Here is a 55,709-nt window from a genome sequence, read left to right as displayed (position 1 = left end):
ACGACATGCACCGCATCGCGCACTACGTGAGCGGCGGCCTGATCGTCACCCTCCCCGGCCCCGACGAAGACCACAACCCCGAGACCGCCGCCCGCCTGTCAGACGTGCTGCGGGCCAACCCGGCCATTCCCTACGAACAGCGCATCGAAACGGCCCGCTTCATCGAAGACCTGACGGCTGGCTACCAGGGCGGCTGGTACAGCGTGATCAGCCTGCACGGCGGCGGTTCGCCCGCAGCGATGAAGCAGGAAATCTGGCGCAACTACCCCGTCGGCTCCAAGGTCGAACTGGTCGAGCGCATCCTCGAACGCGGCATCGCGGCCGACGGCTCACCAGCCGCCGCGCCGCACGACCCGGGCCGTGCCATCACCCGCAACCGCCAGCCCGGCAAATGCTGCGACACCGGCTGCACCACGCCCGGGCAACCCGTGATGGTCGATCTGCCGGCATCGCGGCGCGCCTAGACTCAGGCGGATGAAGATCTTCTCGAAGCGGCTGTGCCTCGCAGCGCTGGGCGTGGGTGCTGCGCTGCTCGTCGTGGCCTGCGGCGGCGTGCGCAAGGCCACGGTGCCGATGGCGACCTCGCTCGAAAAAAGCAGCTGTGCGCGCAGCGATGTCGACACGCTGCTGGTGATGCTTCCCGGCGCGTACTCGACGCCTGACGAGTTCGAGCGCGAAGGCTTCGTCCGCGCCGTCCGCGACAACCGCATCGCGGCGGACGTGATGCTGGTCGACGCGCATCTCGGCTACTACAACAACAAGACCATCCTCGATCGCTTGAGCGCCGACGTGATGGCGCCGGCGCGCAACCAGGGCTACAAGCACATCTGGTTCGTCGGAATTTCCCTCGGCGGCTTCGGCGGAATGCTCTATGCGCAGACGCACCCGGGCGAGCTTGCGGGGCTGGTGACGCTCGCGCCCTACCTCGGCGAGCGCACGCTTGGCACCGATATCGCCAATGCCGGCGGCCTTGCCAAGTGGAACGGACCGCTTGTCGATCCGGCCGAGCGCCCTCCACGAACGCCCAACGAAACACAGCTCTGGCAATGGCTGCGCGGCTATACGGGATTCACGAACACGGCGGGCGCCCGGCCGCCGCTCTATCTCGGCTATGGCGTCGACGACCGCTTTGCCTTCAGCAACCGCTTGCTTGCGGAAGTGCTGCCGGCCGAACGCGCATTCACGACCGCGGGCGGCCACGACTGGCCCGAATGGACTCGCCTCTGGCTCCGCATGCTGCCGACCTTGCCGCTGCCGGGCTGCCCCGGCTGAACGCGCCGCGCTTCAATTCGGCCGCAGGCGCAGCAGCTTGCCATCCGCCTCGTCGGTCAGCACGTAGAGCAATCCGTCGGGCCCCTGCTTCACGTCGCGAATGCGGGCACGGCCCTCGGCCAGCAGCTTGTGCTCGGCCACTACCTTGCCGCCCTTCAATTCGATGCGGTCGAGGTAGCCGAACTTGAGCGAACCCACGAACAGATTGCCCTTCCAGCCCGCGCCATAGCGGTCACTGGTCAGAAACGCCATGCCGGACGGTGCGATCGACGGCACCCAGTAGTGCAGCGGCTGCTCCATGCCGTCTTTGGCGGTGATGCCGTCGCCGATCTTGCCGCCGCCGTAGTTCTCGCCGTAGGTGATCACGGGCCAGCCGTAGTTGCGGCCGGCCTGCGGGATATTGATTTCGTCGCCGCCTTGCGGGCCGTGCTCGGTCATCCAGAGGCGGCCGTCGGGCGCGAGCGTGGCGCCCTGCCCATTGCGGTGGCCGTAGCTCCAGATCTCTGGCAATGCACCCGCCTTGCCGACGAAGGGGTTGTCCTTGGGCGCCGAACCGTCCTTGCCGATGCGCACGATCTTGCCAAGGTGGTTGTCGAGCTTCTGCGCATCTTCCTTGCGGCTGAAACGGTCGCCGAGCGTGAGGAACAGAGTGCCGTCGCGCGCCTCGACGATGCGGCAGCCGAAGTGATTGCGGCTCGCCACCTTGGGCTGCTGGCTGAAGATGATCTTCAGGTCTTCGAGCTTCGTGCCGTCGGCCGACAGATTGGCGCGGGCCAGCGCCGTGCTGTTAGTTGAGCCGCCCGCGTCGGGTTCGGAGAAGCAGAAGTACAGCGTGCGGTTTTTCTCGAAGCCCGAGTCGGCCAGCACGTCGAGCAAGCCACCTTGGCCGCCCGCCGCGATGGGAGGCAAACCTGCGATGGATGCACCGATTTTTCCGTCGGCACCGATCAGTCGGAGGCGGCCGGGCCGCTCCGTCACCACGAATCGACCGCCCGGCAGAAAGGCGACGCCCCAAGGGTTTTCCAGGCCCGCAGCTACCGTTTCGGGGCGCATCTGCGCCGTCGCATTGACACAAAAACCCAGCGCGGCAACCGCTGCAAAGCGGCAAACAAGAGAAAAGGACGGCTGAATCTGCAAGTTCATGACTTTTCCGGGTAGTTGCGGCGATCTTGGCGAGAAATAGCGACCGAATCCAGCCTGACCGCCTGTTCACCCGAAGTCCGAGGGCCCATTCACGGTCAACCACTTATGGGCAATAAACGTTCACCGTTACATTTTTTCTTCGGCCGGATCAAAATTTTTCATGTAAATCAATGACTTACAGATGCATTCGCTAATTCTGATTAAATTGACATAACCGCGCGTCATCAATATCCTACGCGCCATGCGTTTTTTCGTCCTACCCGCGTCCCTCCTATTTGCCGTCGCTGTTCATGCGGCCCCCCAACAGGAAAAAACCGATGACGAGTTGGCACGAATGCTCGCCGACAAAGGCATCATCGGACAGCTCAAGCAGGTTCGCCAAACCGTCACGGAGCGCACCTCCGACCTGGTGGTGACCGCCATCGGTTTCTTGGGCGTCCCCTATCGCCGCGGCGGCAACACCGCCGAATCGGGTTTCGATTGCAGCGGCTTCGTCCGTGCCATGTACAACCAGACGGTCGGCCACATGCTCCCGCGCCGCGCCGAAGAGCAAGCCGCCGCCACCGAGAAGATCGACGCCAGCCAGCTCAAGCCCGGCGACCTCGTGTTCTTCAACACCATGCGCCGCGCTTTCAGCCATGTCGGCATCTATGTCGGCGAAGGCAAGTTCATCCACTCGCCCCGCTCCGGCGCCCAGGTTCGCGTGGAGGACATGAACGGCAGCTACTGGCAACGCCGCTTCGACGGCGCCCGCCGCGTGCTCGGCGGCCCGACGGATGAAGTGAAGGCTGCGGCCGTCGCCAATACCGGCAACTGAGCCTCCCCCCGAATTCAGAACGAAAAAAATCCCGCCTCGGCGGGATTTTTCATGGGCGCTCGATCAGCAGCGCCCTTCTGTCTTGTCAGCTCTTCTTCGCAGGCGGCAGATCGGTACAGGTACCGTGCGCCACTTCCGCCGCCATGCCAATGCTTTCGCCAAGCGTCGGATGCGGGTGGATGGTCTTGCCGATGTCGATCTCGTCCGCGCCCATCTCGATGGCCAGCGCGATCTCTCCGATCATGTCGCCGGCATGCGTGCCGACGATGCCGCCGCCAAGGATGCGATGCGTCTCGGCATCGAACAGCAGCTTGGTGAAGCCTTCGTCACGGCCGTTGGCGATGGCGCGGCCCGAAGCAGTCCACGGGAAGTGGCCCTTCTTGACCTTGATGCCTTCGGCCTTCGCCTGGTCTTCGGTGAGGCCGACCCACGCCACCTCGGGGTCGGTGTAGGCCACGCTCGGGATCACGCGGGCGTTGAAGGCGGCGCTGGAAAGCTCCTTGTCGCCCTTCTGCTCGCCAGCGATGACTTCGGCCGCCACATGCGCCTCATGCACCGCCTTGTGCGCCAGCATGGGCTGGCCCACGATGTCACCGATGGCGAAGATGTGGGGCACGTTGGTACGCATCTGGATGTCGACCGGAATGAAGCCGCGGTCGCTCACGGCTACGCCGGCCTTCTCGGCACCGATCTTCTTGCCGTTGGGGCTGCGGCCCACGGCCTGCAGCACCAGGTCGTACACCTGCGGCTCCTTCGGCGCCTGCTCGCCCTCGAAGGTGACCTTGATGCCCTCCTTCGTGGCCTCGGCGCCGACCGTCTTGGTCTTGAGCATGATGTTGTCGAAGCGCGGCGCGTTCATCTTCTGCCAGACCTTCACGAGGTCGCGGTCGGCGCCCTGCATGAGGCCGTCGAGCATTTCGACCACGTCCAGGCGCGCGCCCAGCGTGGAATACACCGTGCCCATTTCGAGGCCGATGATGCCGCCGCCCAACACCAGCATGCGCTTGGGGTCGGTGCCCATCTCGAGCGCGCCGGTCGAGTCGACCACGCGCGGGTCTTTCGGCATGAAGGGCAGGCTCACCGACTGCGAACCGGCCGCGATGATCGCGTTGCGGAACTTGACGGTCTGCTTGCTGCCCGTGGTGTCCCAGCTGGTGCCGGAGGTTTCTTCGACCTCGATGTGGTACGGGTCGATGAAGTTGCCGACGCCGCGCAGCACCGTCACCTTGCGCATCTTGGCCATGGCCGTGAGGCCGCCGGTGAGCTTGCCCACCACCTTGTTCTTGTGGCCGAGCAGCTTGGCGCGGTCGACCGTGGGCGCGGCAAAGCTCACACCGAGATCGGCGAAGTGCTTGACCTCGTCCATGACGGAAGCCACGTGCAGCAGCGCCTTCGACGGGATGCAACCGACGTTCAGGCACACGCCGCCGAGAGTGGCGTAGCGCTCGATCAGCACGACCTTCAAGCCGAGGTCGGCTGCGCGGAAAGCGGCCGAATAGCCGCCGGGGCCGGCGCCGAGCACGATCACGTCGCACTCGACGTCGACCTTGCCGCCGTAGGTGGATGCCACGGGTGCCGATACCGGAGCCGGCGCAGCCGCCTTCGGTGCCGGGGCTGCAGCCGCTGGCGCAGGCGCCGCCGCTGCGGGCGCGGACGCCGCGGCGCCACTCACCTCCAGCGTCAGTACGACCGAGCCTTCCTTGACCTTGTCGCCCACCTTCACGGCCAGCGCCTTCACCACGCCGGCAGCGGACGACGGAATCTCCATCGAAGCCTTGTCCGATTCGACCGTGATCAGCGACTGCTCGGCCTTGACCGTGTCTCCGACATTGACCAGCACCTCGATCACCGCGACTTCGTCGAAGTCGCCGATATCGGGCACCTTGATTTGTTGTTCGCTCATTTGGACACTTTCAGTTTGAGTGTGAGAACGTCGACCGGTGGGGCCGAATTGCGATCGAATTCGCAGGCGGCGGCAATGCCAGCCTCCGCCACGTCGCGCGAGCTGCGCGACTTGATGTCATAGGCCGCGTGCATGGCGCCGAGTGCGAAGCTGCGTCCCGAGCCTATGGCCCAGAACTCCTTGAACTCGAACACCTCGCGGTAGCTGTAGATGCCGTAGATGCCGCTCTGGTTGGCCATCAGCATCGTGAACTGGCTCGACTCGTAGGGCTCGTGCTCGTCTTCCTTGGTCTGCATGAAGAACGTGTCCTTCAGCACCGGATGCAGTATCGTGAAGGTGCGGAAGATCTCGTGCTTGCTGCCGAACAGCAACTGCTCGCGCGGTTGCGCGGCCAGCGCATGCTGCAGCACCAGGAAGTGCGCGGCGGCGCCAGCCACGGCGAACAGGCTCTGCCCCGCCGCGTCCTCGACGGTGAAGATCTTCTGGTTGGCTTCGGCGCGGTGCGAAAGCCGCGTGTCGCCGAAGGTCACCAGAGAATCGGCTGCCATCGTGACCTGGCCGCCTTTGCGGACGGCCACTACGGTGGTCATAGCAGGATTCGACGGTAGTCCGCGAGCACCTGGCCCAGGTAGGCGTTGAAACGCGCAGCCAGGGCGCCGTCGATCACGCGGTGGTCGTACGACAGCGACAGCGGCAGCGTGAGACGCGGCACGAACTGCTTGCCGTCCCACACCGGCTTCATCTGGCCCTTGGAGAGGCCGAGGATGGCCACTTCAGGAGCGTTGATGATGGGCGTGAAGTGCGTGCCGCCGATGCCGCCGAGCGAGCTGATCGAGAAGCAGCCGCCCTGCATGTCGGCCGAGCCGAGCTTGCCGTCGCGCGCCTTCTTGGCGAGTTCGCCCATCTCGGCGCTGATCTGCAGGATGCCCTTCTTGTCGGCATCTTTCAGCACCGGCACCACGAGCCCGTTGGGCGTGTCGGCCGCAAAGCCGATGTGGAAGTACTGCTTGTAGACCAGCTGGTCGCCGTCGAGGCTGGCGTTGAAGTCGGGAAACTTCTTCAGCGCCGAAACCACCGCCTTGATCACGAAGGCCAGCATCGTGACCTTGACGCCCGACTTCTCGTTCTCCTTGTTGGTGGAAACGCGGAAGGCTTCGAGCTCGGTGATGTCGGCTTCGTCGTTGTTGGTGACGTGCGGAATCATCACCCAGTTGCGGTGCAGGTTCGCGCCGCTGAGCTTCTTGATGCGCGACAGGTCCTTGCGCTCGACCGCGCCGAACTTGGTGAAGTCGACCTTCGGCCACGGAATCAGGCCCAGCGCAGCGCCGTCTGCGCCGCCACCTGCTGGCGCCTTGGCCGCCGAGGCCTTGGTGCTGGCCTGGCCGCTCATCACGGCCTTGGTGAAGCTCTGGACGTCTTCCTGCGTGATGCGGCCCTTGGGACCGGAGCCCTTGACCTCTTCGAGCGGCACGCCGAGTTCGCGGGCGAACTTGCGCACCGAGGGCGAGGCGTGCGGCAGGCTGGCGCTGGGCGCGACCGTCGGCTGGTGGGCCGGGGCGGCTGCAGCAGGCGCCGATACGGCGGCCGCCGGTGCAGGCGCGCTGGCAGTTGCGGTTGCCGGTGCGGCGGCCGCAGCCTGTGCAGGCGCCGGGGCTGCAGCACCCGCAGCACCTTCAAGCACGGCGATCAGGTCACCGATGTTGACCGTGTCGCCGACCTTGACCTTGAGTTCCTTGAGCACGCCGGCAGCCGACGACGGAATCTCCATCGAGGCCTTGTCCGACTCCACCGTGATCAGCGACTGTTCGACCTTGATCGCGTCGCCCGGCTTCACGAGCACTTCAATGACGGCGACGTCCTTGAAATCGCCGATGTCCGGCACCTTGATCTCGACCGGACCCGAGGCTGCCGGAGCGGCAACAGGAGCTGCGGCGGCCGGCGCAGGCGCGGCGGCTGCGGGGGCCGCTGCAGGCGCAGGGGCCGGCGCTGCGGCAGCACCCGCTCCCTCGGCCTCGAGCACGAGCACTACCGAGCCCTCTTTCACCTTGCTGCCGACTTCGACCTTCAGTTCCTTGACCACACCGGCCGTGGACGACGGGATTTCCATCGACGCCTTGTCCGATTCGACCGTGATGAGCGACTGTTCGGCCTTGACCGTGTCGCCCACCTTCACGAGCACCTCGATCACCGCGACTTCATCGAAATCGCCGATGTCCGGCACCTTCACTTCCACTGCTGCCATATCGTTGTCTCCCGCCGTAAGGCGCCGTTCGTTCGTTGGTTGTTGATGTTCAAGCGTAAAGCGGGTTGACCTTGTCGACATTGATGCCGTACTTCTTGATCGCTTCCACCACCTTGGCCACCGGCACGGTGCCATCTTCGCTCAGCGCCTTGAGCGCGGCCACCACGATGTAGTGGCGGTTGATCTCGAAGTGCTCGCGCAGCTTGTTGCGGAAGTCGCTTCGGCCGAAGCCGTCGGTGCCGAGCACCTTGTAGGTGCGGCCCTTCGGGATGAAGGGGCGGATCTGCTCGGCATAAGCCTTCATGTAGTCGGTCGATGCGACCACCGGGCCGGTCGAGGCCCCGAGCTGCTCGGCCACGAAGGGCACGCGCGGCGTCTGGTCCGGGTGCAGCAGGTTCCAGCGGTCGGCGTCCTGGCCGTCGCGGGTGAGTTCGTTGAAGCTCGGGCAGCTCCACACGGAAGCCGACACGCCCCAGTCCTTTTCGAGCAGCTCTTGCGCAGCGAAGCTTTCGCGCAGGATGGTGCCGCTGCCCAGCAGTTGCACCGTGGGTGCCTTGGCCTTGAGCGCCGGGCCCTGCTTGGACAGGTACATGCCCTTGATGATCTGCTCTTCGGTACCGGGCTGCAGGCCGGGCATCGCGTAGTTCTCGTTGAGCAGCGTCAGGTAGTAGTAGACGTTGTCCTGCTTCTCGACCATGCGCTTGAGGCCATGGTGCAGGATGACGCCGACTTCGTGCGCGAAGGTCGGGTCGTAGCTCACGCAGTTCGGGATGGTGTTGGCCAGGATGTGGCTGTGACCATCTTCGTGCTGCAGGCCTTCGCCGTTCAGCGTGGTGCGCCCCGAAGTGCCGCCAAGCAGGAAGCCGCGCGCCTGCATGTCGCCGGCCGCCCAGGCCAGGTCGCCGATGCGCTGGAAGCCGAACATCGAGTAGTACACGTAGAACGGCACCATGATGCGGTTGTTCGTGCTGTACGACGTTGCCGCCGCGATCCAGCTCGACATGCCGCCGGCTTCGTTGATGCCTTCCTGCAGGATCTGCCCGCCCTTGTCTTCCTTGTAGTACATGACCTGGTCTTTATCGACCGGGGTGTACTGCTGACCGTGCGGGTTGTAGATGCCGATCTGGCGGAACAGGCCTTCCATGCCGAAGGTGCGCGCCTCGTCCACGAGGATCGGCACCACGCGCGGGCCGAGCGCCTTGTCGCGCAGCAGTTGCGTGAGGAAGCGCACATAGGCCTGAGTGGTAGAGATCTCGCGGCCCTCGGCCGTGGGCTCCATCACTGCCTTGAAGGTGTCGAGCGACGGCACCGTGAAGCTCTCGTCGGCCTTGACACGGCGGTGCGGCAGGTAGCCGCCCAGGGCCTTGCGGCGCTCGTGCAGGTAACGCATTTCCGGCGTGTCGTCGGCCGGCTTGTAGAACGGCAGCTCGGCAATCTGGCTGTCCGGAATCGGGATGTTGAAGCGGTCGCGGAAGGCCTTGATGTCCTCGTCGCTGAGCTTCTTGGTCTGGTGGACCGTGTTCTTGCCCTCGCCGATCTTGCCCATGCCGAAGCCCTTGACGGTCTTGACGAGCAGCACCGTGGGCTGGCCCGTGTGGTTCTGGGCGGCGTGGAAGGCGGCAAACACCTTCTGCGAGTCGTGGCCGCCGCGCTGGAGGTTCCAGACCTCGTCGTCGGTCAGGTGCTCGACCATCTTCAGCGTGCGCGGGTCGCGGCCGAAGAAGTTCTTGCGGACGTAGGCGCCGTCGTTGGCCTTGAACGACTGGTAGTCGCCGTCGTTGCACTCCATCATGATCTTGCGCAGCGCGCCGTCATGGTCCTTCTCGAGCAGGGCGTCCCAGCCCTTGCCCCAGATCAGCTTGACGACGTTCCAGTTGGCACCGCGGAACTCGCCTTCGAGCTCCTGGATGATCTTGCCGTTACCGCGCACCGGGCCGTCCAGGCGCTGCAGGTTGCAGTTGATGACAAAGATCAGGTTGTCGAGGTTCTCGCGTGCCGCGAGGCCGATGGCGCCCAGCGATTCCACTTCGTCCATTTCACCGTCGCCGCAGAACACCCACACCTTGCGGTTCTCGGTGTTCGCAATGCCGCGTGCGTGCAGGTACTTGAGGAAGCGCGCTTGGTAGATCGCCATCAGCGGGCCCAGGCCCATCGACACGGTGGGGAACTGCCAGAACTCCGGCATCAGCTTGGGGTGCGGGTAGCTCGACAAGCCCTTGCCGTCCACTTCCTGGCGGAAGTTGAGCAGTTGCTCTTCGGAGAGGCGGCCTTCGAGGTAGGCGCGGGCATAGATGCCGGGCGAAACGTGGCCCTGGATGTAGAGCAGGTCGCCGCCGTGGTTTTCGCTCTCGGCGTGCCAGAAGTGGTTGAAACCGGCGCCGAACATGCTCGCCAGCGAGGCGAAGGAGCCGATGTGGCCGCCCAGGTCGCCGCCTTCGGCCGGATGGTGGCGGTTGGCCTTGACCACCATGGCCATGGCGTTCCAGCGCATGTAGGCGCGCAGGCGCTGTTCGATCTCGAGATTGCCGGGGCTGCGAGCCTCCTGCGAGGGCTCGATGGTGTTGACATAGCCGGTGTTGGCCGAGAACGGCATGTCGACCGTGTTCTGGCGGGCATGCTCGAGCAGTTGCTCGAGAAGGAAGTGGGCCCGCTCCGGACCCTCGCTCTGGATGACGGAGGACAGTGCATCCATCCATTCACGGGTTTCCTGGGCGTCCGCATCGTTTGCGGCCGAGCCGAACAGGTTCTCGGGATTTGCCGACATGCTTGTCTCTCCTTTTAGGGCTGTGGCGGTAATTTAGTGCGCTATGGGATCAGCGCGGCGGAGTTTCTCATAGAAACATTGGGATTTCAAATAGTGCGTGACGATTTCTTAATGTGATATTTATGACAATGCACCGATCGGGACGGCAACCATCCCGCAACCGCTAGCGAGCTCATCCCACGGCAGCCCACATCGCTTCCGGGAGGGGCTTCACCTAAACTCGGGTGATGCCTCTTTCCTCCCCGCTGGCCGTTGCCCGCAGTGCCTCACCCCTGTCCTGGTGGCGCAGGTGGTGGCGCCGGCAGACGCCGGTGCTGCAGGACGCGGTCGCCATGCTCGCGCCGATGGCGGCTGTGCTGTTGTTTCTTGCCGCCATCGTTTCCGCCTTCTGGTACCTGCGCACTGAAGAAGTCGAGCGCGAGCAGGAGTCGGTGCGCCGCGACGTCGAATACGCCCAGCAGCGCATGCGGCTGCGGCTGCTGGAGCGGCAAGAGCAGTTGATGCGCATCGCGCGCGATGCCTCTAACCGCGAGATCGACCCGGTCGAATTCACCAGCCGCGCCGAGTCCCTGGTGAGCCAGTTCCCCGAACTGCAGACCATCACCTGGATCGACGACCGCCGCCGCTTCAAGGCCGGCTATGCGGCGCCCAGCGTGCACCCGGCGCAGCAGCACCTGATCGGCGATGTGCTGCGCCCCGGCGACATCGAGAGCAACTACGCGCTGGCGCGCGAACTGCGCCAGCCGGTGTATTCGCAGCCTGTGGCCGGAGGCGATCCAGCGGCGATGCTGCAGTTGCACATTCCCCTTTTCGACCAGGGCCTGTTCGCGGGCGTGGTGCTGGGCGAGTTCTCGGTCGACGGGCTGCTGCGCTACGGCATGCCGTCCGAGGTCCAGGCGCGCTACGCGGTGTCGCTGCTCGACGCCAAGGGCCATGTGATCGCCGGCAACACCACCAACCTGAAAGACAGCGGCACGCGCCTGCTGCCCTGGAGCGAGCGAACCAACGAGTACGAAGTGCCGGTATCGCCCGTGGGCAATGCGCTGGTGCTGCGGGCGCAGGCCTACCGCACCTCGCAGGGCGTGGTCGGCAACGGCCTGTTCTGGCTGGTCTGCGCTCTCAGCGTGCTCACGAGCTGGATGCTGATCGGCACCTGGCGCCACACGCGGCGACGGCTCCAGGCACAGCAGCGGCTGGTGGCCGAGACCAATTTCCGCCGGGCAATGGAAAACTCCATGCTCACGGGCATGCGCGTGCTCGATCTGCAAGGGCGCATCACCTACGTGAACGCCGCCTTCTGCGCCATGACGGGCTGGAGCGAGGAAGAACTGGTCGGCCAGACGCCCCCCTTCCCCTACTGGCTCGAGTCCGACCGCGAGGTCATGAACGAGCGGCTGGAAGAAGAGCTGCACGGCCGCGCCCTCCCCGGCGGCTTCCAGGTGCGCGTAAAGCGCAAAAATGGCAGCGTGTTCAACGCGCGGCTGTACGTGTCACCACTGATCGACGCGCGCGGCCACCAGACCGGCTGGATGACGTCGATGACCGACATCACCGAGCCCACGCGCATCCGCGAGCAGTTGTCGGCCTCCTACGAGCGCTTCACCACCGTGCTGGAAGCGCTCGACGCAGCGGTGTCGGTCGCCCCCATCGGCAGCGAGGAACTGCTGTTCGCCAACAAGCTGTATCGCCTGTGGTTCGGCTCGGACACCGTGGGGCACCTGGGCATGGTCGCGCAAGCAGGCGTGCCCGCATCCAATGCACACGACGAAGGCCTCGACGACGTGGACCCGTATGCCGGCCTGCCCATCGACACGCTCACCGCCGCGCAGACTGCCAACAACGAAATCTTCGTGCCCCACCTCGGCAAGTGGCTCGAAGTGCGTTCGCGCTACCTGACCTGGGTCGACGGCCGCCTGGCTCAGCTCGTCATCGCCACCGACATCACGCCGCGCCGCGACGCCGAAGAGCAGGCCGCCGCGCAGGCCGACAAGGCCCAGGCCGCAAGCCGCCTCATCACGATGGGCGAAATGGCGTCGAGCGTGGCGCACGAGCTCAACCAGCCGCTGACCGCCATCACCAACTACTGCAACGGGATGATGTCGCGCATCAAGGGCCAGTCGATCGACACTGAGGCCCTGCTCGCCGCGCTCGAAAAGACCTCGAAGCAGGCGCAGCGCGCGGGCCAGATCATCCAGCGCATCCGCTCCTTCGTGAAGCGCAGCGAACCCAACCGCACGCCGGCCGACGTGGCCACCATGGTGAGCGAGGCGGTCGAACTCGCCGGCATCGAGCTGCGCCGACGCAACGTGCGCCTGAATCACTACGTGGCCGCGCGGCTGCCGGTGGTGCGCGTCGACCCGATCCTCATCGAGCAGGTGATGGTCAACCTGCTGAAGAACGCCGCCGAATCCATCGACATCGCCGACCGCCCGCTGGCGCGCCGCAGCGTCGAGCTGCGCGTGCTGCCCAAGGTGATCGAGGGCCACAACGCCATCGAGTTCTCGGTGCAGGACACGGGCAAGGGCCTGGCTCCCGAAGTGATGGACCGGCTCTACGAAGCCTTCTTCTCGACCAAGCCCGAAGGCATGGGCATCGGGCTGAATCTGTGCCGCACCATCGTCGAGTCGCACCGCGGCCGGATGCAGGCGGAGAACATCTACAATGGCCCGGATGTGATCGGATGCCGCTTTTCCTTCTGGATTCCGGTGTTGGACGCTATCAGTTCCGTAGCTAGCGACGAGGCAAAGGTACCTGCATGAGTTTGATTCCGAAGAAGGGCACGGTCTATGTCGTCGACGACGACGAAGCCGTACGCGATTCGCTGCAATGGCTGCTCGAAGGCAAGGACTACAGAGTCCGCTGTTTCGATTCCGCCGAATCCTTTCTCTCCCGATACGACCCGCGCGAAGTCGCCTGTTTGATCGTCGACATCCGCATGGCCGGCATGACCGGCCTCGAATTGCAGGATCGGCTGATCGAGAGGCGCTCCCCGCTGCCGATCGTGGTCATCACCGGCCACGGCGACGTGCCGATGGCGGTCGACAGCATGAAGAAAGGCGCGATGGATTTCATCCAGAAGCCCTTCAACGACGAAGAGCTGGTCACGCTGGTCGAGCGCATGCTCGAACACGCACGCGGCGCCTTCACGCAGCACCAGCAGTCGGCCAGCCGCGACGCGCTGCTGTCCAAGCTCACGGGCCGCGAGGCGCAGGTGCTCGAACGCATCGTCGCCGGCCGCCTGAACAAGCAGATCGCCGACGACCTTGGCATCAGCATCAAGACGGTCGAGGCGCACCGCGCCAACATCATGGAAAAGCTCAACGCCAACACCGTGGCCGATCTGCTCAAGATCGCCCTGGGACAGGCGGCGCCCGCTGCCAAGGCCTAGAAGCTATCCGGCAGATAGCGACGAATGAATCCCACGCCTGCGCAAGCGGGCGTTTTTACTTGGAAAATCGAAACCGATGACCGCCCAACTGATCGACGGCAACGCCCTCGCCAAAACCATTCGCGCCGAAGTTGCCGGCCGCACTGCCGCACTCAAGGCCCGTGGCGTGAACCCGGCCCTTTCCATCATCCTCGTGGGCGAAGACCCGGCCAGCCAGGTCTATACGAAGCACAAGGTCAACGACAGCGCCCAGACCGGCCTGGAAGCCACGCTCGAAACCTACCCCGCCGACATGAGCGAGGCCGATCTGCTGGCCCGCATCCGCACCCTCAACGACGACCCGAAGGTGCACGGCATCCTGGTCCAGCTGCCACTGCCCAGGCACATGGACAGCCAGAAGGTCATCGAGACGATCTCGCCCGCCAAGGACGTCGACGGCTTTCACGTTGCCAGCGCCGGTGCGCTGATGACCGGCGCCCCGGGCTTCTGGCCCTGCACGCCGCACGGCTGCATGAAGATGCTCGAATCCATCGGCTACGACCTGCGCGGCAAGCACGCCGTGGTCATCGGCCGCAGCAACATCGTCGGCAAGCCGATGGCCATGATGCTGCTCGCCAAGAGCGCCACCGTGACCATCTGCCACAGCGCCACGCAAGACCTGGGCACCATCACGCGCCAGGCCGACGTGATCGTCGCGGCGGTGGGCAAGCTCAATCTCCTGACCGCAGACATGGTGAAGCCGGGCGCGGTCGTCATCGACGTGGGTATGAACCGCAAGGAAGACGGCAAGCTGGCCGGCGACGTCGATTTCGACGGCGTGAAGGAAGTGGCCGGCTGGATCACGCCCGTGCCCGGTGGCGTCGGCCCCATGACGCGCGCCATGCTTCTGGCAAACACCCTTGAAGCGGCCGAACGCGCCGCCAAGTAACTTTCATGGCCATGACGAACAATCCTCTCCTCGATTTCAACGATCTCCCGCTGTTCGATCGCATCAAGCCCGAGCACGTCGCGCCCGCCGTCGACGCGCTGCTGGCCGATGCCGAGACCGCGCTGCAGACCGTGACGGCGCCCGGCTTTCCCGCTGACTGGAATGCGATCTCGAAGGTGCTCGACGTGGCCTCCGAACGTTTCAGCCGCGCTTGGAGCGCCGTCGGCCACCTCAACGCAGTGGCCGACACGCCCGAATTGCGCGCCGCCTACAACGAAGCCATGCCGCGCGTGACCGCCTTCTGGACCCGGCTGGGCTCCGACGAGCAGCTGTACGCCAAGTACAAGGCCATCGACGTCGCCACGCTCAACGCAGAGCAGCGCCAGGCGCATCGCAATGCCGTGCGCAACTTCGTGCTGGGCGGCGCCGAGCTGCAGGGCGACGCCAAGAAGCGCTTCGCCGAGATCCAGGAGCGCCAGGCCGAGCTGAGCCAGAAGTTCAGCGAAAACGCACTCGACGCAACCGATGCCTTCGCCTACTACGCCGCGCTCGGCGAACTCGAAGGCGTGCCCGAAGACGTGGTGAGCGCCGCGCGCGCCGCCGCAGAGGCCGATGGCAAGGAAGGCTACAAGCTCACGCTGAAGATGCCGTGCTACCTGCCGGTAATGCAGTTCGCCAAGAGCAGCGCGCTGCGCGAGAAGCTCTACCGCGCCTACGTCACCCGCGCCAGCGAGTTCGGCGACGCCGCCTTCGACAACACCGCGCTCATCACCGAAATCCTCGCGCTGCGCGAGGAAGAAGCGAAGCTGCTGGGCTACAGGAACTACGGCGAACTCTCGGTCGTGCCGAAGATGGCCGAGTCGCCCGAGCAGGTCGTCAAGTTCCTGCGCGATCTCGCAATCAAGGCCAAGCCCTATGGCGAGCGCGACCTGGCCGACCTGCGGGTCTTCGCCTCGGAGCAGTTGAGCATCACCGACCCCCAGCCCTGGGACTGGAGCTACATCGGCGAGAAGCTCAAGGAGGCGCGCTACGCCTTCAGCGAGCAGGAGGTGAAGCAGTACTTCCCCGCGCCGAAGGTCATGGCCGGGCTGTTCAAGATCGTCGAGACGCTGTTCGAGGTGTCGATCCGCCGCGACTCGGCGCCTACTTGGCACCCGAGCGTCGAGTTCTACCGCATCGAACGCGCCGGCCAGAAGGTCGGCCAGTTCTATCTCGACCCTTCTGCCCGCGCCGCCAAGCGCGGTGGTGCCTGGATGGACGACGTGCGCGCCCGCTGGCTGCGCCCCGACAACGGCGCGCTGCAAACCCCCATCGCGCAACTGGTGTGCAACTTTGCCAGCGGCGTCGACGGCAAGCCGCCGCTGCTCACGCATGACGACGTGACCACCCTCTTCCACGAGTTCGGCCACGGCCTGCACCACATGCTCACCCAGGTGAACGAGCGCGACGTCTCGGGCATCAGCGGCGTCGAGTGGGATGCAGTCGAGCTGCCGAGCCAGTTCATGGAAAACTTCTGCTGGGAGTGGGATGTGCTCAAGCACATGACCGCCCACGTCGACACCGGCGAACCGCTGCCCCGCGCGCTGTTCGACAAGATGACCGCTGCCAAGAACTTCCAGAGCGGCCTGCAGACGCTGCGCCAGATCGAGTTCTCGCTGTTCGACATGCTGCTGCACACCGAGTACCACGCGGCCGCCGCCAAGACCGGCGACGTGATGGCGCTGCTCGGCAAGGTGCGCGCCGAGGTGGCGGTGATGCCCTCGCCGCCGTTCAGCCGCACGCCGAATACTTTCAGCCACATCTTCTCGGGCGGCTACGCAGCCGGCTACTACAGCTACAAGTGGGCCGAGGTGCTGAGCGCCGACGCCTACGCGGCCTTCGAGGAAACCGTGGGCGCCGACGGCGAGCCGAACATCGAAACCGGCCGCAAGTACCGCCAGGCCATCCTGGAGGCCGGCGGCAGCCGCAGCGCCATGGATTCGTTCAAGGCTTTCCGGGGCCGCGAACCCCAGCTTGATGCGCTGCTGCGACACCAGGGCATGGCGGAGCCCCAGCCCGCTTGATGCGGCGCTGAAGCTTGCGATACTCGGGCGATGCATCCGATTTACAAATTCTCACTGCATCGCCTGACCGGCCTGGCCTTGGTGCTCGTTGCCACGGGCGCCATGGCACAACAGGTCTATCGCCAGGTCGACAAGAATGGCAAGGTCACGTTCTCGGACCGCGCCCCCACGGCCAGCACCGAGCCGGCCTCGGCCTCGCAAGGCGGCTCCACCACGCCGGCGAATGCGGGCCTGCCCTACGAGCTGCGGCAAGTGGCTCAGCGCTACCCCGTCACGCTGTACAGCAGCGACGAATGCGGGCCGTGCAGCACGGCTCGCTCGCTGCTCATTACGCGGGGCATTCCGTTCGAGGAACGCACCGTCAAGAGCAACGAGGAAATCGAGGCGCTGCAGCGCCTGAGCAGCCAGAGCTCGCTGCCATTGCTGACCATCGGGTCGCAGCAGCTCAAGGGCTTCTCGGATGTCGAGTGGTCGCAGTACCTCGACGCAGCCGGCTACCCCAAGAGCAACAGCCTGCCTGCCGGTTACCGCAACGGCCCCACGCGACCGCTGGTCGCGCAGCAGGCAGCACCCGCGCCCCGTGCCGCCGCAGCACCGGCCGCACAGCCGGCGCCGCCGCCCCCCGCATCGAGCGAGCCGAGCCCGAGCAACCCCGCCGGCATCAAGTTCTGAACCAGGCCGCTCACGCGGCCTTTCATTCCTAGGCGCCGAACTGCAGCGTCTTCACGCCAGTCGAGGTGCCCAGCAGGCACACGTCGGCCTTCTGGTGCGCGAAGACGCCGACCGTCACCACGCCCGGCCACTGGCTCACTTCGGACTCGAAAGCCAGCGGATCGGTGATTCGAAGGCCCGTCACGTCGACGATGTGCTGGCCGTTGTCCGTGACCAGCGGCAGGCCGTCTTTCTCGCGCACCTGGGCGATGCCACCCATGCTGGCGAACTGGCGCATCACGCGGCGCGCGGCCATCGGAATCACTTCCACCGGCAGCGGAAAGGCGCCCAGCACCTCTACCAGCTTGGATGCGTCGGCAATGCAGACGAACTTGCGCGACTGGGCCGCGACGATCTTCTCGCGTGTGAGTGCAGCACCGCCGCCCTTCACCATGAACCCGCGGTGGTCGATTTCGTCCGCGCCGTCGATGTAGACCGCCAGCTCTTCCACCTCGTTGCTGTCGAACACCGGAATGCCGAGGGCGCGCAGTCGCTCGGTCGAGGCGACCGAGCTGGAGACGGCGCCCTTGATCTCGTCCTTGATGGTGGCCAGCGCATCGATGAACTTGTTCACCGTCGAGCCGGTGCCGACGCCGACGATCTCGCCCTTGACCACATAGGCCAGCGCGGCAAGGCCGACCTGGGCCTTGAGTTCGTCCTGAGAAAGAGGGGTTGGGGAGGCGGGTGCAGTCATCGCGGAGAATCCTTGGCTCATTGAAGCCCCGAATTATCCGATGCCCCTGCTGATGCCCTCCTCGCTCTACGGCCTGGCCCGCCCTTTCCTGTTCGGTTTCGACCCCGAGCATGCCCACGAAATCACGCTGGACGGGCTGGCGCGCACCCAGAACACGCCGCTGGCCTGCGCTTACTCGGCGCCCCGCGTCGACGACCCCGTCCAACTCGCCGGGCTGACCTTTCCGAACCGCGTGGGCCTGGCGGCCGGGCTCGACAAGAACGCCCGCTGCATCGACGCCTTTGCCGCCATGGGGTTCGGCTTCGTCGAGGTCGGCACGGTGACGCCGAAGGCCCAGCCGGGCAATCCCAAGCCGCGCATGTTCCGCCTGCCGCAGCGTGACGCGCTGATCAACCGACTAGGCTTCAACAACGAAGGGTTGGATGCCTTCCTGGCCAACGTGCAGAAGGCGCGCTTTCGCAAGGGCAGCAATATCGGCGGGAACGCGAAGTCGCCGATGCTGCTGGGCCTCAACATCGGCAAGAACGCCGCCACGCCGATCGAGCGTGCGGTGGACGACTATCTGATCTGCCTCGACGGCGTGTACCCGCATGCCGACTATGTGACGATCAACATCTCGAGCCCCAACACAGCCAACCTGCGCACGCTCCAGAGCGACGAAGCTCTCGATGCACTGCTCGGCGCGGTGGCCGAGCGGCGCGAGACGCTGGCAACACGCCACAACAAGCGCTCGCCGCTGTTCGTGAAGATCGCGCCCGATCTCGACGAAGCCCAGGTGGCAGTCATCGCCGCTACGCTGAAGCGCCACGGCATGGACGGCGTGATCGCCACCAACACCACGCTCGCGCGCGATGCCGTCAAGGGCCTGCCGCATGCCGAAGAAGCGGGTGGACTGTCGGGTGCACCGGTGCGCGAGGCAAGCAACCGTGTGATCGCTCAATTGCGCGCGGCGCTGGGCTCGGGCTTTCCGATCATCGGGGTGGGCGGCATCCTCAGTGGCGCGGATGCAAAGGCCAAGATCGCCGCTGGTGCGGACGTGGTGCAGATCTACACCGGCCTGATCTATCGCGGACCGGCGCTGGTCCGCGAAGCAGCTCAGGCGCTGCTGCGCGATCGCAGCAAGGCCTGAGAGCTTTTTCTTTCTTTCCTCTTCAGCGCATGCGCCAGAGCACTGGCGCGATGACCGCAGCCCAGCGCAGCAGGCGCCTCGGCTTGATCACCACCACGGCCGCCGCGGCAACGACGCCGGTGGCCACCGGATGCGCACGGGCGATGCGCAAGGCCGCAGCAGCAGCCGATTCATTGGGCGGAGGCGCTTCGCCTTCGCCCGAGCCGCCCGCAGGCTGTGCCTCGCGTCCACCCTGCAGCGTCGCGATCCGCTCGCGTTGACGCTCCATGCGCGCCAGCAACTCTTCGCGCGTGGCCGGCCGCGGGGGGCGCGGCGCTTCTTCGTCCTGCTCCGGATCCTTGCCCAGGCCGAAGCTGTCCTGGACCCAGGCCCAGTCGCGCTCGAACTCGTGGCGTGCCGGCACGAAGCTGTTGGAGGCATTGCGCAGGGTCAGCAGCAAGCCGACGGCGGCTGCCAGCCAGAGCACGATCCACACGCCTGCCACCGACCACGCAGCGGTGATGCGGTACGGTGTTTCCCAGAAATGAACCACCACCGCCACGGACAGCAAGGCCACCGTGACCGTGGTGAGCCCCAGCACGGCCAGACTGAAGATGAGCATCAGCTTGAGGCGCTGCTTCTCGTCCTCCCAGGCCATGCGCAGCAATTGCACCCGGTCTTCGGCCGCCAAGGCGCCTTCGGCCGCGGCAATGCGCAGCCGGCGAATCCGGGCGTTCAGCCCGAACAGGGACAGCAGCCTCATGGGCTGGCTCCGGCCATGTCCGGATGAACGATCTTGCTGCCGTGCGCGCTCAGGTCAGCGGCGGCCAAGCAGCAGGCCCACCAGCACGCCGACGGCCAGTGCGGCACCGGCGATCTGCCATGGTTCGTCGTGGGCGTAGGCGTTGGCGGAGGTGGCCGCTTCACGGGCCTTCTTGGCGGCGAGCTTGCTCTTCTCGGCCGCGAGTTCGCGTGCGATGGCCAGCTTGGTGTCGATGCGCTGGCGCAGCGCCTTGATGTGGGGAACCGAATCCAGGTCCTTGCTTGCCAGCACGCCGCGCACGTCGCTTGCAATGTCTTCGGCTGCTGCTTCAAGATTTTGGGATGCACTCATTGGAAACTTTCCTCCGTGATGACACCGGCACCGCGCCGGCGGCTTCGCGCCAGCAAATGGCGTGCTGTCATGTTACAGGCTCAAAAGACCCTCAGGCGCTACAGATGTGCAGACTTTGACGCGAGATGCCACTTCGTGACGTGCAAAGCGCTTCACGCGTCCGCCAGCAAGCCGGCCACATGGCGCCCGATGGCCAGGCTGCTCGTGAGGCCTGGCGACTCGATGCCGAAGAGATTGACCAGCGCCGGCACACCGTGCGATGCAGGTCCGTCAATCATGAAGTCGGCCGCCGGCTCGCCCGGGCCCGAGATCTTCGGCCGCATGCCCGCGTAGCCCGGGATCAGGGCGCCGTCGGGCAGCGCGGGCCAGTACTTGCGCACCTCGGCATAGAAGCCCTCGCCGCGGGCCGGGTCCACCACAAGTTCACCGGCCGAAGACACCCACTGCACATCGGGCCCGAACTTGGCCTGGCCGCCCAGGTCGATCGTGAGGTGCACGCCCAGCCCACCCGGCTCGGGCACGGGATAGATCAGACGCCCGAACGGCGCTCGCCCCGACAAGGTGAAGTAGTTGCCCTTGGCGAAGTATTCCCTGGGCACCGCCGAGGCCGGCAGGCCCTCGAAGCGCCGCGCCAGCGCAGGGGCACCGAGACCCGCTGCATTGACCACGCTGCGGCAACGCAGCGCAGTGCCATCCTCAGCCATCAGGACGATGGCGCCATCGCCGCATTCGGCACGCACGATGGGCGATTTCAGTGCCAACATGCCGCCCGCATTCTCGAGGTCGCCGAGCAGGCTCAGCATGAGCGAGTGGCTATCGACGATGCCTGTGCTCGGCGAATGCAGCGCCGCCACGCAATGCAGCTGCGGCTCCATCGCCACAGCCTGCTGCGCGGTGATCAACGTCAGATCACCGACGCCGTTCGCAGCCGCCTTCGTCCGGATGACATCGAGCTGGTCCGCCTGCTCGGGCAAGGTCGCCACGATCAGCTTGCCGCAGCGCTGATGCGGCACACCACGCTCCGCCGCGTAGGCGTACAGCATTTCCTTGCCCTCGACGCACAGCCTCGCCTTGAGCGAGCCCTGCGGGTAGTAGATGCCGGCGTGAATGACTTCGCTGTTGCGCGAACTCGTCCCCGTGCCGATGGCACCTTCGGATTCGAGCACCAGCACTTCCCGGCCCGCGAGCGCCAAGGCGCGCGCCACTGCCAGCCCCACCACACCAGCGCCGATGACAGCGCAATCTATTTCGTCCATCGCGCGAGCTTAGCGCGGCTTGCTCGCGGATTTCCTCATTGCACGGAGGGCGGCGGCTCCGGATCGGTGGGTTCGTCGGGTGGCGTCTCGGCCCCTTCGTCGGGCTCGACGGGCAGGTTCGGCGTGACGGGGGTCGGAAGATCTGGATGAGTGGCCATGGCGGTGCTCCTTGCCCCTCAGTTCTAGGCCGCCACTACGGGAAGTTCAACAGCCCTTGGCTGCACTTGCCGTCGGTGCAGGCCGACAGTTCAGTCGATGAATGAAGTCGGCGCGACAAACGAAAACGGCACCCGAAGGTGCCGTAAGTCGTTGCTTTGAATGGTGGGCGGTGGAGGTTTCGAACCTCCGACCCCAGCAGTGTGAATGCTGTGCTCTACCCCTGAGCTAACCGCCCGAAACGCTGCTGTTTGACTGCAGCGTTCTGAAAACGTATCGCGTTGTGCGAAGCCTCAGATTATGCCATAGCTTTTCAGCCGTTTTCGCGAAACAGCGTGCGACCGCCGCTCGATTTGTCGAGTTGCCCCAACACCGCTTCGTGCGCGGTCAGCTCGTGCTCGGCGGCCAGGATCACCGGCAGCTCGAACTGGCTCAGGTCGATGGCCACCACGGTGGTGCCCAGCTGAGGCTCGTTCGAAGCCACATCGATCAGCAGCGCATCCTGCCCTCGCGTGAGGTTGATGTAGACGTCGGCCAGTAGTTGCGCGTCGAGCTTGGCGCCGTGGAAGGTTCGGTTCGAGCGGTCGACACCGAAGCGGTCGCACAGCGCATCCAACGAATTGCGCTTGCCCGGGTACACCTGCTTGGCCATGGCCAGCGTGTCGGTCACTTCGCTGACGAAGGTGCGCAGCGGCGGCAAACCGGCACGCTCGAATTCCTTGTTGAGAAAGCCGACGTCGAAGGCCGCGTTGTGAATGATCAGTTCGGCATCGCGCAGGTATTCGACGATGTCGTTGGCCAGGGTGGCGAACTTCGGCTTGTCGCGCAGGAAGTCAGTCGTCAGGCCGTGGACCTTGAGCGCGTCCTCGTGGCTCTCACGCTCGGGGTTGAAGTAGATGTGCAGGTCGTTGCCGGTGAGCTTGCGGGCGAACAGCTCCACGCAGCCGAGCTCGATGACCCGGTCGCCGTTCTCCGCAGAGAGGCCGGTGGTTTCGGTATCAAGAACGATCTGGCGCGACATCAGTGGTTTTCCTTGGCGTGGTTGATCGAGTACTTCGGAATCTCGATGGTCACATTCTCCTGCGCCAGGATCGATTGGCAACTCAGGCGCGACTGCGGCTCCAGACCCCAGGCGCGGTCGAGCAAGTCTTCTTCGCCCTCTTCCGCCTCGTTCAGCGAGTTGAAGCCCTCGCGCACGATCACGTGGCAGGTGGTGCAGGCGCAGCTCATCTCGCAGGCATGCTCGATGTTGATGTCGTTGTCGAGCAGCGCCTCGCAGATCGAGGTGCCGGCGGGCGCGGTGATTTCAGCGCCCTGCGGGCAGTACTCGGGATGCGGGTAGATCTTGATCGTGGGCATGTTGTTGTTCTAGAGAGATTCGACCTTGCGGCCGGCAAGTGCGCGCGCAATGCCCGCGTTCATTCGCTGTGCGGCAAAGGCTTCGGTGTCGTCGGCCAGCTTCTTGGTGGCAGCCTCGATGGCGGCGGCCTCGTTGCTGCCCTTGGCGGTTTCACGCAACTGCGCCATCGATGCGTCTATGACGGCGCGCTCTCCGTCGCTCAGCAGGTCGCCGTCGGCATCGAGCGCGCTCTGCGTGGCGAGCAACATGCGATCGGCATCGACGCGCGCCTCGACCAGCGCACGGGCCAGCATGTCCTGCTGCGCCGTGGAAAAGCTCTCCTGCAGCATGGTCGCGATCTGGTCGTCCGACAGACCGTATGACGGCTTGACCGCCACGCTGGCTTCGACGCCGCTGCCCTGCTCCTTGGCACTCACGCTCAGCAGACCGTCTGCGTCGACCGTGAAGGTCACGCGGATGCGTGCCGCGCCGGCCGCCATCGGCGGGATACCGCGCAGCGTGAAGCGCGCGAGGCTGCGGCAGTCGGCCACGAGATCGCGCTCGCCCTGCACCACGTGCAGTGCCAGCGCGGTCTGGCCGTCTTGATAGGTCGTGAAGTCCTGAGCCATCGCGGTGGGGATGGTCTGGTTGCGCGGCACGATGCGCTCGACCAGACCGCCCATGGTCTCGATGCCGAGTGAGAGCGGGATCACGTCGAGCAACAGCAGCTCGCCCGCGCCGTTGTTGCCGGCGAGCTGGTTGGCCTGGATGGCAGCACCGAGGGCCACGACTTCATCAGGGTTCAGGTTGACCAGCGGCTCGCGGCCGAAGAACTCGGCGACGGCGCTGCGGACCTGCGGCATGCGGGTGGAGCCGCCGACAAGCACGATGCCCTGCAGGTCGTCGGGCTTGAGCTTCGCGTCGCGCAGTGCCTTGCGGACGGCAGCAATGGTGCGATCGGTGAGCGGCCGCGTGGCGGTGTAGAACTGTTCGCGGGTCAGGTCGAACGAAGCGGTCTTGCCTGCCACGTCAGCCTTGAACAGGGCCGATTCCGAATCGGTCAGCACCTCTTTCGCGGCCCGTGCGGCGACCAGCAACGCGGCCTTGTCGGCATCGCTGCCGGCTTGCAGGCCCGTCTGCGCGAGCACGAAGCCGGCCAGCGCGTGGTCATAGTCGTCGCCGCCAAGGGCCGAGTCGCCACCCGTGGCAATCACTTCGAACACACCCTGCGTGAGCCGCAGGATCGAGATGTCGAAGGTGCCGCCGCCCAGGTCGTAGACCGCGTAGACACCTTCGCTCGCGTTGTCGAGGCCATATGCGATGGCGGCCGCCGTGGGCTCGCTGATAAGGCGAAGCACGTTGAGGCCGGCGAGTTGCGCGGCATCCTTGGTCGCCTGGCGCTGGCCTTCGTCGAAGTACGCCGGCACGGTGATGACGGCACCGTAGAGCTCGTCGTCGAAGGTGTCCTCGGCACGAAAGCGCAGCGTGGCCAGGATCTCGGCGCTGATCTCGACCGGCGACTTCTCGCCCGCCAGGGTCTGCACCTGCACCATGCCGCCATCGCTGCTGCCGATGCGGTACGACATCGCTTCGCGGTTCGCGATGTCGGCCAGGCCGCGACCCATGAGCCGCTTCACCGAAGTGATCGTGTTGGCCGGATCCTGGGCGCGCGCTGCCAGGGCATCGAAGCCGATCTGGCGACGGTCGTTCTCAAGGTAGCGCACGGCCGAAGGCAGCAGCACGCGCCCCTGGTCGTCGGGCAGGCATTCGGCCACGCCATTGCGCACCGCGGCCACCAGCGAATGGGTGGTGCCGAGGTCGATGCCCACGGCAATGCGACGCTGATGCGGGTCGGGCGCCTGGCCGGGTTCGGAAATCTGAAGAAGAGCCATGCCTCTATTGTCCCAACTGATCGAATTTGGCTTCGACGTCCTGTCCGAAGCGCTCAATGAACATGAGGGCTCTCACCTGCTGCGCGGCGGCGGGGTAGTCGCCTTTTTCGTCGATCAGCCAGTCGAGCGACGACAGTGCGCGGGCGCGGGCGGCCTCGACCTCGGCCTGGAGTTTTTCAAGCGAAGCGGCGTCTTCGACATCGTCGAGCGCTTCGCGCCACTCCATCTGCTGCATGAGGAACTCGGGCGGCATCGCCGTGTTGTTCTCCGCGTTCAGCGGCGCGCCGTGCATCTCGCAGATGTAGCTGGCGCGGCGGATCGGGTCTTTCAGGCGCTGGTAAGCCTCGTTGATGCGCACCGACCACTGCATGGCCACACGTTGCGCGGCGGCGCCCTGCGCGGCAAAGCGGTCCGGGTGGGCTTCGCGCTGCAGCTCTTTCCAGCGCGCGTCGAGCACGGCGCGGTCCTGCGCGAAAGTCGCCGGGACGGCAAACAGTTGAAAGTCGGTGTCGTTCAGATTCATGGCAAGAAAAAACCGCCAGCACATGACATGGTGGCGGCTGTTGTCGCGGTCAGCGACGGCGCATCAGATGCGAAAACTTTCCCCGCAGCCGCAACGGTCGCGTTCGTTGGGGTTGATGAACTTGAAACCCTCGTTCAGGCCCTCGCGCACGAAGTCGAGCTGCGTGCCGTCGATGTAGGCCAGGCTCTTCGGGTCGACCAGCACCTTCACGCCGTGGTCTTCGAACACCACGTCTTCAGGCGTGAACTCGTCCACGTACTCGAGCTTGTAGGCCAGGCCGGAGCAGCCCGTGGTCTTCACGCCCAGCCGCACGCCCACGCCCTTGCCCCGTTTGCCGAGGTAGCGGGTGACGTGTCGCGCAGCGGCTTCGGTCAGCGTGACGGCCATGTCAGTGAACAGCTTCGGCAGCAGCAGCTTCGGTCTTGACGCCGTGCTTGGCCTTGTAGTCGCTCACGGCGGCCTTGATCGCGTCTTCGGCCAGGATGGAGCAGTGGATCTTCACGGGCGGCAGCGCCAGTTCTTCGGCGATCTGCGCGTTCTTGAGCGCAGCCGCTTCGTCGAGCGTCTTGCCCTTGACCCATTCGGTCACGAGCGACGACGACGCGATGGCCGAGCCACAGCCGTAGGTCTTGAAGCGCGCGTCTTCGATCACGCCGGTTTCGGGGTTGACCTTGATCTGCAGCTTCATCACGTCGCCGCAGGCCGGCGCGCCGACCATGCCGGTGCCTACCGAGTCGTCGCCCTTTTCGAAGGAACCGACGTTGCGGGGATTTTCGTAGTGGTCGATGACCTTGGAAGAATATGCCATGGTGTACCTCTCAAACTTTGTTCAATCGTGGAGCCTGGTGCGGGCCTGCGTCAGTGGGCCGACCACTGGATCGTGCTGATGTCGACGCCGTCCTGGAACATCTCCCACAGGGGGCTCAGCTCGCGCAGCTTGGCAACGTTGTGCTTGATGGTCGAAATGGCGTAGTCGATTTCTTCTTCGGTCGTGAAACGGCCGATGGTCATGCGAAGGCTGCTGTGGGCCAGCTCGTCGCTGCGGCCCAGGGCGCGCAGCACATAGCTGGGCTCCAGGCTGGCCGAGGTGCAGGCCGAACCCGACGACACCGCCAGGCCCTTGATGCCCATGATCAGCGACTCGCCTTCGACGTAGTTGAAGCTCATGTTCAGGTTGTGCGGCACACGATGTTCGAGGTCGCCGTTGATGAACACCTGCTCGACATCCTTCAGGCCGTCGAGCAGACGCTTCTGCAGGCGGCGCGCATGGGCGATGTCGTCCTTCATTTCGAGCTTGGCGATGCGGTAGGCCTCGCCCATGCCGACGATCTGGTGTGTGGGCAAGGTGCCCGAACGCATGCCGCGTTCGTGACCGCCGCCATGCATTTGCGCCTCGAGCCGCACTCGCGGCTTGCGGCGCACGTACAGCGCGCCGATGCCCTTGGGGCCGTAGGTCTTGTGCGAGGCGAGGCTCATCAGGTCGATGGGCAGCTTCGTGATGTCGATGTCGACCTTGCCGGTGGCCTGGGCCGAATCGACGTGGAAGATGATGCCCTTTTCGCGGCAGACATTGCCGATCGCGACCACGTCCTGGATCACGCCGATTTCGTTGTTCACGAACAGCACGCTGGCCAGGATGGTGTCAGGGCGGATCGCGGCCTTGAACTTTTCAAGGTCGACGAGGCCATTTTCCTCGACGTCGAGGTAGGTGACTTCGAAGCCCTGGCGCTCGAGTTCGCGCATCGTGTCGAGCACGGCCTTGTGCTCGGTCTTCAGGGTGATCAGGTGCTTGCCCTTGCCCTTGTAGAACTGGGCCGCGCCCTTGAGCGCGAGGTTGATCGATTCGGTCGCACCCGACGTCCAGACGATTTCGCGGGGATCCGCATTGATCAAGTCGGCGACCTGGCCACGCGCCTTCTCGACCGCCTCTTCAGCCTCCCAGCCCCATGCGTGGCTGCGTGACGCCGGATTGCCGAAGTGTTCGCGCAACCAGGGAATCATGGCGTCGACCACACGCGGGTCGACCGGCGTGGTCGCGCCGTAATCGAGATAGATCGGGAAATGAGGAGTTACGTCCATGGCTGGCTCGTGCTGGCGTGGGGGTTGTTTTTTGATCTGGGCTGCTCAAGGTGGCGCCCGAAGGCGCCGCCGGGGACTCAGTACTCAGGACTTGGCGAAGGCGTTGCCGAGGGCGAACACCGAATTCGGTGCGTTCACGCGGATCGGCTTGACCACCGGCTGGGCCGAGATCGCACGCTTGACGACCGGCTTGTTCTCGATCTGCACGCCCTTGGCGATCTGGTCGTCGACCAGCTTCTGCAGCGTGACGGAGTCGAGGAACTCGACCATGCGCTGGTTCAGCGAGGCCCAGAGCTCGTGCGTCATGCAGCGGCCGGCTTCGCCGAGGCAGTTTTCCTTGCCGCCGCACTGGGTGGCATCGATGGGTTCATCGACGGAAACAATGATGTCGGCAACAGTGATGTCCGCGGCCTTGCGACCGAGGCTGTAGCCGCCGCCGGGGCCGCGAGTCGACTCGACCAGCTCGTGACGGCGCAGTTTGCCGAACAGCTGCTCAAGGTACGACAACGAAATCTGCTGCCGCTGGCTGATCGCAGCCAGCGTGACCGGACCGGTGTTCTGACGCAACGCCAGATCGATCATTGCTGTGACCGCAAAACGGCCTTTGGTAGTGAGACGCATCGCAAGCTCCTTCAAGTGCTTACCGTTGAAATGACACCGTGGTCCTGGACCGCGGTGACTTCGTCTCCGCCCTGCCCGACCCTTGACGCTGGTGAACCAGTCGGTAGGAGTCGGTCCTTCATCGCGAAGTTCTTTTCTTGTTGTTGACTGTTTCGCTCAAGTATAACAGAAGCCCCCGAGGTCTGCTGGGGTAAACCCCAGCGTGGTTCGCTTGAAGAATGCGAACGTCTGACCTACTGCGGCGAGATCGCGATGTTGTCGCCGCCCGACGCCCCGAACGCCTGCTCCCGCAGCAGCGCCAACTGGTCCCGCACCCGGGCCGCCTTCTCGAATTCGAGGTTGCGGGCGTGCTCCAGCATCTGCTTTTCCAGCCGCTTGATCTCCCGGGCGATGTCCTTTTCGCTCATGTCCTCGACCTTGGCGCGTTCCAGGTCGAGCTTGGCCATTTCCTTGCCCGTTTTCTCGCTGTAGACGCCGTCGATCAGGTCGCGCACCTGCTTGACGATGCTGCGCGGCGTGATGCCGTTGGCTTCGTTGTAGGCGATCTGCCGGGCACGGCGGCGCTCGGTTTCGCCGATGGCCTTCTTCATCGACTCGGTCATCCGGTCGGCGTAGAGGATGGCCTTGCCGTTCAGGTTCCGCGCTGCGCGGCCAATGGTCTGGATCAGCGAGCGCTCTGCGCGCAAGAAGCCTTCCTTGTCGGCGTCGAGGATCGCCACCAGCGATACCTCGGGAATATCCAGCCCCTCGCGCAGCAGATTGATGCCCACCAGCACGTCGAAGGTGCCCAGGCGCAGATCGCGCAGGATTTCCACTCGCTCGACCGTGTCGACGTCACTGTGCAGGTAGCGCACCTTCACCCCGTTGTCGCCCAGGTAGTCGGTCAGCTGCTCGGCCATGCGCTTGGTCAGCGTGGTGATGAGCACGCGCTCGTTCTTGTCCACGCGCACGCGGATCTCGCCCAGCACATCGTCCACCTGATGCGTGGCGGGCCGCACCTCGACCTCGGGGTCGATCAGTCCGGTGGGCCGCACCAGCTGTTCGACCACGTTGCCGGCATGGTCCTTCTCGTATTGCGCCGGCGTGGCCGAAACGAAGATGCACTGGCGCATGCGCTTTTCGAACTCCTCCATCTTGAGCGGCCGGTTGTCCAGCGCACTCGGCAAGCGGAAGCCGTACTCGACCAGCGTGGTCTTGCGCGCCCGGTCGCCGTTGTACATGGCGCTGAGCTGGCCGATCATCTGGTGACTTTCGTCGAGGAACATCAGCGCGTCCTTCGGCAGGTAATCGGTCAGCGTGGCCGGCGGGTCGCCTGGCGCAGCGCCCGAGAGGTGGCGCGTGTAGTTCTCGATGCCCTTGCAATGGCCGATTTCGGCGAGCATTTCGAGGTCGAAACGGGTGCGCTGCTCCAGCCGCTGCGCCTCGACCAGCTTGCCCGCCCCCACCAGCTCCTTGAGTCGATCGCCCAGTTCGATCTTGATGGTTTCCACCGCCGCCATGACCTTGTCGCGCGGCGTGACGTAATGGCTCGACGGATACACGGTGAAGCGCGGCACCTTCTGGCGGATGCGGCCGGTCAGCGGGTCGAAGAGCTGCAGCGACTCGATCTCGTCGTCGAACAGCTCGAAGCGGATCGCCAGCTCGCTGTGCTCCGCCGGGAACACGTCGATGGTGTCGCCCCGCACGCGAAAGGTGCCGCGGGCAAAGTCCTGCTCGTTGCGCAGGTACTGCATGCGGATGAGCCGCGAAATCAGGTCGCGCTGGCCGACCTTGTCGCCGACGCGGGCAATCAGCCGCATCTCCATGTAGTCCTCGGGCGTGCCGATGCCGTAGATGGCGCTCACCGTGGCCACGATGACCGTGTCGCGCCGCTCCAGCACGCTCTTGGTGGCCGACAGCCGCATCTGCTCGATGTGCTCGTTGATCGATGAATCTTTCTCGATGAACAAGTCGCGCTGCGGCACGTAGGCCTCGGGCTGGTAGTAGTCGTAGTAGCTCACGAAGTACTCGACGGCGTTCTTCGGGAAGAACTCTCGGAATTCGCTGTAGAGCTGCGCCGCCAGCGTCTTGTTGGGCGCAAACACGATGGCCGGGCGGCCCAGCCGGGCGATCACGTTGGCCATGGTGAAGGTCTTGCCCGAACCGGTCACGCCCAGCAGGGTCTGGAACACTTCGCCGTCGATCACGCCCTCGACCAGCCCCTCGATCGCTTTCGGCTGGTCGCCGGCCGGCGGATAGGGCTGGAAAAGCTCGAAAGGCGAGTCCGGATAGCGGATGAATTCCCCCTGTTTCGCCGGCCCGATCGGGTCCAGTTTCTTCAGGTCTGCTATGGCTTCGTTGTTCTCTGGCATGGCTGTTCCCGACAGGTGGCGCTCGCGCCGGTAAAATTCAAGGCAACCGGAAAGGATAAAGCCTCCTCCGGTTGCAGCGAAGCTTTCATCCCAAAGGACCTTTCCATGTCTATGTTCACCGCGGTCGAAATGGCGCCGCGCGACCCGATCCTCGGCCTCAACGAGCAATTTGCAGCCGATACCAACCCCAACAAGGTCAATCTCGGCGTCGGCGTCTATTACGACGACAACGGCAAGCTGCCACTGCTGCAGTGCGTGCAAGCGGCAGAGCAGAACATGATGAAAGCGCCCACGGCGCGCGGCTACCTCCCCATCGACGGCATCGCCGCATACGACAACGCTGTCAAGGCGCTGGTCTTCGGCGCCGACAGCGAACCCGTCACCTCGGGCCGCGTGGCCACCATCCAGGCCATCGGCGGCACTGGCGGCCTGAAGGTCGGCGCCGACTTCCTGAAGAAGCTCAACCCCAACGCCAAGGTGCTGATCAGCGACCCGAGCTGGGAAAACCACCGCGCGCTGTTCACCAACGCCGGCTTCGAAGTCGAAAGCTACCCCTACTACGACGCCGCCAAGCGCGGCATCAACTTCGACGGCATGCTGGCCGCGCTCAACGCAGCCCCTGCCGGCACCATCGTCGTACTGCACGCCTGCTGCCACAACCCGACCGGCTACGACATCACGTCGCAGCAGTGGGACCAGGTCGTCGCCACTGTCAAGGCCAAGGGTCTCGTGCCTTTCCTCGACATGGCCTACCAGGGCTTCGGCTACGGCCTGAAGGAAGACGGCGCCGCCGTCGCCAAGTTCGTCGATGCCGGCCTGACCTTCTTCGTCTCGACCTCGTTCTCCAAGAGCTTCAGCCTGTACGGCGAGCGCGTGGGCGCCCTGTCGGTGCTGTGCGAGAGCAAGGAAGAAGCCGGCCGCGTGCTGTCGCAGCTCAAGATCGCCATTCGCACCAACTACAGCAACCCGCCCACGCACGGCGGCGCTGTGGTGGCCGCGGTGCTCGGCAACCCCGAACTGCGCGCCCTGTGGGAGCAGGAGCTGGGCGAGATGCGCGTGCGCATCAAGGCCATGCGCCAGAAGCTGGTCGACGGCCTCAAGGCCGCCGGCGTGAAGGAAGACATGAGCTTCATCACCACGCAGATCGGCATGTTCAGCTACTCGGGCCTGAGCAAGGACCAGATGGTGCGCCTGCGCAATGAGTTCGGCGTGTACGGCACCGACACCGGCCGCATGTGCGTGGCCGCGCTCAACAGCAAGAATATCGAGTACGTCTGTGCCTCGATCGCCAAAGTCATCTAGGTGACAGCAAGGTGTGAGGGAATCGCCTTCGCGACGATTCCTTCACATTCTGCGGAAGAAGGCTCCTCGCGGCGGGGCCGATGTAGGGGTTAGGCCCCCTGCAATGCAGCGAATGCGCTGATATATTGCACCGCAACATTCCACTCCAAGACCAGCGATGCTCTATCAACTCTACGAAGCCCAGCGTTCCCTGATGGAGCCGTTCTCGGACTTCGCACAGGCTGCCTCCAAGCTCTACGGCCAGGGCGCCGTGTGGGGCCAGCTGCCCATGGCCCAGCGCATGGCCGCCGGCTACGACCTGCTCTATCGCCTCGGCAAGGACTACGAGAAGCCCGAGTTCAACATCAAGTCCGTCAAGGTCGACGGCGAAGAGGTCGTGATCCAGGAGGCTGTCGAACTCGACAAGCCGTTCTGCGAGCTGCGCCGCTTCAAGCGCTTCACCGACGAGCCGCACATTCTCAAGACGCTCAAGAGCCAGCCCGTGGTGCTGATCGTGGCGCCCCTGTCGGGCCACTACGCCACGCTGCTGCGCGACACCGTGCGCACCATGCTGCAGGACCACAAGGTCTACATCACCGACTGGAAGAACGCGCGCCTCGTGCCGCTGTCCGAAGGCGAGTTCCACCTCGACGACTACATCAACTACGTGCAGGAGTTCATCCGCCGCCTGCAGGCCGAATACGGCAACTGCCACGTGGTGAGCGTGTGCCAGCCGACGGTGCCGGTACTCGCGGCCGTGTCGCTCATGGCCAGCCGCGGCGAACAGCTGCCGCTGACCATGACCATGATGGGCGGCCCCATCGACGCACGCAAGTCGCCGACCGCGGTGAACAACCTCGCGATGAACAAGAGCTACGAGTGGTTCGAGAACAACGTGATTTACCGCGTGCCGCAGGGCTTTCCGGGCGCGGGCCGCAAGGTCTACCCTGGCTTCCTGCAGCACACCGGCTTCGTGGCGATGAACCCCGACCGCCACGCCAGCAGCCACTACGACTACTTCAAGGACCTGATCAAGGGCGATGACGCCAGCGCCGAGGCCCATCGCAAGTTCTACGACGAGTACAACGCCGTGCTCGACATGGACGCCGATTACTACCTCGAGACCATCCGCACCGTGTTCCAGGAGTTCGACCTGGTCAACGGCACCTGGGACGTCAAGAACCCCCAGGGTCAGGTGGAGCGCGTGCACCCGCAGGACATCCACTCGACCGCCCTGCTCACGGTCGAAGGCGAACTCGACGACATCTCGGGCTCGGGCCAGACCGAAGCGGCGCACAGCCTGTGCACCGGCATCGCCAATGACAAGCGCGAGCACTACGAAGTCAAGGGTGCCGGCCACTACGGCATCTTCAGCGGCCGCCGCTGGCGCGAACTGGTCTACCCGAAGGTGCTGAAATTCATCGCGGCCAACGACCAGCCCCAGAGCCGCGCCGGCAACCGCGGCGGCCTGGCCGCCGAAGACAGCATCAAGCCCGGCCGCAAGGTGCCCGCCGTCGCGGCCAAGAAACTGCCGGCAAAGAAGGCCACGGCCGTGGCAGTGAAGAAGCCCGTCGCGCGCAAGAAGCCCGGCACCGGTGCGGCGCGCTGAAGAAGCGCGCACGCAACCTCATCACCAAGTGAACGGGCTGGCCGCACGCATCAACGACGCACTGCCTCAAACGCAGTGCACACGGTGCGGCTACCCGGATTGCGCAGGCTACGCACAGGCCGTGGCCAACGGCGAGGCCAGCATCAACCAGTGCCCGCCGGGCGGCGCTGAAGGCATCGAGCGACTCGCACTGCTCACCGGCCGCGCAACGCTCCCCCTCGATCCCCAGTTCGGCACCGAAGGCCCGCGTGCCATGGCCGTCATCGACGAGGCCTGGTGCATAGGCTGCACGCTGTGCCTCGACGCCTGCCCCACCGACGCCATCGTCGGCATCAACAAGCGCATGCACACCGTGATCGAAGCCCACTGCACGGGCTGCGAACTGTGCATTCCGGTCTGCCCCGTCGATTGCATCTCGCTCGAAGTCGAGACGCCGGGCCTCAGCGGCTGGCAAGCCTGGTCGGCCGAGCAGGCCGAAAGTGCCCGGCGCCGCTACGAAGTGCATGGCAGGCACCGCAACACCGACGCCCGGCTGGCCGAAACGGCGCCCGAGCCCGAAGCCCCGCAAGACGCCGGCGCCCGCAAGCGCGCCATCGTCGAAGCCGCACTGGCGCGTGCCCGCGCCGCCTCGCAACAACGCCCACCAGCCACCAAACCATGACGCTCGATACCCTGCTCATCTACATCGTCGCTTCGCTCGCGCTGGCCCTGATTCCGGGGCCAACGATGCTGCTGGCGCTGTCCAACGGCATCGAGGGCGGCATGCGCCGCGCGAGCTGGGGCATTGCGGGTGCGTCGCTCGGCAGCATCACCCTGATCGCCGTCGTCGCGCTCGGACTGGGATCGTTGCTGGCGGCCTCGGAGTGGCTCTTCAATGCGATCCGCGTCGCAGGCGTGGCCTACCTCGTATGGCTGGGCATCAAGCTCTGGCGCAGCGAAACCACCGACCTGCGCACCGCGCTGGCCAAGTCGCCGCTCGAAGTCCGTCCGCAGGGCCGTGTCGCGCTGCTGCGCAGCCTGATGGTGGCGCTGTCGAACCCGAAGACGGTGCTGTTCTTCGCGGCATTCCTGCCGCAGTTCGTCGACATCGCGAAGCCGCAAGGCCCGCAGTACCTGCTGCTGGGTGCAGTGTTCGTCGTGCTCGATACCTGCGTGATGCTGGCCTATGCATCGGCCGGCACGCAGGCCGTGCGCTTCCTCTCGCAGCGGGGCCTCAGGGCAATGAACCGCGGTTGCGCGGCCGGCATGTGGCTGCTCGCGGCTACGCTTGCGGTGTGGCGCCGCCCCGGCGCTTGAAGAGCAACAGCAGCACACCCGCCAGTACCACGGCCACGGCGTACCACTCGAAGCGCGTGACCGCCTCGTTGGCGATCCACACGCCCAGCAGCATCGCGATCACCGGGTTCACGAAGGTGTAGCTCGCCGCCAGCGCGGCCGGCGCCCTGGCCAGCAGCACCATGTAGGCGTTGAAGGCAATCAGCGAGCCGAACACCACCAGATAGATCCACGCAGCGACCGCTTCGGCCTGCGGCGGCCAGTTCATCGTTTCGCCAGACACCGCGGCGAGCCCCATCAGCACCACGCCGCCGCAGAGCATTTCGCTCGCGAAGCCCATCGCACCGGACGCCAGCGGCAGGCTGCGCTGGCTCAGCACGCTGCCGAGCGACCAGCAGACGCAGGCAATGCAGATGGCAACCAGTCCTTCGGGCGAAGAGCGGAAGCCGCTGCCCTGCGTGAGCATCAGCACGCCGACGAGGCCGAGCGCGATGCCCGCAGCTTCGAGCCGCGACGGCTTCACACCCCAAATCAAATTGAGCAGCGCAATCAGAAGCGGGATCACCGCGATGAACGCCACCACCAGCCCTGAACCGATCGACACCTCGGCATTCGCCGTGCCGCCCATGCCACCGCCCAGCATCAGCGCGCCGACGATGAAGGCGTTGCGCCACTGCACCAGCGACGGCCACGGCGCGCCGCGCCAGCGCATCCACGCTGCCAGCAGCACACCCGCGACCAGGAAGCGCGAGCCCATCTGCAAGAACGGCGGAAAGCTGATCAGCGCGTACTTGATCGCGAGATAGGTCGAGCCCCACACCACCCAGGTGGCGGCAAGGCAGAGCCACAGCAGCGGCGGCAATCCGGGGCGGCCCGCGGCTGGCGTGGCATGAGCGGGAGAAGCGAGGGTAGGCATGTCGAAGGTGTCTCTTCCTGGTTCTTGGTATTGGGTGCCGGTCATGGTATGAAAGCCGTCCCTCGACAGCCATGCAGATTTCATGGTTCTGCCCTCGCCAAACCGTTGATTTGAAGGAGTTTCATGGACTTTCCCTTGAACCCCGCGCTGGACGCCCATGACACCCGCATCCTCGCCGAACTGCAGGCCGATGCGCGGCTGACCATGGCCGAACTGGGCCGCCGCGTGCACCTGAGCCAGCCGGCAGTAACCGAGCGCGTGAAGAAACTGGAGGCCGCGGGCGTCATCAGCGGCTACCGCGCCACCGTCAACCTTGGCAAGCTGGGCTACGGCATCCGCGCCATCATCCGCGTCGGGCGCGCGGACTACGACCTCGTCGTGAAACTGGTGCAGGACACGCCCGAATGCGTCAATGCCTACAACGTGACCGGAGAGGACAGCTGGATCCTCGAGATCGCGGTGATCGACGTGAGCCACCTCGACGCGGTGGTCACCAAGTTCTGCATCCTCACGGAGACGGCGACCTCGATCATCCTGAATCCAGCGCGCGAGCACCAGGCGATGCTGCCGCCTCAGCGCTCGGACGTGAAGCCGCCGATCAAGAAAGTGCTCAACGCGTAGCTGCGAGCGCGCTGAACGCCGCTACCACCTCGGGCGGCGCCTGCACCATCTCGATGAGCACGCCCTCGCCCGCGATCGGAAACTCGTCGTTCGCCTTCGGGTGCAGGAAGCAGATGTCGAAGCCGGCGGCACCCTTGCGGATGCCACCCGGCGCAAAGCGCACGCCCTGCGCCGTCAGCCACTCGACGGCCTTTGGCAAGTCGTCGATCCACAGCCCGACGTGGTTCAGCGGCGTCGTGTGAACGGCGGGTTTCTTCTCCGGATCGAGCGGCTGCATCAGGTCGACTTCGACCTTGAACGGCCCCACGCCCATCGCGCAGATGTCTTCATCCACGTTCTCGCGCTCGCTCTTGAACGTGCCCGTGACTTCGAGCCCCAGCATGTCGACCCACAGCTTCTGCAGCCGCAGCTTGTCGGGTCCGCCGATGGCGATCTGCTGGATGCCCAGCACCTTGAAGGGGCGTGCGACAGTGGTCATGCGGCACAGCCTTCCGGCTGCTCCTGAACCTGCCGCGCATTCAGGCCCAGCTTGCGCAGCAGCACCGTGTCGGCTTCGACGTCGGGATTGCCGGTAACGAGCAGCTTGTCGCCGTAGAAGATCGAATTTGCGCCCGCCATGAAGCACAGCGCCTGCACCGCGTCGCCCATCTGCTGTCGGCCGGCCGACAGGCGCACGCGCGCGGTCGGCATGGTGATGCGCGCGACCGCGATCATGCGCACGAAGTCGAAGGGGTCGACCGGGTCCGAGTCGGCCAGCGGCGTGCCGGGCACGCGCACCAGGCTGTTGATCGGCACCGACTCCGGGTACGGATTCAGGTTGGCCAGTTGCGCGATCAGTCCCGCACGGTGCACCGGTGCTTCGCCCATGCCGACGATGCCGCCGCAGCACACGCTGATGCCCGCGCTGCGCACATGGGCCAGCGTGTCGAGCCGGTCCTGGTAGGTGCGTGTGTCGACCACGTCGGTGTAGTACTCGGGCGCGGTGTCGAGGTTGTGGTTGTAGTAATCGAGGCCGGCAGCCTTGAGCTGGTGCGCGTGGTGCGGCTCCAGCATGCCGAGCGTGGCGCAGGTCTGCATGCCGAGCCCCTTCACGGCCTCTACCAGCACGGCCACCTTCTCCACGTCACGGTCCTTCGGGGCGCGCCATGCGGCGCCCATGCAGAAGCGCGTGGCACCGGCATCCTTGGCGGCCTGCGCGGCGCGCAGCACCTCGTCGACCTCCATGAGCTTCTGCGCCTTCACGCCGGTATCGAACTCGGCCGACTGCGGGCAGTAGCCGCAGTTCTCTGGGCAGCCGCCGGTCTTGACCGACAGCAGCGTGGCCAGCTCGATGTCGCCTTCGGGGAAATGCTGGCGGTGCACGGTCTGCGCCTCGAACAGCAGGTCCATCAGCGGCTTGTCGAGCAACGCCTGGATCGCCTCGACGGACCACGGGCCCTGCGGCGTCGCGGCCCTGGTGGGCCGATGCAGCGTGATCGCCTGTTGAAAGTCGTTGGCACCCATCAGTTGAACTCCAGAATGATTTGATCGACGGCGAGCGATTCGCCCTTGCCCGCCGAAATCTTGCCGACCACGCCGTCCTGCGTGGCGAACAGCACGTTTTCCATCTTCATGGCCTCGATCACGGCCAGCTTCTCGCCAGCGCGCACCTGCTGGCCCGGCTGTACCGACACCTCGACCAGCAGCCCTGGCATCGGCGACATCAGGAACTTGCTCAGGTCCGGAGGTGCCTTGTAGGGCATCAGCTCGAGCAGGCGCGCGCCCAGCGGCGACAGCACCATCGCCTCGATCTGCGTACCGTCGTGCGACACGCGCAACGCCAGCGGGCTCTTGCCCGCGCCACGCTCCACCTGCGCGGTGAAGGGCTTGTCGTTGACCGCGCCCTGCACGCGGATCGCTCCCAACGCCAGGCTGCTGTCGATCTTGTAGGTCTTTCCGCCCACGGCCACTGCGCTCGCGCCGGTCTTGCCATGGAAGTCGGTGACCGACACCGGATGGTGCACGTGCTTGCCTTCCGGCCCCAGCTCGACCACCACGAACTGCTCGCCCACCTTCACGCCGTGGCCTTCGAGCTGCCCGCTGATGCCCGAGGCACGCGCGCGGTAGCGGCGATGCACGTAGGCCGCGAGCGCGATCAGGAACGACGGATCGGCGTGCGGCACGTCTTCCGCGTGGAAGCCCTTGCCGTAGTGCTCGGCGATGAAGCCGGTGTTGAAATCGCCCGCCACGAACTTCGGATGCGCCAGCAGCGCCGCCTGGAACGGAATGTTGCTGCTGATGCCGCGGATCACGAAGCCGTTGAGCGCCTCGCGCATGCGTGCGATCGCATGCTGGCGGTCCTTGCCGTGCACGATGAGCTTGGCGATCATCGAGTCGTAATACATCGGGATCTCGCCGCCGTCGTACACACCCGTGTCCACGCGCACGCCTTGCAGGTGCTCGGTGTCGCTCGCGAACATGGTCTCGCCCGGCGGCTGGAACTTCACCAGCCGGCCGGTCGACGGCAAGAAATTGCGGAACGGGTCTTCGGCATTGATGCGGCACTCGATCGCCCAGCCGTTGCGCTTCACCTCGGCTTGCGTCAGCGGCAGCTTCTCGCCGGCCGCCACGCGGATCATCAGCTCGACGAGGTCGAGGCCGGTGATGCACTCGGTCACCGGGTGCTCCACCTGCAGGCGCGTGTTCATCTCCAGGAAGTAGAAGCTCTGGTCCTTGCCGACCACGAACTCCACCGTGCCCGCGCTCTGGTACTTCACGGCCTTGGCCAACTGCACGGCCTGCTCGCCCATGGCCTTGCGCGTTTCATCGCTGATGAAGGGGGAAGGAGCCTCCTCGATCACCTTCTGGTGGCGCCGCTGGATCGAGCACTCGCGCTCGTTCAGGTAGATCACGTTGCCGTGCGAGTCGCCCAGCACCTGGATTTCGATGTGGCGCGGCTCCTCGACGAACTTCTCGATGAACACGCGGTCGTCGCCGAAGCTGTTGCGCGCCTCGTTGCGGCACGAGGTGAAGCCCTCGAAGGCTTCCTTGTCGTTGAAGGCCACGCGAAGGCCCTTGCCACCGCCGCCGGCCGAGGCCTTGATCATCACGGGGTAGCCGATGTCCTTGGCAATCTCGACCGCGCGCTCAGCCGTCTCGATGGCGTCGTTCCAGCCCGGAATGGTGTTGACCTGGGCTTCGTTAGCCAGCTTCTTCGAGGCGATCTTGTCGCCCATCGCCGCAATCGAATAGTGCTTCGGACCAATGAAGGCAATGCCCTCTTCCTCGACCTTGCGCGCGAAGGCTTCGTTCTCCGACAGGAAGCCGTAGCCCGGGTGCACCGCCTCGGCGCCGGTCTTCTTGCAGGCGGCAATGATGCGGTCGGCCTGCAGGTAGCTCTCGCGGCTGGGCGCAGCTCCGATGTGCACGGCCTCATCGGCCAGCTCGACGTGGCGGGCTTCCTTGTCGGCGTCGGAATAGACAGCGACCGTGAGGATGCCCATCTTCTTCGCCGTCTGGATGACGCGGCAGGCGATTTCGCCACGGTTCGCAATCAGGATCTTCTTGAACATGTTCTTCTTCTCCGTGCCGCTCACAGTGGAATGTTCCCGTGCTTGCGCCACGGGTTCTCGAGCTTCTTCTCGCGCAGCATCACCAGCGAACGGCAAATGCGCTTGCGCGTCTCGTGCGGCAGGATCACGTCGTCGATGTAGCCGCGTGCGCTCGCCACGTACGGGTTGGCGAAACGGGCCTTGTATTCAGCCTCGCGGGCGGCGAGTTTTTCGGGGTCGTTCTTGTCCTCGCGGAAGATGATTTCCACCGCGCCCTTGGCGCCCATCACCGCGATCTCGGCACGCGGCCAGGCAAGGTTGACGTCGCCACGCAGATGCTTGGAGGCCATCACGTCGTAGGCGCCGCCGTAGGCCTTGCGCGTGATGACGGTGATCTTGGGCACCGTGCACTCCGCGTATGCGTAGAGCAGCTTGGCGCCGTGCTTGATGATGCCGCCGTACTCTTGCCCTGTGCCGGGCATGAAGCCGGGCACGTCGACGAAGGTGACGACCGGAATGTTGAACGCATCGCAGAAGCGCACGAAGCGCGCGGCCTTGATGCTGCTCTTGATGTCGAGGCAGCCCGCGAGCACCAACGGCTGGTTCGCAACGATGCCAATGGTCTGGCCTTCCATGCGGGCGAAGCCGATCACGATGTTCTTCGCGTAGTCGGGCTGAAGCTCGAAGAAGTCGCCGTCGTCCACTACCTTCAGGATCAGTTCCTTGATGTCATAGGGCTTGTTCGGGTTGTCGGGCACCAGCGTATCGAGCGAGTAGTCGGGCCGGTCGGCCGGGTCGCCCAGGCCGTTGTTGCCCAGGCGCACCGGCGGCTTCTCGCGGTTGTTGAGCGGCAGGTAGTTGTACAGGCGGCGCAGCATCAGCAGCGCCTCGACGTCGTTCTCGAACGCCATGTCGGCCACGCCGCTGCGCGTGGTGTGGGTGATGGCGCCGCCCAGCTCTTCGGCCGTGACGCTTTCGTGCGTCACGGTCTTCACCACCTCGGGGCCGGTGACGAACATGTAGCTGCTGTCCTTCACCATGAAGATGAAGTCGGTCATGGCGGGCGAATACACGGCGCCGCCCGCGCAGGGGCCCATGATCATGCTGATCTGCGGCACCACGCCCGAGGCCATCACGTTGCGCTGGAACACGTCGGCATAGCCGCCGAGCGAGGCCACGCCTTCCTGGATGCGAGCGCCGCCCGAGTCGTTCAGCCCGATGACGGGCGCGCCGACCTTCATGGCCTGGTCCATCACCTTGCAGATTTTTTCTGCATGCGCCTCGCTGAGCGCGCCGCCGAAGACAGTGAAGTCCTGGCTGAACACGAACACCAGGCGGCCGTTGATCATGCCGTAGCCGGTGACCACGCCGTCGCCGGGAATCTTCTGCTCGGCCATGCCGAAGTCCACCGAGCGGTGCTCGACGAACATGTCCCACTCTTCAAAGGTGTTGTCGTCGAGCAGCAGCTCGATGCGCTCGCGCGCCGTGAGCTTGCCCTTGGCATGTTGCGCGTCGATGCGCTTCTGCCCGCCGCCGAGACGCGCCTGGGCGCGACGCTTTTCGAGTTGTTCGATCAGTTCTTGCATGGTGTGCTTCCGAAGCTGTGGTCCTGAATTTCGTGTCTCATGGTCTGGCCGTGATGGCGGCTGCGGCGAGCAGGTTGCGCGCCGCAGTCGATGCCGGCAACGTGCCCTGCGCCACCTGCTGCGTAAGCTGGGGCAGCAGCTCGCGCACCTGCGGGTGATGCCTGAAGGCGTGCTTGAGGCCTGCGTCGATGCGCTCCCACATCCACGCGGTGGCCTGCTTCTCGCGACGCTTGGCGAGCTTGCCGTTGGCCGTCTGCAGTTGCCTGAATTGCGTGACGGCGTCCCAGAAGGCGTCGATGCCGGTGCCCGCCAGCGCGCTGAGCTGCAGCACCTTGGGCAGCCAGAAGCGCACTTCAGCGCCGCTGTGCGCGTCGTGCACGGCATGCGCGTGATCGGGGTTGCCCTGGTGGCCGAAGAGGCGCAGCGCCGAGGTGATCTGAGCCTGCGCGCGCGTGGCGGCGTCCTTGTCGAGGTCGGCCTTGTTGATGACAACGAGGTCGGCCAGCTCCATCACGCCCTTCTTGATCGCCTGCAGGTCGTCGCCGGCATTGGGCAGTTGCATCAGCACGAACATGTCGGTCATGCCGGCCACGGCGGTTTCGCTCTGGCCCACGCCGACGGTCTCAACGATCACGATGTCATAGCCGGCGGCCTCGCACACGAGCATCGCCTCGCGCGTCTTCTCGGCCACGCCGCCGAGCGTGCCGCTCGATGGACTCGGGCGGATGTAGGCACGCTCGTGCACCGAGAGCCGCTCCATGCGCGTCTTGTCGCCGAGGATGGAGCCGCCCGACACGGTGGACGACGGGTCGATGGTGAGCACCGCGACGCGATGGCCCTTGCCGATCAGCAGCAGGCCCAGCGTTTCGATGAAGGTCGACTTGCCCACGCCCGGCACGCCCGAGATGCCGAGGCGGAACGAGTTGCCCGTGCGCGGCAGCAATGCCGTGAGCAGTTCATCGGCCTGCGTGCGGTGGTCGGCGCGCGTCGATTCGAGCAGCGTGATGGCTTTTGCGATGGCGCGCCGTTGCGCCATGCCATCGGTTTCGGCAACGGCGCGTTCGAGCGCCTGTGCCGTATTCAGCACGCAGCCTCCGAGGCCACGCGCCAGCGGTAGTGCAGGTCGACGCCCTCCCCGCCCTCGAGCACGAAGCCGTGCCGCAGGTAGAAGCGGTTGGCGTCGCTCTTCACGAGCGCGGTGAGCTTGATGTCCAGCCGCTGGTCGCGCGCCTGCGACTTGGCCCATTCCAGCACCCATTCACCGATGCCCAGGCCCTGGAAGCCGGTGCGCAGGTAGAGATGGTCGAGGCGCAGCGCGTCGCTGTCCTCCGGCTTGAGCGTGACAAAGCCGATGCGCTGGTCGCCGTCGAGCACGATGTGGTGCATGTACGGCACGAGAAAGCCCGCGCTCAGGCGCTCGCGCGAACGCGCTGCATCGAAACGGCCCACGCGCTCCAGGCTCGGGCGCATCGCGTCGATGCGCAGGGCCAGCATGGCTTCGAAATCGCTGGAATCCACCGGCTGCAGCGACAGCCGCGACAAGAGATCGCCCACGTCGCGCCTCAGGCCGTGACCGCCGCGCGAATCTGCTCCAGCACGTCCTTGGCGCTGGCCGGAATGGGCGTGCCCGGTCCGTAGATACCCTTGACGCCGGCCTCGTAGAGAAAGTCGTAGTCCTGCCGCGGAATCACACCGCCGACGAACACGATGATGTCGTCCGCGCCCTGCTTCTTGAGCTCATTGATGATGGCCGGCACAAGAGTTTTGTGGCCGGCTGCGAGCGTGCTCACGCCCACTGCATGCACGTCGTTCTCGATGGCCTGGCGCGCGCATTCTTCGGGGGTCTGGAAGAGCGGCCCCATGTCCACGTCGAAACCCAGGTCGGCAAATGCCGTGGCCACCACCTTCGCGCCGCGGTCGTGGCCGTCCTGCCCGAGCTTGGAGATCATCACGCGCGGACGGCGGCCCTGCTCCTCCGCGAAGGCGTTGATTTCGGTCTTGAGGGCTTCCCAGCCTTCGGCGGAGTCATAGGCAGCTGCGTACACACCGGTCACCTTTTGCGTGTCGGCCCGATGGCGGCCGAATGATTTTTCGAGCGCGTCCGAAATCTCGCCCACCGTGGCGCGCAGGCGCACGGCGTCGATGCTCAGCGCCAGCAGGTTGCCGGTGTTGTTCTCGGCGGCGTCGGTCAGCGCGTCGAGTGCGGCCTGCACCTTGGCGGTGTCGCGCGAGGCGCGGATCTTCTGCAGCCGCGCCACCTGCTGGTCGCGCACCTTCACGTTGTCGATCGAGAGGCTGTCGATCGCGTCTTCGTTCTTCAGCTTGTACTTGTTGACGCCGACGATCACGTCCTTGCCGGAGTCGATGCGCGCCTGCTTCTCGGCGGCAGCCGCCTCGATCTTGAGCTTGGCCCAGCCGCTGTCGACCGCCTTGGTCATGCCGCCCATCGCCTCGACCTCTTCGATGATGGCCCAGGCCGCGTCGGCCATGTCCTGCGTGAGCTTCTCCATCATGTAGCTGCCGGCCCAGGGATCGATCACGTTGGTGATGTGCGTCTCTTCCTGGATGATGAGCTGCGTGTTGCGCGCGATGCGGGCGCTGAACTCTGTGGGCAGCGCAATGGCTTCGTCGAGTGCGTTGGTGTGCAGGCTCTGCGTGCCGCCGAACACCGCGGCCATCGCTTCGATGGTGGTGCGCACCACGTTGTTGTACGGGTCCTGCTCGGTGAGCGACCAGCCCGAGGTCTGGCAGTGCGTGCGCAGCATCAGGCTCTTGGGGTTCTTGGGGTTGAACTCCTTCATGATGCGGCACCACAGCAGGCGCGCCGCACGCATCTTGGCCACTTCGAGATAGAAGTTCATGCCGATGGCCCAGAAGAAGCTCAGGCGCCCGGCAAAGCCGTCGACGTCGAGGCCCTTGGCCAGCGCGGTCTTCACGTATTCCTTGCCGTCGGCCAGCGTGAAGGCGAGTTCGAGCGCCTGGTTGGCGCCGGCTTCCTGCATGTGATAGCCGCTGATCGAGATCGAGTTGAACTTGGGCATGTTCTGCGCCGTGTACTCGATGATGTCGCCGATGATCCGCATGCTCGGCGCTGGCGGAAAGATGTACGTGTTGCGGACCATGAACTCCTTGAGGATGTCGTTCTGGATGGTTCCGCTCAGTTGGTCTTGCGCCACGCCCTGCTCTTCGGCCGCGACCACGTAGCCCGCGAGCACCGGCAGCACGGCGCCGTTCATCGTCATCGACACGGAGACCTTGTCGAGCGGGATCTGGTCGAACAGGATCTTCATGTCCTCGACCGAGTCGATTGCCACGCCTGCCTTGCCGACGTCGCCGGTCACGCGCGGGTGGTCGCTGTCGTAGCCGCGATGCGTGGCGAGGTCGAAGGCCACGCTCACGCCCTGCCCGCCGGCGGCCAGCGCCTTGCGATAGAAGGCGTTCGACTCCTCGGCGGTGGAGAAGCCGGCGTACTGGCGGATGGTCCAGGGGCGCACTGCGTACATGGTGGCCTGCGGACCGCGCAGGTAGGGCTCGAAGCCGGGCAGCGTGTCGGTGTACTTCAGGCCCTGCAGGTCGGCGGCGGTGTACAGCGGCTTCACGGCGATGCCGTCGGGCGTGATCCAGTTCAGCGCGTTCACGTCGCCGCCGGGTGCGGACTTGGCAGCAGCCTTGGCCCAGGCTTCGAGGTCGGCGGGCTTGAAAGAGGGTTCGGGTGTGCTGCTCATGAAGGGCCGTTCGCAGTGTCTTGCAGGGTATTCGCAAATTCGCCTGCACGGATTTGCAAGCCGGCCGCGAGTCTAACCGATCCATAATTATTAATTCAAACACCATTTTTGAAGTACAGTCCGGCCCATGTCCGCCGTCACCCTCACCCCCCGCGCCCTCTATGAAGAGGTGGCCGAGCTGCTGCGCCAGCGGATCTTTCGCCGCGAGCTGGAGCCCGGCAGCTGGATCGACGAACTCAAGCTGGCCGAGGAATACGGCATCAGCCGCACGCCGCTGCGCGAGGCGCTGAAGGTGCTGGCGGCCGAAGGCCTGGTGACGATGAAGGTGCGGCGCGGCGCGTACGTGACCGAGGTGTCGGAGCAGGACCTGACCGACGTGTACCACCTGCTCTCGCTGCTGGAGAGCGACGCCGCCGGCGTGGTGGCCGAGCGCGCCACCGACGCGCAGCGCGCCGAGTTGAAGGCACTGCACGCCGAGCTGGAAGCAGCAGCCTCGCCCGAGAACCGGGAGCACTTCTTCGCCCTGAACGAGCGCTTTCACATGCGATTGCTGGCCATCGCCAACAACAAGTGGCGCGACCAGATGGTGGCCGACCTGCGCAAGGTGATGAAGCTCAACCGGCACAACTCGCTGCTGAAAGCCGGCCGGATCGCCGAGTCGCTGGCGGAGCACCGCTCGGTGATGGCGGCCATCGAGGCGCGGGACGCGGAGGCCGCCATGGCCCGCATGCGCGAGCACTTCCAGAACGGGCTCGAAGCCGCGAACTAGCGCCTTTCAGCGCGGCGCGGCGCCGGCGAGAAACATGTCGACGGCGCGCTGAACCAGCGCGTGAATCTGCTCTACCGGCACGGGCTCGGGGTCGACCTGGAAGAGCCGCGCCTGGGTCTCCGCCGTGATCAACGTGGTGAACTGCAGCGCGGTCACGTGTGGGTCCCGGCGCCGTAGTTCGCCACGCTTCATCGCCGCATCCATGAACCCCGCGAGGGTTCGGATGTATTCGGCAGGCCCCGACTCCTGGAATTGCTGCCCCACGTCGGAGCGCCCGGCTTCGGCAAGAACCATCCGGTAGACCGCCAGCGCGTCCGCGTCGTTGGTCAACACGAACAGCATCCGCTCGCCGAACCGCATCAATTGCGCCTCGAGCGTGGCGGTCTCGTTCGCCTCCTGCAACTCGGCCGCGGCCTCAGCCAGATGCGAAACGGCCACGGTTTGCACGACCGCCCTGAAGAGCTCCTCTTTCGAGGCGAAGTATCCGTACAGGGTGGCCTTCGACCCACCCAGGCGCTTTGCGAGCTCGTTCATCGACGTGCGCTCGTAACCCAGCTCCTTGAACAGCGCCACCGCCGCTTCAAGGATGACGTTGCGCCGCGCTTCTGTCCTGACCTTCATCGCATTTCCCTCAAAAGAATACCCAACTGTACAGTTTTCTTGACATCGCCAAAATCCACCTCAATAATGAACCGTACCGTACAGTTTTAAATCTGGACACGGTCGTTGCCTTCTTCATTCACTTGTCCATTCACTTCTTCCCAATTCAAGGAACGCGATGCGTGCTCTTTCCGATGCTCCCAAGGCCATCACCCTGGCGGTCTGCCTGATCCTGACGGCGTGTGCCAGCACACAGCCGGTGCCGTATGCCGGCATCGCCTCCGCGTCCCAGTTGCGACCGAGCCAGCATGACGACTCCGGCCGCATTCCATTCGAATACAAGGCAAACATCGACTGGCGGCGGTATTCGGATTTCGTCCTCGATCCGGTCGCCATCTACCGCGGCAGCGACGGCCAGTTCGAAGACGTGTCGGAAGACGACAAGGCATTCCTGGCGCGCTACATGCAGAACCAGTTCACCGACAAGCTGAATGCGCGCTTCCGGAACGCTCCTGGCAGAAACGCCAACGCCGTACGGATCAAGCTGACGCTCACCGGCGCCAAGACGAACACCGCCGTTCTCAGCACCTTCTCGCGCTTCGACCTGCTGGGCGGCCCGTACAACGCCGTGCAGGCCATCCGCGGCAAGGAAGGCGCGATGACGGGCTCGGTGAGCTTTGCCGTCGAAATCTACGACGCCTCGACCAACGAACTGCTCGGCGCCTACGTCACCAAGCAGTACCCGAATGCATGGAATCTCAAGGCCGGCATCGGGGCCCGGAGCGCTTCCATCGCAGGCATTGAAAACGGCGCCGACCAGCTGGTCGCGTACCTGCAATGACGACGGCGCTCTGGAGACGGCTGCGCAGGGCCTGCATCAAGTTGCAGTGCGCCTTCGCGCGGGCCCGCCGGTCCAGGCTCGGCATCTTCCACGCGAAATGACTTCCTCCCTCACACACAGCCGGAGCATTCCATGACCTTCCTTCATTTCTTCCGCCTCGCGGGTATCACAGCCGTACTCGCCACGGCCTTCAATGCACAGGCCGACAGCTTCACGTCGTCCGTGGCCTCCAGCGCCGGCTCCGCATCGAGCGGCAGCGTGTCGGCATCGCTGCGCGGTTCGAGCAAGAGTTCGTTCGACGGAGACAAGGTGGCCGAAGGCGACTACCGCATCACCGAAGTCGCGCAAGCCACCGGTCGCGAGGGCTTCACGCGCGTCGCGATGCAGAGCGACAGCGACGCGCAGCAGCGCATCGTGCTCGAACTGCCGCAAGCCACTTTCGCGAAGGAGCGCCTGGGCCTCGGCGACCTCGTGCACGCGCAACAGCGCACCTACGGCACCGCCTTCGCACGTGGCGACACGCGCGAGGCGTTCTACCTCGTGCTCGCCGACGACTGGTACGGGGGGCTCGCCGCGCGCCCCGTGAACCTTTGATCGTCGCCCGCCGTCTGTTGCTGCTGGGGCTCTCGGCCTTCCTCGCCTTGGCGGGTGGCGTTGTGCACGCGGCGTCGTCGCAGTTCTGCGATCGCGCGAAACCGCTCACCGCAAGCCAGCAGGATCGCTTGCTGCGCTTCACCGCCGTCGTGCAGGAAGCGCTTTCGAACACAGGCAGCGACGCCGTGCTGATCAGCCGCTCCGGACTCGATCTCTCGCGCTTTCACATCCGCTACTCCCACGCCGCCATCGCCTGGAAAGCCGCGGACGGCACATGGTCCGCGCGGCAGCTGTACTACGCCTGCGACGAAGGACACCCGCGCCTCTACGACCAGGGCCTGGCCGGTTTCGTCATGGGCATCGACGACTCTGCGCTGGGCTACGTCTCCATCGTTGCCCTGCCCTCCGAAGCGGCACAGGCGCTGCGCGGCGCGGCGCTCGACACGCCGCGCGCCCTGCATCTGCTGGCTGCGCGCTACAGCGCCAATGCCTATCCGTTCAGCCTGCGCTACCAGAACTGCAACCAGTGGGTGATGGAACTGCTCGCCGTGGCGTGGGGCGAGTTGCCCGACGGAGACGACCTGCGCGAGCGCGCCCAGCAATGGTTGCGCGAGGCGCCCTACAAGCCCGAGCCGGTCGATGTCGGCTCGCATGCGCTCGTCTTCGCGTCGAGCTTCGTGCCGCTGCTGCACCTGGACGACCACCCGCAGGACGACATCTATGCACTGAAGCTGCGCGTCAGCCTGCCCTCGACCGTGGAAGCCTTCGTGCGCGAACAACGCCCCGCAAGCGAGCGCATCGAGCTGTGCCACGACAGCAGGCAGGTCGTGGTGCACCGCGGCTGGGAACCCGTCTTCGACGGCTGCCAACCCACCGGCGGCGATCGCGTCGTCCTTCTCGACTGAAACACTCAAGGGCAAACGACAGCAAATGAAGTACCTCTCCAGCTTTGCAGTTGCCCACGCCGCCGTGCTCGCGATGGTGGTCGGCGTCTTTCTGATGGACGGTTGCGCGCACAGGCAACCCGACATGTCCCCGAATGCTCCAGCCGCGCTGGCTTCGACACCGGCAAAGGGCTCCACCCCATGAACGTCCTGCTTCTCAGATCCGGAAGCGGAACGCGCGACGAACTTGGCGGCGTGCTCGGACGATGTGGCCTGGCAGTCGACGTGATCGACTCCCGCGATGCCGACGCGTGGCTCTTCACAGGCAAGCCGTACGCACTGATTCTTCTTGACGCCGCGCAACCGGCCGCCGCGCACGTGGCGATACGCTCCGTTCGCCGCAACAGCAGTGCCCCGCTGCTGGTGCTGACGCAACGAGACCAGGTGGCCGACCGTCTCGAAGGACTGGCGCAGGGCGCGACCGAGTACCTGGTCAAGCCTTGTGCGCCCGCCGATCTGGTGGCGCGCGCCTGGGCGCTGGCGTCAGGCGGTCATGGTCCGGAGGCGGCCGTCCTGCGGCTGGCGGACCTGGCCATCGATCGCGCGAGCGGCAAGGCGTTTCGTCAAGGCGTGGATCTCGGCCTCAGTGCCACGCTGTTCGAGCTTCTGGACGCGCTGATGGCACGCAGGGGCCAGGTGCTGTCGCGCGCCGAGCTGATCAAGGCCGCGTGGGGATCAAGCACCGGCAAGCGGGACAACATGGTCACGGTCGGCATCCTCAGGCTTCGCCAGAAACTGGACGATCCGTTCGACCTGAAGCTGCTCCATACCGTGCGCGGCGAGGGGTACGTGCTGGCGCTGCGCAACGATCACTAGGGGCTGGACGGCCCCCAGTTCTAGGTCGACGTACCGGTTTCCCCGACGAGACGCTGCGCCGTCTCCAGCAGCAGCGGCGCGATGCGCACAACCATCGTGTCCTTGGGCAGAAGATAGGCGGGGCCGCCGCAGCTCACGGAGTAGCGCTCGCCGCGCGGGCCCTCCAGTGCGAAGCCGATGGCGTGGATGTGCGGATTCCATTCACCAAAAGAGCCGCAGTAGCCCAGCCGGTCGTACTCGTCGAGGCTGGCCATCAGGCCAGCCTCGATGGCGCTCCAGCTTTCCCCGCTTTCGGTCCGGATCTGCTCCAGCAGTTCGGCTTTTTCCGGCGCGGGCAGCGCCGCCAGGTAGGCGCGCCCGGCGGCCGAGGTGGCGATGGCCATGCGCGTGCCCACCTCGATGCGCGAGCTGATGACCACGGAACGCGGCCGCAGCGAATCGATGACGAGCATGTCGAGCTCGTCGCGCACGCCCATGTGCACGCTCACGCCGGCCGACTCCGACAGCGCCGCAAGGTGCGGCCGCGCCACCGTGCGCAGGTCGAAATGGCGCAGGTAGCGGCTGCTCATGTCCAGCAGCGCCGGGCCGAGGCTGAAGCGCTCGCTGTCCTGCGACTGTCGCAAATACCCCGCACTCACCAGCGTGGCGGTGAGCCGCGACACCGTGGCCTTGGGGATGCCCGTGGTGTCTGCCAGTTCGCGATTGCCTATCGGTGCCGATGCCATGCCGATGACCCTGAGGAGAGCCAGACCCCTGGCGAGCGCACTTACTTCTTCTTTGCCGCCAATCGCGTCATTCATGTATCCAAACCTTTTTATGTCCCTGATGCTCCTCATTTTTCAGCAAAAAACGGTTGACGCGCCACTTATCGTGAAGTAGCGTTTTTTGGAACAACGTTTCAACTGAAAATCTGCGGGCCGTGACAGGCCCGCTCCCCGGGAGAAAAGCGCTCGATGCGCCTCGGGCTCAGGCGGCTTGCGCGACAGGCTCGCGCGCCATCGCCATCACCTCGTGCGCAGGCAGCGTCTTGAGCCGGTGATCGCTCCAGACCTGGCGCCAGCGGCGCGCGCCCGGCAGGCCGTTGCGCAGGCCCAGCATGTGCCGCGCGATCGACCACCACTGCGTGCCGTGCTCGGCCGCCTCGCGGGCCATGTAGTCGCACATCAGCGACTCGACCTTTTCGCGCGTCAGCGGCTGTGCTTCGGCGCCGAAGAACTCGGCGTCCCATTCGGCCAGCCACCAGGGGTTGTGATACGCCTCGCGCCCGACCATCACGCCGTCGAGCAGACGCAGGTGTTCATGCACCTGTGCATTGATCGAAATGCCGCCGTTGATGGAAAAGCACAGCGCCGGAAACTCGTGCTTCAGCCGGTGCACCAGTTCGTAGCGCAGCGGCGGAATCTCGCGGTTCTGCTTCGGGCTCAGGCCCTGCAGCCACGCATTGCGCGCATGCACGATGAAAGTCTGGCAGCCAGCCTCGCTCACCTGGCCGACGAAGTCGCGCACGAATTCATAGCTCTCGATCTTGTCGATGCCGATGCGATGCTTGACCGTGACGGGCACGCTCACCACGTCGACCATCGCTTTCACGCAGTCGGCCACCAGTTGCGGCTCGTTCATCAGGCAGGCACCGAACGCGCCGCGCTGCACGCGCTCGCTCGGGCAGCCGCAATTGAGGTTGATCTCGTCGTAGCCCCACTCTTCGCCGAGCTTCGCGCAGTGCGCAAGGTCAGCCGGTTCGCTGCCGCCTAGCTGCAGTGCCACCGGATACTCTTCAGCGTTGAAGCGAAGGTGACGGGGCACGTCGCCATGCACCAGCGCGCCGGTCGTCACCATCTCGGTGTAGAGCAGCGCGTGGCGCGACAGCAGACGATGGAAGTACCGGCAATGGCGGTCCGTCCAATCCATCATCGGGGCAACCGATATGGTTTTCTCTTTTAAATTCAATGGCTTAGCGTTGTCACTCATACACTTGGAACCCCGCCAACCGTTCGAAGACCAAGGATCCGACCTCGCTCGCCGGTCCTGTCAGCATCTGCACGGGCATCGGCTACATCAAGCCGGTAGTTTCTCACGCGGCAACGATTCAGGGGATTCGTGCGCAATGTCTCCGACGCGCAAGCTCCGGTCGTGCCTGGCCACTACCGGCCGGTGGACCGGCCGCTGACAAACATCGAGCAGCTGGCCGAGCACCATGGTGTCGCGCACCTCGTGCTGCTGCAATCCAGCGTCTACGACTACGACAACACGGTGATGCTCGAAGCCCTGCGTCAGGGCAACGGCCGGCATCGGGGCGTGGCAGTGCTGGAGTCCGGCACGACCGACGCGCAATGGCATCGATGCATTCCCGCGGCGTGCGAGGCGTGCGATTCAACCTTGTATCGCCGGTTGGCAATAACCGGGACATCGACGCGCACTTTCATGCACTTGCCCCCGCGCATCCAGCCGGTGGGATGGCATGTGCAGTGGTACGCGCGGCCGGAGCATTGGTCCCGGATCACAGACCTGGGGCTCCGACTGGCCGCACACGAGCTTCGCGCCTGACGCCTTGCCGGACTATGCGAGCGTCTGGGAGCCGGTCGCTCGTGTCATCGACGCCGCGCAGCAGGTGCAGATCATGCTTATTTCTCCCGAGGCGCTGTACCGCTGAAGACGGCCCAGGGCATCCATCGCAGTGCGTCGTCCAGGCGAATAGCCCCCTCCCCGACCGACAGCGACTCTCCAGTCAGCAGGTTCTCGAGCATCACTGAGCGAACGCCTGCGGGAAGACACACCGTCGTGCCCTTCCATCTCGTCGCCTCAGGAAGCGCCGGAATCGCATCCTCATCCGCGCTGCGGCGCGAGAGATCGACGAACAACCGCCCCGCCACAACCACGAGCACCTGATCCTCATGCCTGCGCGCAAAGGCCACGACGTGCCTCGACAGCGGCCCCTCGACCGCCAGCGGCTCGTAGCTTCCTTCGCTGAACAGCAAAGGCTGCTCCCGCCGCAACGACAGCAGGCGCCAGATGAACCAGAGCTTGGCGCGGCCGTCATGCGGCGCCTCGACCATCGAACGCACCCGCGCTGCCAGGCCATTCCCTTCCTGGCCAACCATTGCCCGCAGCGCGGCCAGCCGCCGCTGGCGCAGGGCGTAGTCCACCGGGCGCCGGTTGTCCGGATCGACCAGGCTCAGCTCGAGGAGCTCGCTGCCCTGGTAGAGATCGGGCACACCGGGCGAGCCGTATTTCAGCAGCGTGAGCGTGAGGCTGTTCCATGCACCGAACCATGACAGCGTGTCAGCCAGCCGCTGGATGTCCGCAAGGCACGCGCCCTTTTCCGGATCGGCCAGCAGCTCGCGCACGAAACGCTCGAGCGCGGCCTCGTAGTCCGCATCGGGCTGGGACCATCTCGTGCGCAGCTTGGCCTCGCGGGCGGCCTTCTGCATGTATTGCCAGATGCGGTCGCTATAGCCCGGCGCGGTGCCGGCGTCGAGCCCACCCAGAGGCAGGGTGCCGAGCAGCGTCTGGTACAGCAGGTATTCGTCGGCACGCGACGGCGCCTCGCCGCCGGCCAGCTTCTTCCGCGTGCCGCGGCACAGGCCATGCCAGCGCGTCAGCGCCAGCACCCACTCGTTGGGCATTTCGGACAGCACGTCGATCCGGTTGCGAACGTCTTCCGACCGCTTGTTGTCGTGCGTCGAAGTCGCCAGCATGGTGTGGGGCCAGCGCAGCGCGCGGTCGGCGCTCGCCGCGTGGAATGCGTCGACCTCGATGCCGAACAGGTCCGGTTCGCCGCCCACCTCGTTGAGCGAGCTGAGCGGAAAGTAGCGGTAGAAAGCCGTGTCTTCCACGCCCTTCGCCGCCACTGGCGCGCTGAACTGCTGGAAGCGCAGCGCGAAGCGGCGCACCCGTTCGCCCAGCGCCGGCGAAGCGGAGGCAACCGCCTCCCCCCGCAGCGCACACCGCACGAAATCGAAGATCGACCGGTCGGCATCCCCGCTCTGCCGGGCGGCTTCGTCGACGGCCTCGTCGATGAAGCGCCCGTCCTGTTCCGACGGCCGTTCGACGATATAGGTCCGGTAGACCGGCATGCACGCACCGACATCCGCCAGCGCGCGGCGCAGCGCATTGAGCGTGTAGTCGCGCGTGCTGCGGTGGGCCCTTGCGATGCGCAGCAGTTCGGTCGACAGCACGTTCAGCTCCGACGCGAGCGCATTGCGCATCACCTCGCGCCGGCCGGCACGCGACACCGAGGCGAAGTCTTCCATCTCGCCGGTGAAGCGCTGCCACGCGTGCACCACGCTCGCCTCTGCCGCGGTGTCGACCAGCACGCCGTTTGCCACGTTCGCAAAGCGATAGCCGGTGGTGCCGTGCACATGCCAGCTCTCGGGTACTTCCTCGTGCGCGCCGGCGATCTTCTCGGCCACCACGTACAGGGGCCGCGCGGGCCGCCCCTGCGCGTCGTGCGTGGGCAGCACCAGTCCGGCGCGTCGCGCATAGCCTTCCTGCAGTTTGCGGAAGTACTCGGCCGGGTCGTAGAGCCCGTCGGGGTGGTCGATGCGCAGGCCGTCCACCACGCCGGATGCGGCAAGGTCCAGCGCAAAAGACTGCGTGGCCTCGAACACCTCCTCGCGCTCCATGCGCACGGCCGCGAGATCGTTGATGTCGAAGAAGCGCCGGTAGTTGATCTCGTCCGCCGCCACCCGCCAGTGCGCGAGCCGGTACGCCTGCAACTCGATGAGCTTGTGCAGTACGTCGCGCGCTTCCGGCAATGCGAGGTTCAGTTCCGCCACCGACGCCACGAGCGCCTGCGCCACCGCGGGGTGGCGCAGCGCAAGCCGCGCCAGCCGGGCCTTGAGCAATTCCTTGTCGCGCACGCGTTCTGCCTGCTCCTGCGCAGAGGCCGTGCCGCGCCCCGGCAGATGACCGAAAGCCGTCGACAGGCTCGCCAGCCGCCCCGACGCCGCTGCATCGCCCAGCCGCGCCAGCGCCCGTTCGAGCACCATGGGATAGCTCTCGGGCGCCAGCGGAAACCGGTGGTCGTAGTAGCCGATGGCAAAGCTGCCGCTCGCGTCCTCGAAGCGCAGGATCAATTCGCCGTTCTCCAGCGCCTCGCCGTAGTGCACGCCCAGCACGGGCAGCAGCACCTTGCCGGTCAGCTCGACGTTGAGTGGCTGCCAGTCGATGTCGAAGTGCTGCGCGAACAGCGACGCGGGTCCGTTCTCCAGCACGTCCATCCACCACGCGTTGTCGGCGCCGAACACGCCCATGTGGTTGGGCACCATGTCCAGCAGCTGCCCGAGGCCGTTGGCCTTCAGCGCCGCGACGAAGCGCGCAAAGCCTTCTTCGCCACCGAGTTCGGGGTTGATCTCCGCATGCGCCACCACGTCGTAGCCGTGCATGCTGCCCGCGCGGGCGCGCTGGATCGGCGAGCAGTACACATGGCTCACGCCGAGCTTCGCGAGATACGGCAGCACCCGGATCGCGTCGTCGAAGCCGAAGTCCTTGTGGAACTGCAGCCGGTAGGTGGCGCGAGGCACGCGAGTCGTCAGACCCGGCGATGCACTCCGCCCGGCCGATTCCACCTGGCGCGGCCGCGCCGCACGCAGGGCCTCGCTCAGCCCGCGCATGCGCTCGCCGCCGGCCAGCGCCGCCACCGGCTCGGGCAGCTTGCGCCGCCAGTTCGGATGCTCGTCCACCGTGCCGGGCATGTTGGCCTGCGCCACCACTCCCGCCACGTCCTCCAGCTGCACCATCATCAGCGCCGACGGTGCAGCCGCCAGAAAGGCGTGCGCCGCTTCCACGATGCGCGCGGACGGCATTGCGAGCCCGGCCGCCTGCGCCACTTCCTCGCGCGACACCAGGCCCGCCTGCTGCAAGGCCTGCATCAACTCGATGCGCTCCTGCGCCCGGTCCATCAGCTGCTTGTCGAAGATCGCCGGATCGGGAAACAGGCCCAGCGCGAGCCGCTCGCGCAGGTCGTCGGCCGTCCACCAGCCCGCGAAGGTCGCGAGGTCGTGCGTGCTGATCGCGACCAGGGCAGCCGGCGGATAGGCCGCGGGCTGCGTGAAACGGCCGTCGCGCTGCTTCTCGAAGTACAGCAGCCGGTAAGACAGCACGTCGGCCTGCGCCAGCGCATCGCGCACCGCATCTTCGACCGTGCCGAGATCCTCGCCCACGACCATGCAGCGATGGCGGTGGCTCTCGATCGCCACGATGGCGAGCATCTCGTCGAGCGGGTAGTAGACGTACGCAC

52 protein-coding genes and 1 tRNA gene (2 of these 53 only partly in view) are annotated in these 55,709 nt (G+C 65.6%); 21 read left to right on the top strand and 32 right to left on the bottom strand.

The annotated features are described in order from the left end of the window. Both AC07O3_RS00995 and AC07O3_RS00990 read left to right on the top strand, forming a co-directional pair. Positions 1–464: the 3' portion of a 4-hydroxyphenylacetate 3-hydroxylase family protein gene (locus AC07O3_RS00995; protein WP_495338363.1), read on the top strand. Its footprint begins 1,159 nt before the window's first position; 464 of the gene's 1,623 nt are visible here — the last part of the coding sequence; its start codon lies off the left edge, out of view; it ends in the stop codon at positions 462–464. Positions 465–474: 10 nt separating this feature from the next. After that, complete coding sequence (locus AC07O3_RS00990) at positions 475–1,272, top strand: alpha/beta fold hydrolase (RefSeq protein ID WP_495338362.1); 798 nt, start codon at positions 475–477, stop codon at positions 1,270–1,272. A 12-nt stretch (positions 1,273–1,284) separates the two neighbouring features. On the opposite strand, the gene AC07O3_RS00985 is transcribed toward AC07O3_RS00990, so the two are convergent. Continuing rightward, positions 1,285–2,415 carry a PQQ-dependent sugar dehydrogenase gene (locus AC07O3_RS00985; RefSeq protein WP_495338361.1) on the bottom strand — a complete coding sequence of 377 codons (1,131 nt, stop codon included), beginning with the start codon at positions 2,413–2,415 and terminating at the stop codon, positions 1,285–1,287. A gap of 241 nt (positions 2,416–2,656) precedes the next feature. On the opposite strand from AC07O3_RS00985, the gene AC07O3_RS00980 reads away from it, so the two are divergent. After that, a complete protein-coding gene (locus AC07O3_RS00980) occupies positions 2,657–3,232 on the top strand; it encodes a C40 family peptidase (protein WP_093052277.1) in 576 nt (191 codons plus the stop codon). An 85-nt stretch (positions 3,233–3,317) separates the two neighbouring features. Here AC07O3_RS00980 and lpdA read toward each other — a convergent pair whose 3' ends face one another. The 4 genes from lpdA to aceE are packed head-to-tail and all read right to left on the bottom strand — an operon-like array spanning position 3,318 to position 10,141. After that, positions 3,318–5,135 carry a dihydrolipoyl dehydrogenase gene (gene lpdA / locus AC07O3_RS00975; RefSeq protein ID WP_097199428.1) on the bottom strand — a complete coding sequence of 606 codons (1,818 nt, stop codon included), beginning with the start codon at positions 5,133–5,135 and terminating at the stop codon, positions 3,318–3,320. Then, positions 5,132–5,725: an MFS transporter gene (locus AC07O3_RS00970; RefSeq protein WP_495338360.1), complete on the bottom strand. Its 594-nt coding sequence runs from the start codon at positions 5,723–5,725 to the stop codon at positions 5,132–5,134. Before AC07O3_RS00970 ends, lpdA begins: the two co-directional genes overlap by 4 nt. After that, on the bottom strand, positions 5,722–7,377 hold the full coding sequence (gene aceF / locus AC07O3_RS00965) for a dihydrolipoyllysine-residue acetyltransferase (RefSeq protein ID WP_495338359.1): 1,656 nt from the start codon (positions 7,375–7,377) through the stop codon (positions 5,722–5,724). Before aceF ends, AC07O3_RS00970 begins: the two co-directional genes overlap by 4 nt. A 49-nt stretch (positions 7,378–7,426) precedes the next feature. Continuing rightward, complete coding sequence (aceE, locus tag AC07O3_RS00960) at positions 7,427–10,141, bottom strand: pyruvate dehydrogenase (acetyl-transferring), homodimeric type (protein ID WP_093052289.1); 2,715 nt, start codon at positions 10,139–10,141, stop codon at positions 7,427–7,429. A 227-nt stretch (positions 10,142–10,368) separates the two neighbouring features. Here aceE and AC07O3_RS00955 point away from each other — a divergent pair, with 227 nt between their 5' ends. The 5 genes from AC07O3_RS00955 (at position 10,369) to AC07O3_RS00935 (ending at position 17,192) form a co-directional block, all read left to right on the top strand. Beyond that, a complete protein-coding gene (locus AC07O3_RS00955; RefSeq protein WP_093052292.1) occupies positions 10,369–12,900 on the top strand; it encodes a PAS domain-containing sensor histidine kinase in 2,532 nt (843 codons plus the stop codon). Continuing rightward, a complete protein-coding gene (locus AC07O3_RS00950; RefSeq protein ID WP_012747279.1) occupies positions 12,897–13,529 on the top strand; it encodes a response regulator transcription factor in 633 nt (210 codons plus the stop codon). The genes AC07O3_RS00955 and AC07O3_RS00950 overlap by 4 nt, the downstream gene beginning before the upstream one ends. Positions 13,530–13,605: 76 nt before the next feature. Then, complete coding sequence (folD, locus tag AC07O3_RS00945) at positions 13,606–14,457, top strand: bifunctional methylenetetrahydrofolate dehydrogenase/methenyltetrahydrofolate cyclohydrolase FolD (protein ID WP_495338358.1); 852 nt, start codon at positions 13,606–13,608, stop codon at positions 14,455–14,457. Positions 14,458–14,462: 5 nt separating this feature from the next. Then, positions 14,463–16,520, top strand: coding sequence for a M3 family metallopeptidase (locus tag AC07O3_RS00940; RefSeq protein WP_426392612.1), 2,058 nt, complete (start codon positions 14,463–14,465; stop codon positions 16,518–16,520). Between the two features lie 30 nt (positions 16,521–16,550). After that, positions 16,551–17,192: a glutaredoxin family protein gene (locus AC07O3_RS00935; RefSeq protein ID WP_093078067.1), complete on the top strand. Its 642-nt coding sequence runs from the start codon at positions 16,551–16,553 to the stop codon at positions 17,190–17,192. A gap of 28 nt (positions 17,193–17,220) precedes the next feature. Here the strand turns inward: AC07O3_RS00935 and rpiA are convergent, their stop codons facing one another. Next, a complete protein-coding gene (gene rpiA / locus AC07O3_RS00930; RefSeq protein ID WP_093176623.1) occupies positions 17,221–17,925 on the bottom strand; it encodes a ribose-5-phosphate isomerase RpiA in 705 nt (234 codons plus the stop codon). 40 nt (positions 17,926–17,965) lie between these two features. On the opposite strand from rpiA, the gene AC07O3_RS00925 reads away from it, so the two are divergent. Beyond that, the gene (locus AC07O3_RS00925) at positions 17,966–19,054 is read left to right on the top strand and encodes a quinone-dependent dihydroorotate dehydrogenase (RefSeq protein WP_495338357.1); all 1,089 of its coding nucleotides are present in this window, start codon (positions 17,966–17,968) and stop codon (positions 19,052–19,054) included. 22 nt (positions 19,055–19,076) lie between these two features. Here the strand turns inward: AC07O3_RS00925 and AC07O3_RS00920 are convergent, their stop codons facing one another. The 14 genes from AC07O3_RS00920 to uvrB all read right to left on the bottom strand — a co-directional run bounded on the left by AC07O3_RS00920 (position 19,077) and on the right by uvrB (position 30,364). Further along, positions 19,077–19,796: a phage holin family protein gene (locus AC07O3_RS00920; protein WP_495338356.1), complete on the bottom strand. Its 720-nt coding sequence runs from the start codon at positions 19,794–19,796 to the stop codon at positions 19,077–19,079. 54 nt (positions 19,797–19,850) lie between these two features. Continuing rightward, positions 19,851–20,147 carry a glycine zipper domain-containing protein gene (locus tag AC07O3_RS00915; protein WP_093052316.1) on the bottom strand — a complete coding sequence of 99 codons (297 nt, stop codon included), beginning with the start codon at positions 20,145–20,147 and terminating at the stop codon, positions 19,851–19,853. A gap of 152 nt (positions 20,148–20,299) precedes the next feature. After that, positions 20,300–21,403, bottom strand: coding sequence for an NAD(P)/FAD-dependent oxidoreductase (locus AC07O3_RS00910; protein ID WP_495338355.1), 1,104 nt, complete (start codon positions 21,401–21,403; stop codon positions 20,300–20,302). A 35-nt stretch (positions 21,404–21,438) separates the two neighbouring features. Further along, entirely contained in the window at positions 21,439–21,561 is a 123-nt protein-coding gene (locus AC07O3_RS00905) for a stereocilin (protein ID WP_093052323.1), read from the bottom strand. 161 nt (positions 21,562–21,722) lie between these two features. Beyond that, positions 21,723–21,797 (bottom strand) — tRNA-Val (locus AC07O3_RS00900). Positions 21,798–21,872: 75 nt separating this feature from the next. Beyond that, positions 21,873–22,580 (bottom strand): DNA polymerase III subunit epsilon, encoded by a 708-nt coding sequence (dnaQ, locus tag AC07O3_RS00895; protein ID WP_093052326.1) that lies wholly within the window; start codon positions 22,578–22,580, stop codon positions 21,873–21,875. Further along, the gene (gene fdx / locus AC07O3_RS00890; protein ID WP_007828193.1) at positions 22,580–22,918 is read right to left on the bottom strand and encodes an ISC system 2Fe-2S type ferredoxin; all 339 of its coding nucleotides are present in this window, start codon (positions 22,916–22,918) and stop codon (positions 22,580–22,582) included. The genes dnaQ and fdx overlap by 1 nt, the downstream gene beginning before the upstream one ends. Before the next feature lie 9 nt (positions 22,919–22,927). After that, a complete protein-coding gene (gene hscA, locus AC07O3_RS00885) occupies positions 22,928–24,790 on the bottom strand; it encodes a Fe-S protein assembly chaperone HscA (RefSeq protein ID WP_495338354.1) in 1,863 nt (620 codons plus the stop codon). Between the two features lie 4 nt (positions 24,791–24,794). Further along, the gene (hscB, locus tag AC07O3_RS00880; protein ID WP_495338353.1) at positions 24,795–25,313 is read right to left on the bottom strand and encodes a Fe-S protein assembly co-chaperone HscB; all 519 of its coding nucleotides are present in this window, start codon (positions 25,311–25,313) and stop codon (positions 24,795–24,797) included. Positions 25,314–25,376: 63 nt separating this feature from the next. Next, positions 25,377–25,700, bottom strand: a complete 324-nt coding sequence (gene iscA, locus AC07O3_RS00875) for an iron-sulfur cluster assembly protein IscA (protein WP_007828190.1) — start codon at positions 25,698–25,700, stop codon at positions 25,377–25,379. A gap of 1 nt (position 25,701) precedes the next feature. Beyond that, a complete protein-coding gene (iscU, locus tag AC07O3_RS00870) occupies positions 25,702–26,121 on the bottom strand; it encodes a Fe-S cluster assembly scaffold IscU (protein ID WP_093052335.1) in 420 nt (139 codons plus the stop codon). A gap of 50 nt (positions 26,122–26,171) precedes the next feature. Further along, positions 26,172–27,392: an IscS subfamily cysteine desulfurase gene (locus tag AC07O3_RS00865; protein WP_093052338.1), complete on the bottom strand. Its 1,221-nt coding sequence runs from the start codon at positions 27,390–27,392 to the stop codon at positions 26,172–26,174. Positions 27,393–27,476: 84 nt separating this feature from the next. Continuing rightward, the gene (iscR, locus tag AC07O3_RS00860) at positions 27,477–28,013 is read right to left on the bottom strand and encodes a Fe-S cluster assembly transcriptional regulator IscR (protein WP_007828186.1); all 537 of its coding nucleotides are present in this window, start codon (positions 28,011–28,013) and stop codon (positions 27,477–27,479) included. 233 nt (positions 28,014–28,246) lie between these two features. Continuing rightward, complete coding sequence (uvrB, locus tag AC07O3_RS00855) at positions 28,247–30,364, bottom strand: excinuclease ABC subunit UvrB (protein ID WP_354337832.1); 2,118 nt, start codon at positions 30,362–30,364, stop codon at positions 28,247–28,249. Positions 30,365–30,469: 105 nt separating this feature from the next. On the opposite strand from uvrB, the gene AC07O3_RS00850 reads away from it, so the two are divergent. The 4 genes from AC07O3_RS00850 to AC07O3_RS00835 all read left to right on the top strand — a co-directional run bounded on the left by AC07O3_RS00850 (position 30,470) and on the right by AC07O3_RS00835 (position 34,550). Further along, positions 30,470–31,666: an amino acid aminotransferase gene (locus AC07O3_RS00850; RefSeq protein ID WP_495338352.1), complete on the top strand. Its 1,197-nt coding sequence runs from the start codon at positions 30,470–30,472 to the stop codon at positions 31,664–31,666. A 157-nt stretch (positions 31,667–31,823) separates the two neighbouring features. Continuing rightward, positions 31,824–33,254: a polyhydroxyalkanoate depolymerase gene (locus AC07O3_RS00845; RefSeq protein ID WP_440534154.1), complete on the top strand. Its 1,431-nt coding sequence runs from the start codon at positions 31,824–31,826 to the stop codon at positions 33,252–33,254. 28 nt (positions 33,255–33,282) lie between these two features. Then, on the top strand, positions 33,283–33,915 hold the full coding sequence (locus tag AC07O3_RS00840; protein ID WP_495338351.1) for an RnfABCDGE type electron transport complex subunit B: 633 nt from the start codon (positions 33,283–33,285) through the stop codon (positions 33,913–33,915). Beyond that, positions 33,912–34,550 (top strand): LysE family translocator, encoded by a 639-nt coding sequence (locus AC07O3_RS00835; protein ID WP_093052353.1) that lies wholly within the window; start codon positions 33,912–33,914, stop codon positions 34,548–34,550. Before AC07O3_RS00840 ends, AC07O3_RS00835 begins: the two co-directional genes overlap by 4 nt. On the opposite strand, the gene yedA is transcribed toward AC07O3_RS00835, so the two are convergent. Then, entirely contained in the window at positions 34,516–35,445 is a 930-nt protein-coding gene (gene yedA / locus AC07O3_RS00830; RefSeq protein ID WP_426392594.1) for a drug/metabolite exporter YedA, read from the bottom strand. The genes AC07O3_RS00835 and yedA overlap by 35 nt on opposite strands. 123 nt (positions 35,446–35,568) lie before the next feature. On the opposite strand from yedA, the gene AC07O3_RS00825 reads away from it, so the two are divergent. Further along, positions 35,569–36,066 carry an Lrp/AsnC family transcriptional regulator gene (locus AC07O3_RS00825; protein WP_495338350.1) on the top strand — a complete coding sequence of 166 codons (498 nt, stop codon included), beginning with the start codon at positions 35,569–35,571 and terminating at the stop codon, positions 36,064–36,066. Here the strand turns inward: AC07O3_RS00825 and AC07O3_RS00820 are convergent. Genes AC07O3_RS00820 through scpA form a run of 7 tightly spaced genes read right to left on the bottom strand, consistent with a single transcriptional unit; the run spans position 36,056 to position 44,907 of the window. After that, a complete protein-coding gene (locus AC07O3_RS00820; protein WP_093052362.1) occupies positions 36,056–36,544 on the bottom strand; it encodes a VOC family protein in 489 nt (162 codons plus the stop codon). The genes AC07O3_RS00825 and AC07O3_RS00820 overlap by 11 nt on opposite strands. Then, positions 36,541–37,569 carry a biotin synthase BioB gene (bioB, locus tag AC07O3_RS00815; protein ID WP_495338349.1) on the bottom strand — a complete coding sequence of 343 codons (1,029 nt, stop codon included), beginning with the start codon at positions 37,567–37,569 and terminating at the stop codon, positions 36,541–36,543. The genes AC07O3_RS00820 and bioB overlap by 4 nt, the downstream gene beginning before the upstream one ends. Continuing rightward, the gene (gene accC, locus AC07O3_RS00810) at positions 37,569–39,617 is read right to left on the bottom strand and encodes an acetyl-CoA carboxylase biotin carboxylase subunit (protein ID WP_495338348.1); all 2,049 of its coding nucleotides are present in this window, start codon (positions 39,615–39,617) and stop codon (positions 37,569–37,571) included. The genes bioB and accC overlap by 1 nt, the downstream gene beginning before the upstream one ends. Positions 39,618–39,637: 20 nt before the next feature. Beyond that, entirely contained in the window at positions 39,638–41,182 is a 1,545-nt protein-coding gene (locus AC07O3_RS00805) for an acyl-CoA carboxylase subunit beta (protein ID WP_093052368.1), read from the bottom strand. A gap of 37 nt (positions 41,183–41,219) precedes the next feature. Continuing rightward, the gene (meaB, locus tag AC07O3_RS00800) at positions 41,220–42,269 is read right to left on the bottom strand and encodes a methylmalonyl Co-A mutase-associated GTPase MeaB (RefSeq protein WP_495338347.1); all 1,050 of its coding nucleotides are present in this window, start codon (positions 42,267–42,269) and stop codon (positions 41,220–41,222) included. Beyond that, positions 42,263–42,736 (bottom strand): GNAT family N-acetyltransferase, encoded by a 474-nt coding sequence (locus tag AC07O3_RS00795; RefSeq protein WP_495338346.1) that lies wholly within the window; start codon positions 42,734–42,736, stop codon positions 42,263–42,265. Before AC07O3_RS00795 ends, meaB begins: the two co-directional genes overlap by 7 nt. Before the next feature lie 8 nt (positions 42,737–42,744). Further along, complete coding sequence (gene scpA, locus AC07O3_RS00790; protein WP_495338345.1) at positions 42,745–44,907, bottom strand: methylmalonyl-CoA mutase; 2,163 nt, start codon at positions 44,905–44,907, stop codon at positions 42,745–42,747. Positions 44,908–45,034: 127 nt separating this feature from the next. Here scpA and AC07O3_RS00785 point away from each other — a divergent pair, with 127 nt between their 5' ends. Next, positions 45,035–45,676 (top strand): GntR family transcriptional regulator, encoded by a 642-nt coding sequence (locus tag AC07O3_RS00785; protein ID WP_093052379.1) that lies wholly within the window; start codon positions 45,035–45,037, stop codon positions 45,674–45,676. 6 nt (positions 45,677–45,682) lie between these two features. Here AC07O3_RS00785 and AC07O3_RS00780 read toward each other — a convergent pair whose 3' ends face one another. Next, entirely contained in the window at positions 45,683–46,297 is a 615-nt protein-coding gene (locus AC07O3_RS00780; RefSeq protein ID WP_495338344.1) for a TetR/AcrR family transcriptional regulator, read from the bottom strand. 157 nt (positions 46,298–46,454) lie between these two features. Between AC07O3_RS00780 and AC07O3_RS00775 the strand changes: the two genes are divergently transcribed. The 5 genes from AC07O3_RS00775 to AC07O3_RS00755 all read left to right on the top strand — a co-directional run bounded on the left by AC07O3_RS00775 (position 46,455) and on the right by AC07O3_RS00755 (position 49,471). Next, positions 46,455–47,117, top strand: a complete 663-nt coding sequence (locus tag AC07O3_RS00775; RefSeq protein WP_440534148.1) for a DUF3313 domain-containing protein — start codon at positions 46,455–46,457, stop codon at positions 47,115–47,117. A 132-nt stretch (positions 47,118–47,249) separates the two neighbouring features. Next, on the top strand, positions 47,250–47,711 hold the full coding sequence (locus tag AC07O3_RS00770) for a hypothetical protein (protein WP_495338343.1): 462 nt from the start codon (positions 47,250–47,252) through the stop codon (positions 47,709–47,711). Further along, a complete protein-coding gene (locus tag AC07O3_RS00765) occupies positions 47,711–48,616 on the top strand; it encodes a DUF2145 domain-containing protein (protein WP_495338684.1) in 906 nt (301 codons plus the stop codon). The genes AC07O3_RS00770 and AC07O3_RS00765 overlap by 1 nt, the downstream gene beginning before the upstream one ends. Positions 48,617–48,641: 25 nt before the next feature. Next, positions 48,642–48,800, top strand: coding sequence for a hypothetical protein (locus tag AC07O3_RS00760; protein WP_176928735.1), 159 nt, complete (start codon positions 48,642–48,644; stop codon positions 48,798–48,800). Then, the gene (locus AC07O3_RS00755; RefSeq protein WP_495338342.1) at positions 48,797–49,471 is read left to right on the top strand and encodes a winged helix-turn-helix domain-containing protein; all 675 of its coding nucleotides are present in this window, start codon (positions 48,797–48,799) and stop codon (positions 49,469–49,471) included. The genes AC07O3_RS00760 and AC07O3_RS00755 overlap by 4 nt, the downstream gene beginning before the upstream one ends. A 20-nt stretch (positions 49,472–49,491) precedes the next feature. Here the strand turns inward: AC07O3_RS00755 and AC07O3_RS00750 are convergent, their stop codons facing one another. Both AC07O3_RS00750 and dusA read right to left on the bottom strand, forming a co-directional pair. Beyond that, positions 49,492–50,271: an IclR family transcriptional regulator gene (locus tag AC07O3_RS00750; RefSeq protein WP_093078044.1), complete on the bottom strand. Its 780-nt coding sequence runs from the start codon at positions 50,269–50,271 to the stop codon at positions 49,492–49,494. 166 nt (positions 50,272–50,437) lie between these two features. Further along, positions 50,438–51,439: a tRNA dihydrouridine(20/20a) synthase DusA gene (dusA, locus tag AC07O3_RS00745; RefSeq protein ID WP_495338341.1), complete on the bottom strand. Its 1,002-nt coding sequence runs from the start codon at positions 51,437–51,439 to the stop codon at positions 50,438–50,440. A 129-nt stretch (positions 51,440–51,568) separates the two neighbouring features. Here dusA and AC07O3_RS00740 point away from each other — a divergent pair, with 129 nt between their 5' ends. Next, positions 51,569–52,015, top strand: coding sequence for a hypothetical protein (locus AC07O3_RS00740; protein ID WP_495338340.1), 447 nt, complete (start codon positions 51,569–51,571; stop codon positions 52,013–52,015). A gap of 77 nt (positions 52,016–52,092) precedes the next feature. On the opposite strand, the gene AC07O3_RS00735 is transcribed toward AC07O3_RS00740, so the two are convergent. Further along, on the bottom strand, positions 52,093–55,709 hold the 3' portion of the coding sequence (locus tag AC07O3_RS00735; protein WP_495338339.1) for a malto-oligosyltrehalose synthase. Its footprint extends 1,543 nt past the window's final position; only the last 3,617 of its 5,160 coding nucleotides appear in the window; the start codon falls outside the window, past its right edge — the gene reads right to left on this strand; its stop codon occupies positions 52,093–52,095.

The sequence above is a fragment of the Variovorax sp. GW821-FHT09D05 genome (genome assembly GCF_059416325.1).
This window is presented reverse-complemented; position numbering and strand designations above follow the sequence as displayed.

Coding starts and splice junctions, on each gene's coding strand:
- AC07O3_RS00780 (WP_495338344.1), bottom strand. CDS start 46,297: ATGAAGGTCAGGACAGAAGCGCGGCGCAACGTCATCCTTGAAGCGGCG.
- AC07O3_RS00990 (WP_495338362.1), top strand. CDS start 475: ATGAAGATCTTCTCGAAGCGGCTGTGCCTCGCAGCGCTGGGCGTGGGT.
- AC07O3_RS00950 (WP_012747279.1), top strand. CDS start 12,897: ATGAGTTTGATTCCGAAGAAGGGCACGGTCTATGTCGTCGACGACGAC.
- AC07O3_RS00970 (WP_495338360.1), bottom strand. CDS start 5,725: ATGACCACCGTAGTGGCCGTCCGCAAAGGCGGCCAGGTCACGATGGCA.
- AC07O3_RS00770 (WP_495338343.1), top strand. CDS start 47,250: ATGACCTTCCTTCATTTCTTCCGCCTCGCGGGTATCACAGCCGTACTC.
- iscA (WP_007828190.1), bottom strand. CDS start 25,700: ATGGCCGTCACGCTGACCGAAGCCGCTGCGCGACACGTCACCCGCTAC.
- aceF (WP_495338359.1), bottom strand. CDS start 7,377: ATGGCAGCAGTGGAAGTGAAGGTGCCGGACATCGGCGATTTCGATGAA.
- bioB (WP_495338349.1), bottom strand. CDS start 37,569: ATGGGTGCCAACGACTTTCAACAGGCGATCACGCTGCATCGGCCCACC.
- AC07O3_RS00985 (WP_495338361.1), bottom strand. CDS start 2,415: ATGAACTTGCAGATTCAGCCGTCCTTTTCTCTTGTTTGCCGCTTTGCA.
- AC07O3_RS00775 (WP_440534148.1), top strand. CDS start 46,455: ATGCGTGCTCTTTCCGATGCTCCCAAGGCCATCACCCTGGCGGTCTGC.
- dnaQ (WP_093052326.1), bottom strand. CDS start 22,580: ATGTCGCGCCAGATCGTTCTTGATACCGAAACCACCGGCCTCTCTGCG.
- yedA (WP_426392594.1), bottom strand. CDS start 35,445: ATGCCTACCCTCGCTTCTCCCGCTCATGCCACGCCAGCCGCGGGCCGC.
- iscU (WP_093052335.1), bottom strand. CDS start 26,121: ATGGCATATTCTTCCAAGGTCATCGACCACTACGAAAATCCCCGCAAC.
- folD (WP_495338358.1), top strand. CDS start 13,606: ATGACCGCCCAACTGATCGACGGCAACGCCCTCGCCAAAACCATTCGC.
- AC07O3_RS00920 (WP_495338356.1), bottom strand. CDS start 19,796: ATGAGGCTGCTGTCCCTGTTCGGGCTGAACGCCCGGATTCGCCGGCTG.
- AC07O3_RS00955 (WP_093052292.1), top strand. CDS start 10,369: ATGCCTCTTTCCTCCCCGCTGGCCGTTGCCCGCAGTGCCTCACCCCTG.
- AC07O3_RS00755 (WP_495338342.1), top strand. CDS start 48,797: ATGAACGTCCTGCTTCTCAGATCCGGAAGCGGAACGCGCGACGAACTT.
- aceE (WP_093052289.1), bottom strand. CDS start 10,141: ATGTCGGCAAATCCCGAGAACCTGTTCGGCTCGGCCGCAAACGATGCG.
- fdx (WP_007828193.1), bottom strand. CDS start 22,918: ATGCCCACGATCAAGATCTACCCGCATCCCGAGTACTGCCCGCAGGGC.
- hscA (WP_495338354.1), bottom strand. CDS start 24,790: ATGGCTCTTCTTCAGATTTCCGAACCCGGCCAGGCGCCCGACCCGCAT.
- AC07O3_RS00820 (WP_093052362.1), bottom strand. CDS start 36,544: ATGACCACTGTCGCACGCCCCTTCAAGGTGCTGGGCATCCAGCAGATC.
- AC07O3_RS00850 (WP_495338352.1), top strand. CDS start 30,470: ATGTCTATGTTCACCGCGGTCGAAATGGCGCCGCGCGACCCGATCCTC.
- uvrB (WP_354337832.1), bottom strand. CDS start 30,364: ATGCCAGAGAACAACGAAGCCATAGCAGACCTGAAGAAACTGGACCCG.
- AC07O3_RS00865 (WP_093052338.1), bottom strand. CDS start 27,392: ATGGACGTAACTCCTCATTTCCCGATCTATCTCGATTACGGCGCGACC.
- AC07O3_RS00785 (WP_093052379.1), top strand. CDS start 45,035: ATGTCCGCCGTCACCCTCACCCCCCGCGCCCTCTATGAAGAGGTGGCC.
- accC (WP_495338348.1), bottom strand. CDS start 39,617: ATGTTCAAGAAGATCCTGATTGCGAACCGTGGCGAAATCGCCTGCCGC.
- AC07O3_RS00905 (WP_093052323.1), bottom strand. CDS start 21,561: ATGGCCACTCATCCAGATCTTCCGACCCCCGTCACGCCGAACCTGCCC.
- AC07O3_RS00925 (WP_495338357.1), top strand. CDS start 17,966: ATGCCCCTGCTGATGCCCTCCTCGCTCTACGGCCTGGCCCGCCCTTTC.
- AC07O3_RS00835 (WP_093052353.1), top strand. CDS start 33,912: ATGACGCTCGATACCCTGCTCATCTACATCGTCGCTTCGCTCGCGCTG.
- AC07O3_RS00760 (WP_176928735.1), top strand. CDS start 48,642: ATGAAGTACCTCTCCAGCTTTGCAGTTGCCCACGCCGCCGTGCTCGCG.
- AC07O3_RS00805 (WP_093052368.1), bottom strand. CDS start 41,182: ATGCAAGAACTGATCGAACAACTCGAAAAGCGTCGCGCCCAGGCGCGT.
- AC07O3_RS00845 (WP_440534154.1), top strand. CDS start 31,824: ATGCTCTATCAACTCTACGAAGCCCAGCGTTCCCTGATGGAGCCGTTC.
- lpdA (WP_097199428.1), bottom strand. CDS start 5,135: ATGAGCGAACAACAAATCAAGGTGCCCGATATCGGCGACTTCGACGAA.
- AC07O3_RS00980 (WP_093052277.1), top strand. CDS start 2,657: ATGCGTTTTTTCGTCCTACCCGCGTCCCTCCTATTTGCCGTCGCTGTT.
- AC07O3_RS00915 (WP_093052316.1), bottom strand. CDS start 20,147: ATGAGTGCATCCCAAAATCTTGAAGCAGCAGCCGAAGACATTGCAAGC.
- dusA (WP_495338341.1), bottom strand. CDS start 51,439: ATGAGTGACAACGCTAAGCCATTGAATTTAAAAGAGAAAACCATATCG.
- AC07O3_RS00910 (WP_495338355.1), bottom strand. CDS start 21,403: ATGGACGAAATAGATTGCGCTGTCATCGGCGCTGGTGTGGTGGGGCTG.
- AC07O3_RS00935 (WP_093078067.1), top strand. CDS start 16,551: ATGCATCCGATTTACAAATTCTCACTGCATCGCCTGACCGGCCTGGCC.
- hscB (WP_495338353.1), bottom strand. CDS start 25,313: ATGAATCTGAACGACACCGACTTTCAACTGTTTGCCGTCCCGGCGACT.
- AC07O3_RS00750 (WP_093078044.1), bottom strand. CDS start 50,271: ATGAATGACGCGATTGGCGGCAAAGAAGAAGTAAGTGCGCTCGCCAGG.
- iscR (WP_007828186.1), bottom strand. CDS start 28,013: ATGCGTCTCACTACCAAAGGCCGTTTTGCGGTCACAGCAATGATCGAT.
- rpiA (WP_093176623.1), bottom strand. CDS start 17,925: ATGACTGCACCCGCCTCCCCAACCCCTCTTTCTCAGGACGAACTCAAG.
- AC07O3_RS00825 (WP_495338350.1), top strand. CDS start 35,569: ATGGACTTTCCCTTGAACCCCGCGCTGGACGCCCATGACACCCGCATC.
- scpA (WP_495338345.1), bottom strand. CDS start 44,907: ATGAGCAGCACACCCGAACCCTCTTTCAAGCCCGCCGACCTCGAAGCC.
- AC07O3_RS00940 (WP_426392612.1), top strand. CDS start 14,463: ATGGCCATGACGAACAATCCTCTCCTCGATTTCAACGATCTCCCGCTG.